Here is a 57,671-nt window from a genome sequence, read left to right on the forward strand (position 1 = left end):
GGGGTTGTGGATTCTATGGCGTTTTCCCCAGGGTAGCTCGTTCCTCCCAACCCTGGGCTTTGAGGCGCAATCCCGTTGGGATAGGGAGGAAGCCCTCCGAACTTGTGGGTAATGCTCAGGGCACGACACCGCTGTTCCTTCGCCCCCGGTTAGCCCCCTCCGAAGCAGTTAGTTACAATGGGCGCATGAGCAGCCGCTCCGACGCGTGCAGGAAAAGCGGAGACGTGTCTCCGCGCTCCATAGAGCCTGGTTCCTCTCCGCGCTCTCCGCGCCTCCGCGAGAAAAGCTCCCTCCCCTGACTCGGAAGAACTACCCGAATCTCTCGCGGAGGGGCGGAGAGCGCGGAGAAGAAAGAGACCATCCAGGGGTGCAGTATCTACCGAGCAGCGGAAGGACGATTCCTCACCCCCCACCCAATTGATACGTGTAGGTATTATTTCATTGCCAACCCACTCAGATGCTTACATATTGGCAAGGCATGGTTTGGAAACCTGAAAACGCATGAGAGTGTCTGGTTCTGAGTCTCCGATCGCTTCGACCGCCGCAGTGCTCTTAGGGGCAATCTTGCTGGCTGGTTGGACTTCCTCCGTTCAGGCTGACGATTGGCCGATGTTCCGCGGCAACCCTTCCCTGACGGGCATCTCCACCAACCGCTTACCCAACAAGCTAACGAAGCTCTGGGAGTTCAAAACGGGGGGTGCGGTGAAGTCCTCCCCCGCGATAGCCCAAGGGAAGGTTTACGTAGGCTCCCTGGATCAAAAGGTTTACGCGCTGGACCTCCGAACGGGGGCCAAGGCGTGGGAGTTCAAGACCGAAGGAGGAGTCGAATCTTCCCCGCTGGTGCTGGAAGGCAGAGTCTATGTCGGATCGGAAGACACCCACCTGTACGCCCTGAATGCCAAGACCGGGGCGCTGGACTGGAAATTCGCCACCGGCGACAAGATTCTCGGTGGGCCCAACTGGGTTGCCTCACCCAAGCCAGGTGAGAAATGGATCCTGGCGGGGAGCTACGACTTCAAACTGTACTGCCTCGAGGCTGCCACCGGAAAGAGCAACTGGGTGTACGAAAGCAGCAATTACATCAATGGCACTCCGGCAGTGTCCGAAGGAAAAACGGTGTTCGGCGGGTGCGATGCGCTCATTCACGTCATCTCCCTCACCAACGGATCCAAAATCAAGGAATTCGAGGCCGGGGCCTACATAGCGGGATCTTCCGCCCTGGTCGGGAAATACGCCTACGTGGGACATTACGAAAACGAATTCCTCTGCTTCGACCTGGAGAAGGGCACCAACATTTGGAGCTTTAAGGACCGTAACTTCCCTTATTTCTCCTCGCCGGCGGTCACCGCGGACCGCGTCATCTTTGGCGGCAGGGACAAGCGCCTCCACTGCCTGAAGCGTTCCGATGGCACCTCCGTCTGGACCTTCGCCACGCGTGGAAAGGTCGACAGTTCCCCGGTGGTGTCCCACGACAAGGTGGTGGTGGGATCCGATGACGGCTTCCTTTACCTGGTGTCCCTGGCGGATGGCAAAGAGATCTGGTCCTACGAGATCGGCCAGGCGGTCGGCAGCTCCCCCGCCATCGCGGAGGGGCGGATCATCGTGGGGTCGGAGGATGGTCGCATCTATTGCTTCGGAACCCCATGAACATCGCCGCCCTCATCTCAGCACCGCACCTGACGAAGCCCCAGTTGAACGTCCACCCCAAGGAATTCCTCCGATGAGCACAACCACCCTCCCCCTCACAGCCCCCGGGACTTCCGCTCCTCCGATCCAGAAGGAGACGACGGTCGGCAACTACTTTGTTTCCAACTATCCACCCTTCGCTGCTTGGAAAACCGACGCGGTTTGCGAGTTCGAAGCCTCGTTGGAACGTCCCCCCAAGCCTGGCACACCGCTGGGCGTGTATCTCCACATACCCTTTTGCCGAAAGCGCTGCCACTTCTGCTACTTCCGGGTCTACACGGACAAGGATTCAACGGGCATTCGCAGCTACATCGACTCCGCGATCAAGGAACTCACCTACTACTCGCAGAAACCGTTCATCGGCGGGCGCAAACCCAGCTTCATCTACTTCGGCGGTGGCACACCTTCCTACCTCTCGGTGGATCAGTTGAAGGGGCTGACTGACGGAATGAAGCACCTGCTGCCCTGGGACGAAGTCGAGGAGGTTACCTTCGAGGCCGAACCCGGCACTCTCACCGACCATAAGCTGCGCGCCATTCGTGACATGGGCGTCACTCGCCTCAGCTTGGGTGTGGAGAACTTCGATGACCACATCCTCGAAATCAACGGACGGGCGCATCACAGCAAGGAGATCCAGCGCGCCTATTCCTATGCCCGGGAGATCGGTTTCCCCCAGATCAACATCGACCTCATTGCCGGCATGGTGGAGGAGACCGAGGAGAACTGGCGGGAATGCGTTCGCAAGGCGATCGCGATGGATCCGGATAGCGTCACCATCTATCAGATGGAGATCCCCTACAACACCACCATCTATCAGCAGATGAAGGCGGAAGGGAAACTGACCGCGCCCGTGGCCGACTGGCAGGTCAAGCGGGGCTGGGTGGACTATGCGTTTTCGGAATTTGAGAAGGCGGGGTATTCCGTGTCCACCGCCTACACCGTCGTGAAGAGCAAGGAGAAGACCCGCTTCCTCTACCGTGACCGACTCTGGGCCGGAGCAGACCTGCTGGGACTGGGAGTGGCAAGCTTCGGTCACATCGGAGGAACTCACTACCAGAACCTGCACGATTTCGAACCCTACTTGAAGGCGGTCCAGGAAGGGCGCTCGCCGGTTTACCGCGCGCTGACGCCCACGACTGACGAACGGCTGATACGAGAGTTTATTCTCCAGCTGAAAACGGGCCGCACCAGCGCAGCCTATTATCAGGCCAAATTCGGCATCGATCCCCGGATTCGCTTCGCCCAGCCGCTGCGAACGCTGGAGGAATGGGGCTTTGGTAGGATCGAAGGCGACTCGATTACTCTGAACCGGCAAGGATTGCTCCAGGTCGACCGCCTGCTGCATGAGTTTTTCCTCCCCGAACACCGCAACACCCGCTACGCCTGATCTCATCCATGCCGCACAGCTCTTCCAGCACTCCGCCCATCACTCCCAGCGTGTTGCCGATGGTATACCCCATGGACGACTTCTACGCGCAAATGGGAATGCCCCTGCCCCGGGTTGAGTCGATTCCCGGCGAGGCGGTGCCGGAACCGGAACGTTCGCTGCTGGTTCATGGTAACGACATGACCTCAACGCTCACCGCCTTCCACCAGGCAAAACTCCATCTTGAAGTCCTCCGCAGCGAGATTCGCGGAGACTACTATCTGCGCGAGGTCGTCCTGCGGCTAGACGGCAGCAACCGACCGGTGGAGTTCGGCGCGATCAAAATCTACCTCAACCTGCTTCCGGGCCCGGTCCGACGCCTGATTCTGGATGAGAAATTGCCCCTGGGGCAAATCCTGAAGGAATGCTCCGTCGCTTTCCTGAGCCGTCCCAAGGCGTTCTTAAAGGTGGTCTCGGACGAATGGATCAGCCGAGCGCTCCAACTGGAGCCGGCGCGAATTCTTTATGGTCGGCGCAACACGCTCACCGACCCGCAGCAGCGTCCGCTGGCCGAAATCGTGGAAATCCTGCCCCCGACCACCCCTTGACGACCGGGGGAACTTTGACACATTAACTCTGCAACGATGGGAATCGACTATGACTGCCGAGACAAAAACTCAATGGGATGTGCTGATCATCGGGGGCGGGCCTTCGGGAACCAGTTCGGCCACCGTGCTCGCGGAGCATGGTCATCGGGTGCTCATCATTGAGCGCGAAAAGTTCCCGCGGTATCACGTTGGCGAGTCGCTTATTCCCTTCACCTACGGTCCCCTGGAACGTCTCGGCTTGATTCCGAAACTGCGCGCCTCGGCCTTCATCAAGAAATACAGCGTCCAGTTCGTGTCACCCAATGGCAAGGCCTCCCAGCCTTTCTACTTCTTCAACCGTTACGATCGCGACACGGTCGCTCAAACCTGGCAAGTCCTGCGCTCGGAGTTTGATCAAATGGCCCTCGATCACGCGCGCGAGCGCGGGGTTTCGGTCCTCGAGCAGACCGCCGTCAAGGAACTGCTTAAGGATGGAGATCGGGTGATCGGTGTCCGGGCGCAACTCCCCGATGGTCAAGTGGTGGACTTTCACGCGCCCATGACCTTGGATTGCACGGGCAAGGAAGCATTCTCCACCGTCCGGCAGCACTGGCGCGTCAAAGATCCCTACCTCAACAAAGTGGCGGTCTGGACTTACTACGAAGGTGCCAAGCGCGATGCCGGCATCGACGAGGGGACTACGACGGTCGCCGTGATTCCCGAAAAGGGATGGTTCTGGTACATCCCCCAGCACAACAACCGCGTCAGTGTCGGGGTCGTGGCTGAGGGCAAGTATCTCAGCCGTGGCGGAATCACCTCGCCCGAGGCTATGTTTCAACGGGAGGTGGAGAACAACCTTTGGATCAAGGAATTCTTGAGCCATGGCCAGCAAACCGGCCCGTACTACATCACCAACGAATACTCATTTCACTCCCGCCACTGCGGCTGTGAGGGTCTGTTATTGGTCGGCGATTCGTTCGCTTTCCTGGATCCAGTCTTCTCCTCCGGCCTCATGCTGGCCCTGAAGTGCGGCGTGATGGCGGGAGACGCGGTGCACGAAGCGCTGGTGAGCCAGGATTTTTCGCCGGAGCGATTCGCGCCTTATGCGACCGCTATCCGCGCAGGGCTCGAGAACATGCGCAAGCTGGTCTATGCCTTCTACGATCCCAACTTCAGCTTCCGCACCATCACCGATCGACATCCCGAACTGGCCGGCGACATCACGGATTGTCTGTCGGGCGACGTGAACAAGGACTTCAGCCGGCTCTGGGCGGCGATTCGTGAGGTGGCTCCGCTGCCGGACGAGCTGCCGTACGGTCAACCGCTGACCTCGGGTGCGCCAGCTCGAACCGTGGCCTGAGTCGGGCGTTGTTTCCGGTGGAACCTTTACAGAAACGACGCTGCCTGGTAGCGAAGCTGCGGTGAAACTGATCCAGATTACCCCAGGAGCAGGAGGCATGTATTGCGGAAACTGCTTCCGCGACAATGCGCTCGTGGCTGAACTGCGACGGCGAGGCCATGACACCCTCATGCTGCCGCTCTACCTCCCCATGACCCTGGACGAGGCCGACCAGAGCGCGGGGACGCCACTCTTTTTCGGAGGCATCAATGTCTACCTCGAGCAGCAATCGGCGCTCTTTAAGCATGCGCCCAACTGGTTTCGCAGCCTGCTCAACCATCCCAAACTATTGAAGCTAGCCGCGGGTCGCGCGGCCAAGACACGAGCGGCCGACCTCGGGGAGCTGACTCTGTCCATGCTTCAAGGCGAGAACGGGCATCAGGCACGAGAGCTCGAAGAGCTGCTGTCGTGGCTCAAGGGACAGCCAGCTCCCGATGCGATTTTCCTCTCCAATGCCTTGCTGCTGGGCCTCGCCCGTCGGCTTAAGCAGGAACTCGGTACCCGTGTGGTCTGCATGCTGCAAGGCGAGGATGAGTTCCTCGACAGTTTGCCTGAACCTCATCGAACCCAATGCTGGAACGAGCTGAGTCGTCGCGCACAGGAGATCGACGGGTTCGTGGCCCCCAGCCGTTATTTCGGGGAACTGATGGCCCGTCGCATCGAAATTCCAGAAAACCGTCTCCACGTGGTTTACAACGGCATCAGTCTGACCGGATATCCCGTCCAGCCGCCCGTGGCATTGCCGACAATCCCTACCCTGGGTTTCTTTGCTCGCATGTGCAAAGAGAAGGGGCTCGATGTGTTGGTGGAGGCCTACATCATCGCCAAGAAGAGCTTGCCCGAGCTACGCCTGAAGGTAGGAGGAGCTTGCGGGCCATCCGATGAAGCCTACGTGCGAACGTGCCAGGATCGATTGAGATCTGCGGGCGCGTGGGCGGATGTGGAGTTTCATACCAACCTTCCCCGCGAGGACAAGATTCGATTCTGGCAGTCCCTCACCCTGCTCTGCGTCCCGGCCCGCTACAGCGAGGCTTTCGGGCTTTACCTCATTGAAGCCATGGCCGCCGGGGTTCCCGCGGTTCAGCCGAGGCACGCGTCATTCCCTGAGCTGATCGATTCCACCGGCGGCGGGCTGATTGCCGAGCCAACTCCAGAGGCATTGGCCGCGCGCATCGTGGAGGTCGCCGGCAATCCTGCGCTAGCCCAGCGCCTGAGTCATCAAGCTCATTCTTCCGTTCATACCCGCTTCACCGTAGGCAACATGGCCGAGACCATTGTTCGGATCGTGGAACAGCTGAAGTGAGGAGTGGTAGGTGGTAGGTGGTAGGTGCTAGGGGGTAGGGGACGTGGACCGCGGTGGCACGACCTGAGCATTACCCACAACTTCTTCAACCAGATGTTAGAATCCCGCAGGGATTCCGCCTCAAAGCCCAGGGTTGGCGCGACGCAGGAGCGCCTACCCTGGGTTAGTCGTTGTTTTCTGACAACCCCATCGCGGGTTGCGACTGGATAGGCCAACACCCCAAACCAAACCGCAACCCACCTTGGGGTTGTGGATTCTAGGGCGTTTTCCCCAGGGTAGCTCGTTCCTCCCAACCCTGGGCTTTGAGGCGCAATCCCGTTGGGATAGGGAGAAAGCCCTCCGAACTTGTGGGTAATGCTTAGGGCACGACACCGCTGTTACTTCACTGCACGAACGCTGGCCGAGCCCGGACCGGGATGCTCTCGCACAGTGTTCACAGAGATCACAGAGGCGCAGGAGTATGAAGACAGGAAGTAGCACAAGGACCATCTAAACCAAATTCTTCCTTCCGCTGCAGACATAGCGTCCTTCGCGTCCCTGGCGGTTCAACAACCTCCGAAACTCAGGGGTTTCCCTCTGCGACCTCTGTGTGAAACGCTCAGGCTGTCAGGTGGGGGACGATTACGATTACGATTACGACGGTCACTCATCACTCATCACTCATCACTCATCACTCATCACTCATCACTCACCTGCCCCCTCACCCAATATCAGAGAAGAGGAACTTGAGATCGTCGATGGTCAGGCTCTGGGAGAATTTCTCCTCGCCAAGCACATCCTCCGCCAGGGCCGATTTACGACGCTGAAGCACACGGATCTTCTCTTCAACGCTTCCCTTGATCAGTAACCGATAGGCCATCACGTTGTTGGTCTGGCCGATCCGATGCGTTCGATCGATCGCCTGATTCTCAACCGCCGGATTCCACCAGGGGTCGAACAGAACCACGTAACTCGCCGCCGTCAAATTGAGCCCAAAACCACCCGCCTTCAGCGAAATGAGAAACACCGCGGCACCCTCGTGACCTTGGAACTGCTCCACCAGTTGCCCGCGATCCTCCGTTTCGCCCGCTAGGTAATAATGAGCCCACTCACGCTCAACCACCGCTTGGCGGATGAGCTTCAACATGTCCACAAACTGCGAGAACACCAAGACCTTGTGCCCTTCCTCCATGAGCGGCTCCAGCTGATCCAGCAACGCCTCCAGCTTGGATCCCATCTCCCGGCAATCGCCAGCCACCAGCCGAGGCGAGCAGCAGATCTGTCGCAGCCGGAGCAAAGAAGTCAGAAAATGCATCTGCTGCTTGGCCAGCTCCTTCTGGGTTTTCACCCGAAGCAAGAGCTGCTGAGCCCGCTTGAGTTCCGCGGAATAGAGAACCTTTTGCTCGCCCTCCATCTCACACAGCAAATCCTCCTCAATGCGATCCGGCAGGTCCTTCGCCACCTGGGCCTTGGTTCGACGCAAAAGGAACGGACGGACCCGGGCGGACAACCGACGCCGGGCCAGCGGATCCGCCTTGGTGTCGTAGAGTCGTCCGAACTGGTTCCGGCTCCCTAGCATCCCAGGCATCGCAAAAGCCATCAGGCTCCAAAGGTCCAGCAGCCGATTCTCAATGGGAGTGCCGGTCAACACCAGCCGCTGATCCGCTTTAAGGGCCCGGGCGATCTGGGCCGTTTGCGAGCTGGGATTCTTGATGTACTGCCCCTCATCCAGAATGATCGCCTGCCAGGATATCTCCCCGAGCGCCTCGCCCAAGTTGCGCAGCTGATTGTAATTCAGCACATGCAAATCCACTTCACCCGTGCGACGGGCGAACTCCCCAACTTCGCTGGCCGGCCACACTTTCACTCGCAGCGCTCCCGCAAACTTCGCCGCTTCCGATCTCCAATTATCCATCACCGATTTCGGGCAGATCACCAAAGATGGCTTGGCCTCCTTGCCCTCCGCCCGCTGACGCAACCACACCAGCCAGGTGAGCGTCTGGAGGGTTTTGCCCAATCCCATGTCGTCCGCCAGAATCCCACCAAACGAATTCTCGGTGAGATAGGCCAGAAAATGAAACCCTTGCAGCTGGTAAGGACGAAGCTCCGCCCGAATTCCATCCGGCAGAGCCGGCGTGACCCGCGCCTTCAACTCGCTGGCGCGACGTTGAATCTGCGCCATCTGATCGTCCTTCAGAAAGCCCTTCGACGCCGGATCGGACAGCTGCAGCACATGCATGCGCTGCGGCTCGGCCGAGAGTTCCTTCGGGCTCAGCCCCAAACGCGCCAACTGCTCATCATCCTCATCGCTCAGCTCAAAAGCCAAGCGCTTCCATCCCTTGCCCGCCAGCCGGACATAGCCGCCTCGAGCGTTGAGCAGCAGCTTGATTTCATTCTCGCTCAGTTGGGTGTCGGAAATGTCCAAGACCACTCGCAGATCAAACCAGTCCAGATCTGTCTCCGTCACATCCAACCGCACCCGACCTGAAACCGTCCCATCCGCAAACCCTTTGAGCTCCCCTTCCAGCTGCACGTCAACATGGGACGGCACCGACTCCAGCCAGGTGGAGAAGAGTTGGGGAAACTTTTTGGTGATTCGCAGGCTTAGAGTTCCAAAATAGCGCTCCCAGTCACCCCCCAAAGGCTCCATCAAGGCGGGGATGCATTCCAGAGCCGATCGGTCGGGAACTGTAATGTCCCCCCCTGGCTCCGAGGAATCCGAAAGATCGCCCACCTCGGCGCCAACTTCCTTCCAACCCTCCCTCCCCCACACCTCCGACAGATTCGACGCAGGGGAGACCGCCGTGACTTCAAAGAGGCACAGCTCGACGTTGCTACCCAGATGAAGCGGCACGATCGAACACCGAATCTTGACCTGCATCGGGACCGGACGAAGCCGTGTCAGGATCGACGCAGGCAGGGCAATGCCGATCGACTGAGCCCAGGTCACTCCCTCGGAACTCTCGACCGCCGCCACCGGAATCAGATGCTCTTTCTGATGATCAAACGGGCCCCGCCCCTTCGAAGGCCCCCGGAACACGGCATCGGCCGTCAGGTACAGCGTGGGATTCCCCTCGAAGACGCGAAGAATTTTAGGCGCCGGCTGATCTCCCGGGCCCACCAGGCGCAGCCGATACGATCCCGCCCGCGCCTCCGGCGGAGTCAACTCCCAGCGCAGCGGCTCCTCCGGACGCTCCAGCGCCTGGCCGGAATGGGTGACAAAGGAATCGGCGAGCGAAGCCAGGCGAATCAGGCGGCCCACGAGACCCATGACGGCCGTATCGTAAAAGTAATACTCGATCTGCCGAACCGCTGCGGAGCGATCTACGAGCGTGCTCCAAATGAGGGAACTTGCCTCGGTGAGCGTGGCAAACCCTCCATTCAGCTGCTCGGCGAGTCGATCCAGCTCGGCGTGGGTGGGCTTGGTAAAAAAGTCCATGCCGGGAGGGCGCCAGTCGAGTTGCAGATGAGAATCGCCAACGCAGAGCCGGAGTTCATGGACGACGGGTGCCGCCCCGCTCGGAGCGTCCAGGGATCTGCCAAGCTTGAAAAAACGCTGCCGCCAGGATCTGATTTCCTGATTCCGCTCCCACAGATCGAACCGCTCCTCCATCGCCTGAGTATCCGTGACGGCCCTGAGGAAAGGAGGGATTTCGATCGATTGCCGCGAGGCGAACAAAGCGAGACACTGCCAGAACTCGAGCTCACTCTTGAGGGGAAACGGGGCGATCCGCACCAAAAGTATCGCCGGCTCCTTGGGAGGAAGCTTGAGTCGCTGGAGTTCGAACGAGGAAATCTGCCCCGTGTCCTTGCACCGGCGGAACGCGGAACGCACCAACTGTAAATACTCCTCCTCCTCCTTCTTCAAGGAACGCCCCAACGCAGTGGACACCTTCTCCCGAAAGTTTTGCAACGCGGAGGCCCCCGGAGTACTGACTCCTCCTCCTCCGCTGAGGCTCTGCACTTGAGCCACGCTGTGCTCGGCTAGCAGCGCCTTGAAGGCAGCGTAGGTGTGACTGCAACTACCGCTCGAAAAACAGTCACACTCGGCGTGCCATCCAGACTCCGGATCGAGGAGTAGATGCACCTCACAGGACTCCTCGTCCTGGACCAGCGCCTCATACTCCGAGCCCGGATCCACGCACTTCATCTGCTTGACGGCTCCCTGCTTGAAGAGAGTTTCCCCCTTTTTGCGACTCGTCGCGGGGAATTTGCGGAGCAACTCCCCGATCTCTTCGGAGTTCTCGATAAGAAAAGGATTAGCCATCAGCGCGACCAATGTATCGTGCTTTGAGGTTGAGCCAAGCAGGGAATGCGCCGGAGTTTGGGCGGGGGGGCTGGGGGAAGGTGTTAGGTGGTAGGTGGTAGGTGTTATGGACTGCGGAGACACGTCTCCGCTTTTCCTGCGAGTGGCGGATAGACTTTGAGGGGGCGGGTTAGCTTGAGGTGAGCGAACAGGCTTGTGGTGGCGTGAAGGAACAGCGGTGTCGTGCCACCGCAGTCCATACGAGTCGGGGGTTGTGTCCGTTCTTTGGGGGTGCGCATGCTTCAAGGTTGGTTGCTCACCGAGGAAGCCTGGTGATCACAATCCCTACCACCTACCACCTGCCCCCTACCCGCTCAGCCCGCGCCTTCGGAGACCTTGGCGCGACGGGTTTCGCCCTTGATCAGGGTGAACGCATAGTCGCGGTTCATGCGGGCGATAAAATCCAAACTGATTTCCTTGGGACAAACCGCCTCGCATGACCCCGTCACGGTGCAGTTGCCAAAACCTTGCTCATCCATGGTGGAAACCATCGCTTGAACGCGACGATCGCGTTCCGGCTGCCCCTGAGGAAGAAGTCCCAGATGAGAGACCTTGGCGGAGACAAACAGCATGGCACTCGCGTTTTTACAGGCGGCAACACAAGCGCCACAGCCAATGCACTGAGCCGCGTCCATCGCCAAATCGGAGTCATCCTTGGGCACGGGCGTGGAATTGGCATCCGGCGCGGATCCGGTGCGCACGCTGATGAAGCCGCCTGCCTGGATGATCTTGTCGAACGACTTGCGATCCACCACCAGGTCCTTCACCAGCGGGAAAGGACGGGCGCGGAACGGCTCCACCACAATGGTGTCGCCATCCTGAAAACTTCGCATGTAGGTCTGGCAGGTCGCGACCCCTTTATTGGGTCCGTGAGGCTTGCCATTGATCACCAGCGAACAAGTTCCGCAGATACCCTCGCGGCAGTCATGATCGAAGGCAATCGGCTCCTCGCCCCGACCCGCCAGCTCCTCGTTCACCACATCGAGCATCTCCAGGAACGACATGTTCGGGTTGAGATCAGGCGTTTGATACGTCTGAAATGCCCCGGGAGACTTGTCGTTCTTCTGCCGCCAAACCTGGATTCGAACTTTCATGAGATGGATCGATTACTTATAGGAGCGGGTGGACATTTTGATTTCTTCGTACACCAGCGGCTCAACATTGCGAACCGGGGCCTTGCCTGCGCCCGTGTATTCCCAGGCCGCGACATGCGCAAACTTCTCATCATCGCGTTTGCATTCGCCTTCCTCTTGATGCTCTTCGCGGAAATGTCCGCCGCACGATTCCTCGCGTGTCAGCGCATCCAGACACATCAACTCGCCCAACTCAATGAAGTCAGCCACCCGACCCGCACGCTCCAGCGACTGGTTCAACTCGCCCGCTTCCCCAGCCACCGACAGGTTGCTGCCATACTCTTCACGCAAGGCGGGAAGCAGCTGCAGCGCCTTCTTGAGACCGGCCTCGTTGCGCGCCATGCCGCAATGATCCCACATGATCTTGCCAAGCTCCTTCAGAAAACCAGCCGGAGTCTTCTTGCCCTTCATTCCGAGCATCTTTTTGATGCTCCCCTGAAGGGCCTGATCCGCATCCTTGAAGGCCGCATGGTCCGTCTTCGGCCGCTGGTCCGGCTTTTGAGTGGCGAGGTAGTTGCCGATGGTCGCCGGGAGGACGAAATAGCCATCCGCCAATCCCTGCATCAATGCCGAGGCTCCGAGACGATTGGCGCCATGATCGGAGAAATTCGCCTCACCCAGAACGAAAAGCCCGGGGAGATTGCTCATCAGGTTGTAGTCCACCCAGAGCCCGCCCATGGTGTAATGCACGGCCGGATAGATCCGCATGGGAGCCTTGTAGGCATCCTCGTTCGTGATCTCGTGATAGATCGAGAAGAGGTTGCCGTAGCGCTCGCGAATCCGGTTTTCCCCCAGCCGCTTAATGGCGTCTGAGAAGTCGAGGTAGACGCCCAGGCCGGTCTCGCCCACGCCGCGCCCCTCGTCACACACCTGCTTGGCGGCTCGCGAGGCGATATCGCGGGGAGCGAGATTGCCGAAGCTGGGGTATTTGCGCTCCAGGTAGTAATCGCGGTCCTCCTCCGGTATCTGCTGGGGCGGCCGGGTATCGCCTTTCTTCTTGGATACCCAAATCCGACCGTCGTTGCGGAGTGACTCGGACATCAGGGTTAGCTTGCTCTGATAGTCGCCGCTAACCGGGATACAGGTGGGATGAATCTGAGTGTAGCAGGGATTCGCAAAGCAGGCGCCCCGCTTGTAGGCCCGCCAGATCGCAGTCGTGTTCGACCCGCGCGCATACGTCGAGAGATTGAACACATTGCCGTAGCCCCCGGTCGCCAGGACGACGGCATCCGCCACGTGACGGGTGATCTCACCCGTCTGGAGATTCCGGACCAGAATACCTTTGGCGTGTCCGTCGATCACGACCAGATCGAGCATCTCCGAATGGGTGTAGGACTTGACCGCCCCCAGTCCAATCTGACGGGAGAGGGCCGAGTAAGCCCCGAGTAGCAGTTGCTGTCCCGTCTGGCCGCGTGCGTAGAATGTTCGCGAGACCTGGGCGCCGCCGAAGGAGCGGTTGTCCAGCAAGCCCCCATATTCGCGCGCGAAGGGCACACCCTGGGCGGCACACTGATCGATGATATTGACGCTGACCTGCGCCAACCGATGCACGTTCGCTTCTCGGGCTCGGAAATCGCCGCCTTTGATGGTGTCGTAAAAGAGACGAAAGACGCTATCCCCGTCGTTCTGGTAATTCTTCGCGGCATTGATACCGCCCTGGGCCGCGATGGAATGCGCCCGGCGCGGGCTGTCGTGAAAAACAAAGTTCTCCACCTGGTAGCCTAGCTCCGCCAACGTGGCCGAGGCGGATCCGCCGGCCAAGCCAGCGCCGACAACGATCACCTTGTATTTCCGCTTGTTCGCGGGGTTGATGAGCTTGGAGCTGAACTTGTGCTTCTCCCATTTCTGGGCGAGAGGTCCGGGCGGGATGTTCGAGTTCAACGTTGCCATGTTATTTCACGACCTCCTTCCCCAATCCGAAGAGCACGGCCAACGGGATGGAAGCGTATCCCAGAAAGATCACCACGCCTACGACGCGCGCGAAGCAATCACGGCCAGCCCGAGAGAATCGCGTCACACCCAAGGATTGGAACATCGCCGAGAGACCGTGGCTGAGATGCAGACAGAGCAGCGCCAGCGAGAGGATATAGAACCCGGTCACCAGCGGCTGGCGAAAACCAAGCACCAACATCCGGTAGACATCATGGCGCTCCACGCCCTCCTTCACCGTCTCGTGCAACTGCGAGAAGTCCTTCCCCGTCAGATTCACCGCGGGAACCAGCAAGGTGTAGTGGAGCAAATGATAGATGATGAAGCTGGCCACGATCAGTCCACTCATGACCATGGTCCGCGAGGCGTAGCTGGCCGCGATCGGCGGCCGCCCGGCAGCGTAACCAACCGGCCGCGCAGCGCGGTTTTGAGCCGCCAAGCTGATCGCCGATGCCACGTGAATACCCACCACCGCGAGCAGGCCGAGGCGGGCGCCCCATAGAAGCAGCGGCTGCGACTTCAGCAGCGCAGCATAGGAGTTGAGCTTGTCCGGTCCGGCAAAGACCTGAAGATTCCCCACCAGGTGCCCCACCACAAAAACAAACAGGGCAATTCCCGAAAGGGCCATCAGGTACTTTTTTCCGAGTGACGATTGCCACAATCGGGTGATGACGTTCATGAGTCGAGCAGCGGCTTCTACCCCCGGTTAGGGGTTTGTAAACGTGTATCTACCCGGCGCGACCCAAAGCAGTCAATGCAGGGGAAAAAGTATAAGCAACCCTTGCCCTTGACTTATCTGGGCTAATCTCTAATGAGGCTGCGAAAGGAAGGGGGCGATTCCGGGATCAATTGCAGGACTGTTTCGAAGGGGGAAACCACCAGATCCCAACGCAGGACCGTGACATCGCGGCGTCTAGCGACCAACTCCAAGCCCCAGCGCACGGAGATTAATTTCCCGGTCAAGGAGATCGGCCCCGCGGGAAGAACGAAGCGGAACGGACGCATCTCACGCGCTTGCAGCCCAGTCAAGGTCTCCTCGGCAACACACTGAACCTCCGCGTTCAGGGCTTCGCCAGCATACCAAAACAGGCGGAGCTCCACCGCTTCCGGAGGAACATCCAGCGTCCAAGCCGCCACCCCCTCCAGGACTTCCCCCGGACGGAAATGGGTCCGACGACCTTTTACCCCCAACCGGAACCCATCTTTCTCCAGCCAATCCGGACCCTCGGCCGCGCCTGAACCTGCGACCTCGGACGGCCCGGAGCCCGCCAACGCCGCTTCCACGGTCACTGGAAAATCGACCTCCACATCCGGCCAGCGGGCGATGGTGCCCTCGACCTGAATGAGCCATTCGAGCTTTTGAGCCCCGGCTTCGAAACTCGGCGGGGCGTCGGCGGGGAGGACCATCTCCCCTTCTCCTTCCCGAAACCGAACCGTCTCGCCGGTGTCCACCAAAGCCAGCCGTTTAAATACCGATGTCTCCGTATGCGTGTTCTTACCTCGCCGCCGCTCCGCGCTCTCGCGCCCAATCAGAGTGATCCGAAGATGATCAAGCCGCTCCGCCGCGCCGGAAAACTTCCAACGCACGCGAACAGGTTGGCCGGCCACCAACCGACCGGGGCTGATCTGCAGCGAAGGACGGGGATTCGCCAGCGCCAGGATTTCCCGGAGCAGCCACGCCACCAGGCCGAGACCTATCAACAGGAAGGGAATCAAAAACAAGGCGAGTCCCCAGTCGGCCCGCCCCTGATTCGAACCTTTGAAAAACTGGCCCACGAAAACGCTGATGATTCCATTCCAGAAGAGGGCGATAGCGAGTGCGAGGAAAACACGCTGCAGCGGAGTGCTCGCCGCCCGCAGCGACAACGTCTGCACAGGCGGCGAATTCTGGATCGGTGGGATAACGGCCGGTCGACGTCCCTTTGCCAAGGTCCCGCCCAACACCGCCACCCCAATGCCGAAGAACACCAATGCGACGAGTCCCAACCAGGCCAAGGCGGGAAAGCTGCGATCCAGCACCGCGTCGGCGGGATCCCGCGGGTTGACCCAGCACACCGCGCTGGACCCAGGCCGGTATTGATCCACCAGTTGCTGCTTCGATGCCGACCCGCTGCTGCTGCCGGAAATGAACGTGACGGCGCTCGATCGAAAGGTCCTTCCCCCCACCTGATAGCGAAACAGAATCTCGGGGCGATAGGTGTATCCACCCTTGTTTCCTCGGATGGACACCAGTCGGCTGAACTCCACGACACACGGCACCTGGTTCCAGCTCCGCGCGTCGGCCACCCTGAGACCGGGCTTGACCAAAGCCCACCAGGTCATGCCCCCGCCGATGAACGTGAACACCAATCCAATGATCACCCCAACGCCCGTCGAGACCTGCCGAAGCCGCCGCGCACCCACCGCGTCCGAGATCGGAGGTTGCGAATGCTTTGGAGATCCCTTTCTCCGGAAGGCTGCGATTGCGATGCCCAAGCCTATGATCACAAACGCCAAGGGAATCAGCAGGAAGGGAAGCATCATCCACGATCCCAAGCCCCGCTGTCCGACGGCCAGCCGAGGAAGGGTAGGCTGCGCCGGATCCACCAGGGCTTTGGCCGAAGATCCAACGGGGAAACGATCCGCCAACGCCTGGAGAGCGGCGTAATCCGTGTCTCGCTCCACGTGCGAACCGGAGAAGGATCGCCCCTCCGATCGGCCCTCGAAGCGGATGGTGGCGACGAATCCCCCGTCGGCTTTAGGAGAGGGAATCAGTTCAACCCCGCTAATTTGACAGTCCACCTGCGGCCATCTGGTGGAGGCCGCCTCCGTGAGCAAGGAGTTCGAGCCGACGACCAGGAACAAAACACCTAATCCGGCGAAGAACAGACCGAAGATCGCGGCCCCAAAGCGTCCTAGGACAGAGGTATTCGCTCGCATGTCGATGAGTCTCATTAACAGTGTATATCGGAAGCGAGAAGTGAAAACTGGCGTCCTTCACCTTTGGAGTTCGGGCTCATTCCGGGTGAGGGTGCATCTGACCGCACCGAGACTCCCGACGCTGTCGGGTCTCAAAGAGCGGTAGAGGTCTCTCATCTTTACCTCCAAAAATGGGGACTAGACAAGCTGTAGGAGATCCTCGCTTCTTCGCATGAGTTCCTGAGGCCGAAGCCGAGAACCCTCAGGGTTCAAAGAGTTTAGCCGGGGTGTGGAGCGCAGCGACACCCCCGGTCTGTCGGCCCCCTATTCAACAGCACCCTGAAAGGCGTGCCACCCGTCGGCGAACGTACGGACGAACTGATTAGGTTCCTTGAGTCGGGTGATGCAAATCTCCGAAGCCGGTGGCATCGCTGCGCGATGCTCCGTACTTTTAACAGTTCCGGGGGTGCGAGCACCCCCGCCTAGATCTCTTTGAACCCGGCGGGTTCGGGCCCTGCCCGCAAAGTGTGAAACGCTGGCATCGCCCAACTTATCTAGTCCCCATTTTTGGAGGTAAAGATGAGAGAGGGCTGCCGCACTCCATAAGGTCGAGCGAGTCGCGAGGCGCCTTTGGAGTTGACCGCGAAGCGGTCCGATGAGTTTTATAGTTCTGGTTTCCTGTAGCCCTCTACAGCTTTTCAGCGCCCCCGGAGGGGGAAGATTCCGGCTGCCCTACCCCAGTTCAAATCAAATCCCGAACAGGCACCTCTGGCGAAAATTGCGTGTTCTTGAGGGGCGCGTCTTGATAGGGTGCTGACGATTCATGGAAGCATCCAACACGCTCAACTTGGCAGCCTGGCGACGATGGGGCTTGCTCTGGATGTTCTGGACCCTGGTCGGACTCTCCTTCGCCGGACAGTTTTATATCTCGAGCTCTCAACTGGGGCGTCCCATCCTCTGGCGCCAAGCCTTGGTGTACTCGCTGGCGGACTGGTATGTATTCGCGGTGCTGGCCTTCATCCCGATGCGTCTCGCGCGGGGCCTCAACCTCGAAGGCAGCCGTTGGACCCGCAACCTGCTCATTCACCTGACTGCGAGCCTCTTTTTCTCGCTGGCGTATGTAGCCCTGCGGACCTTGGTTGGGCTCTGGCACGGATCGCCCGATGGGCGAGTCGTCTCGCTGCGCGAAACCCTGCCCCCGTTGTTCCTGAAGACCTGGCACTTCAACCTGCTGATCTACTGGGTGATCGTGAGCGTTGCTCACGCGGTCGGTTACTACCGCAAGTTCCAGGACCGGCATCTGCGAACCGTTGAGCTCGAGAGAAGTCTGGCTCAGGCCAAGCTCCAGGCGCTGCAAATGCAGCTGAACCCCCATTTCCTGTTTAACTCGCTCCATGCGATCGCCGAGTTGATGCATCGGGATGTGAAAGCTGCCGACCGAATGCTCACGCGTCTCAGCGAACTGCTGCGCCTGGCGCTGGACACCAGCAACACTCAGACCGTCAGCTTACGCCACGAGATCGGATTCCTCCGCCGCTATCTCGAGATCGAGCAAACCCGCTTTGGCGACCGACTCCAGGTCTCGATCGAGATCGAGGAGGAAACACTCGAAGCCAAAGTGCCCAACTTGGTGCTGCAGCCGCTGGTCGAGAACTCCATCCGCCACGGCATAGAACCCCAATCGCTGCCGGGAAGGATCACGCTGCGGGCTCAGCGGCAAGGTAGCCGCCTCCATCTCATCGTGGAGGACAACGGGCGCGGCCTCCCCCCGGCCAGCGCCCGGAGGGAGGGCATAGGACTGACGAACACTCGTGCCCGTCTCAATGAGCTCTATGGCGACCAAGCCCAACTCGAGGTCGTCGCCGGTTCCGAACGCGGAGTCCGGGCAACTGTCGTCTTGCCTTGGATGACCTGAGCGAGCAGGATGCAAACCACCTAATCCAGATCGATCCATGAGCATTCGAGTTCTAATTGTCGATGATGAGCCGCTGGCGAGAGATCGGCTCCGTCGTCTTTTGGGAGAGGATCAAACCCTGAAAATCGTGGGCGAATGCAGCCATGGCCTGCAGGCGGTGGAATCGATCCGATCGCAGCGTCCGGACCTGGTGCTACTGGATGTCCAGATGCCCGAGCTGGACGGGTTCGGAGTGCTGGCGGCTCTGGAAGCAGAGGAGGTTCCCCTGCCCGCCGTCATTTTCACCACCGCCTATGACACCTTCGCCGTGAAGGCTTTCGAGGTGCACGCGATCGACTATCTGCTGAAACCGTTCGATGAGGAACGTCTGGCCAGCGCCCTGTCCAAGGCGCGCAGGCAGCTGGAAACGAAAGAGCCGGAGGCCCTCCGCGCGAAGCTCAGTCAACTGCTCAGCGAAACCAAGCCGAAGGCCACGATTGCGGAGCGCATCTCCATCAAGTCGAGTGGCCGCATCATTCTCATTAAGCCGACGGAGATCGATTGGATCGAAGCCGCAGACAACTATGTCAGCCTGCATGTGGGAAAGGCGGTTCATCTGCTTCGGGAGACCATGAACTCGATGGAGGCCCGGCTGGACCCCGCCAAATTCCTACGCATCAGCCGCTCCCTGATCGTCAATACCGAGCGGGTCAAGGAGATGCATCCCCTATTCCACGGCGACTACGCGATCATCCTGCACGACGGAACCAAGCTCAATTCGAGCCGCAACTACCGCGACCAGCTCAAGAGTCGATTTGGCTGCTAGCAGCCTGTCGGACTTGTCCCCACCTGAGGTGAGTCGGGCTTTGAACCTCATTTGTGCTCAAGAATGACGTAGGAAATGTCGCGACAGGCTGCTAGATATTTTTCCTGCGGAAAAGAGCCGATCCGCTGAAGGCTCTCTTGAACATGAAGCGGGCAGACTCAATTGAGGCAAAACAGACCGATTCGAAGCAGTCAGACCGAACTTCCCATCCCGACTCGGAGTCGGGGTGATTACTAGCAGGCCGACGCCAAGAAAGCCCTGGAACCAAGGAATAGCCCTGGCGGGCACCCTGCAGAACGATACTCTAAGTCCGACGGCCTGCTAGGCCACCGCGTTGATCACGCGCACCTCGCGCTGCGGCGAGGGAATGCGAATTCCTGCTGCCAGGAAGCGGTTGATGAGCGCCTGATACAACTCGGCGCCCGCCGGGCCAAAATCCGGCAGACCGACCCACGGCTTCACCGACAGAATCGCCGCTGAATCGCCCAGGCTCGAAATGCCGATGACCGGAGCCATGTCCTTCAGCACGCGCGGATTTGCCAGGACGACCTCACGCGCCAGCGAAATCGCCTGGCTCATATCGGTATCCAACGCCACGCCCACAGTTAGGTCGAGTTGCCGGATCTTCCCGTAATTGTGCAGAATCTCTCCTACGATCTTGCGATTCGGGATAACCACCCGCGATTGATCGGGGTGCTTCAGGGTGGTCGAAAACAGCTCGATGGTTTGAACCTCGCCATGCACCCCCAAAATCTCAATGTATTCGGAAACTCGGAACGGCTTCGTGATGATAATGAGCAGCCCGGCTACCAAGTTCTGCAAAACACCCTGTAAAGCCAATCCAATACCCACGCCCGCCACACCCAAACCGGCCATCAGCGGCAGCAGTTCGATGCCCAGGTTCTGCATCGCCATCATCACAAAAACGGCCATCACCAACAACCGTAGCAAACGTGTGAGGAGTAGCTGGACCGGGGGTTCCAAACGCCGCTTTTCGAGCCATTTGGCGAACACCTTTCCGGCCCAGCCCGCGACCATCGAGCCGAGAACCAAAAACAAGATGCCCACCATCAGCCGGGGGCCGTAATCGATGGCTTTTTGCAGGACAAACTGCTTCAGATTTTCGAGGTTTTGCGCATCCATAAATTAAGAGTTCACTTGTCCGCGGACAAGAATGAACAAGAAGGGGTACCGGAGCAAACACGAAAGGGCACTGGGTGAGTGATGAGTGATGAGTTAGGTGGTAGGTGTTGGGGACTCGTCACTCGTCACTCGTCACTCGTCACTCGTCACTCGTCACTCATCACTCCTTCCCGCCTCCACCTGAACTTTGAACGTTCCCGACACAATGCGACCCTGGACTTTGACTTGCACCCAGATCCGATACTCGCCGGCGGAAGGGAATACATAAGGGAACGACACCTTGCCCAAACGCCCCATGGCGATCGCCTGAGCCTCCGGCAGCGCATCCAAATCTCCGCAGATAGCATCGGTCGCCCTGGCCGCCTCCTCCCCCCCATCCTTCGCGGCGAACTTGCGCGCCGCTGCCATGCTCAGCGTCCCGGCCGGATGCACATGAGAAAAGACAGTACCATCCGCACGCATGACCACGGCGTGGCCTAGCATGCGAAGATAGGGCTCCAGAGTCACCTTATCCCCGGAGTCGGTTGCGACCGCAGCCTCTAACCCGATCGGCTGCCCCACTCGCAGAGGCGCAGTTGGCTGGAGTGTCATCCGTAACCCCGGCCCCAGACCGCAGGTCCCCTCCCCCGGCGCCTGGGATGGACTCCAGGAATCGTCTGGATCGGTCAGTTTCCCAGTCGCCGCAAGCCCCTCCTCGATCCGAACCCGATTCGTTAAGGTCTGAGTCAAACCCTGCTCATGCGTCAGATCCACGAACACCCGATACTCCCCCGCAGGCAGATTCGGCAGCAGGGACACAAAGGTATGCGTGTTGGTATCGCGAACCGGGTGCAGATGGGCGAACGCCGGCCGATCCCCCGCCCCGACCAAAAACAAGTGCACCCATTTTCCATGGTCCGGCAGCAACCGATAGTTGCGCTGGCTCATCCGACGATCAGTCAGCTCCAGCCGCAGCTGGCTGCCTGAGGCGGAGGTTTCCACAGCCAGGGTGTGCTGCAGCGGACGAAAGAGCACCTTCGACTGATGCAGCTCGTCCTCGTAATTCCACCACAGTCGAGCCCCGAAAACCGCCCCCACCACGACTGTCAATCCGAGCACTCCGCCTATCCAGGACCGGAGCCGTCGCCCCGACAGCAGAACCGGGGTGGCGGCCGGGAGCGTGCTTTCGCGGACCGCAGCCACACAGATCGAAATCACCCCCACCGCCAGAAACAGGAGTAAAGCGGACGCGATGCCTACCAGCCAGGCGGGCATGGGCCGCCGTTCCAAGGCCACAGAATTCACCGGGACCATCAATGCTCCTCCACCCTCCCCGTCCACCATCACCTCCACCCCGTAGGCTCCACGCGTCATAAACCAGAGTTGCGCGTTGTACAGATTGGTCTCTCCCTCGACGGGTCGAGCCAGGTCCGGCCGTGGAGCGCCCTTGCGTCCTGTACTGGAATGCATGGCCAGAGCCGTCACCTGACGGGGGGCTCCCTCGTGCACCCGGATATGAATATCCACCAGACCAGGAACTACGTCCGGCTGCCGAACCACCACCGTTACCGGGAACAAGCCCGCCTTGCCCTGAAACACGATGTGGGGGCTACCCACATGGGCGTTGCCCAGCAAAGGGAAGAGCAGAGATGCCAGCACCAGCATCAACCGGAGGGACCGGGGGAACCGACTCAGAGCCGTGGTGGGAGACTGGGCTAAAGACCGAACGCGCAGTGGCATGGCAGGTCAGGCAGGTTGCAATTAGCGGCGGATGCGTTTCAAAAACTCTCCCACCCCGAGCCCAACCGAAGCTGAGACCAGCGCAATCAGCCAGGCCCAACCGATGGCAGCCCCGGTCAGAGGGCGGTCCTGCAGTCTCCAAAATCGACCCGCGAATTCCATGTCACTCATGTAACCAAAGAACCGGCCGTGACCGGCGAAAAACCAGTTGTCAGCCGCTGGGCTGATCAGGAATGCGGAGAAATGCCACTGAACGCTCAGGAACAGCACAAGGAACAGCGAAGCGCTGAGAACTAACCGGGGCACCTGCCAGCCCCAGTGTTGGCGCCGTCGGAACAGCAGGAAGACACCATCCAGCGCCAGCGCCGGAACGAACAGCAGCAGCGGGAAAGCCGGCGGTGCCATGTGGGTCACGGGATTGTAAATGGGAGCCAGCTTGGGCTCGGCCGCCCACAGCGGGAGAATCCAGACCATCACTCCCTGGACCAGCACATACACCAAAGCCATCCGAGTGGCCGCCCAACTTACCGGCCGATGGCAGGCTGCCGCCACCAGAAACCCCGGATACATCGCCGCGGAAGCCATCGCAAAGGTCGAAGTGTGCTGCAGGTTCGGCCAACTCAGCTCCGTCAGCAAGATGGACGAAAGCGCCAGTTGAACCCCGTTGGAAAACACAACGAGGCCACCGCCGCCGCCAGCGATCCCCCCCACCCCGCCCGCACGGTTTCGACGAGCCGAAGCCAGGAGGTGAGCCCCCGTCACCACGCCATACATTCCCATCGCCAGCAAGGCGTGAGGCGGCGACAAAATCTTGACGTCCAAGCCGTAGGTGTTGTGCCACCAATCGTCCAGCGGTCCGGAGGTCAGCATCGCCAAGGCACCCCAAATGGTAACCCAAGCCCCCAAAGGTGCCCGCGCCCCGAGGAGACCGACTGTCACTCCCTTGAGCGCATCCTTTTGCAAAAACGTGGCGGCGAAGGCCAGGACGCCCGCGAGGAGCCCGCTGACCGCGCCTCCGATGTAGATCAGCATATGCGCCGGGGTCCAAAAGGTGTCGCGACCGATGGTGGCATGCCAGGAGATATCCCAAAGTATCCCGAAAGTGATACAAGCCCCCCCTATGACGATGAGTGGGGTCAACCGCTCGAGAAGAGCGTGAGCACTCACGGTAGACCCGGTCCCTCGTGCATCGCCATCGGCTGGAAGGGTTAGTGTAGAGGTCGCATTCATAGTACGCCCCGGGGGGCTCCCCGGAAAGTAGCCTTAACCCTGGCCCAAAGCCTGTAAAAACGCGAGCGCTTGTTTAGAAAACTGAGGCTCCAGCCCCCGCTGTACCAGGGCAGCCGACGACTTCTTGATTTTCTAGGCTGACAGACGGCTCGTCTTGCCTTTAAGTCTCACCGGTTTTTATGCCGAAGCGCACCGACATCCATTCCGTTCTGATTATTGGCGCAGGACCGATCATTATCGGACAAGCCTGCGAGTTCGATTATTCTGGCACCCAGGCCTGCAAAGCCCTCCGGGAGGAAGGCTACCGGGTCATTCTGATCAACTCGAATCCGGCCACGATCATGACGGATCCGGAGTTCGCCGACCGGACTTACATCGAACCGATCACTCCCGAGTGCGTCGAGAAGATCATCGTCCGCGAGCTGGACGAGATGAAGCGGCTGAACGCGCAAGGCAAGCTGGTCCTGCTCCCCACCCTGGGAGGCCAGACCGCACTGAACACCGCCATGAAACTGCACCACAATGGGGTGCTGGCGAAATATGGCATCGAAATGATCGGAGCCAACTCCGAAGCCATTCAAAAGGGCGAAGATCGTCAGATTTTTAAGGACCTGATGCTCAGCATCGGGCTGGATGTACCCATCAGCGGGACCGCCCACAACCAGGAAGAGGCCCGCGCTGTGGCGGAAAAGATCGGACGCTATCCCCTGATCATCCGCCCCGCCTTCACCCTCGGTGGCACCGGCGGCGGCATCGCCTACAACCGCGACGAGTTCGAAGAGATCGCCAAACGGGGTGTAGATCTGTCCCCCGTGTCCGAAATCCTGATCGAGGAGTCCTTGCTGGGATGGAAGGAATACGAGATGGAGGTCATGCGGGATCGCGCCGACAACTGCGTCATCATCTGCTCCATCGAGAACTTTGACCCCATGGGGGTCCACACCGGCGACTCTATCACGGTCGCCCCCATCCAGACGCTGACCGACAAGGAGTATCAGCTGATGCGTGACGCCAGCTTCGCGGTCATCCGCGCGGTCGGCGTAGAAACCGGCGGATCCAACATCCAGTTCTCCGTCAACCCCGAGAACGGCCGCATGGTGGTCATCGAGATGAATCCGCGCGTGTCCCGCAGCTCGGCGCTGGCCTCCAAAGCGACCGGATTCCCAATCGCCAAAATCGCCGCCAAGCTGGCCGTGGGCTATCTGCTCGACGAGATCCGTAACGACATCACGCGCGAAACCCCGGCCAGCTTCGAACCCACCATCGATTATGTGGTGGTGAAAATCCCGCGTTTCGCCTTCGAAAAATTCCCCCAAGCCGACCCCACGCTCAACACCCAGATGAAGAGCGTCGGCGAAGCAATGAGCATCGGACGCACCTTCAAGGAAAGCCTGCAAAAATGCCTGCGCTCCCTGGAGATCGGCCGCAGCGGACTCGGCGGCGACGGCAAGCCCTGGCGCATGGGGAACGAGCTCTATGGTGACCGCGACATTCTGCCTCGCGATGTCATCTCCCGCAAGCTGAGCGTGCCCAATGCGGAACGCATTTTCTTCATCCGCCACGCCATGCGGGCCGGGTTCACGATCGAAGAGATCTTCAATCTCACCAAGATCGATCGCTGGTTCCTCACCCAGATCAAGGAACTGGTCGATTTCGAAGAAGAACTCGCTTCCGCCAAGAGCTGAGCGGGGCGTCGACCGAGACGGAGTCCTGTCAGGGCTCCGTCATTTCTTTTTTCCGGACCGCTGACGCGTGGCCGGCATTGCCCCCCTATCGTTGGCGCGAAAGGTCGCTACCAACGGGCGATGGTCCGAGGCAAGTCCCCAGTCCGGAACCACCAAAACCTCCGTGCGCTCGCGCACCCACTCATGATACAGCCCTCGGCTGATGAGGAGGTAGTCAATCCGACTGTAGGTATCCTCCTTGCCATAGTAATGGGTCCAGGTCACGACCCGCGCCTCGTCGGCCGAGGCCGACCCCGGCAGAGCCCGGTTCCCACGTTCTGCCGGCCGGGTGTCAATCAGGCCGACGCTCCCCTTGCCTAACAGTGCCCGCAGAGCCTTCGAGTCCTTGGTGTCATTAAAGTCCCCCAAGACCACCACATTGGCCTTCGGATCCGCGGACAAACGGACGTCGATCCGCTCACGAAGGAGACGCGCCTCCTGCTCACGAAGCTCCGCCTCGTCGGCTTCTAAAGTGGTGCGGCGGGACTTGAGATGAGCCGAGAAGACGGTGACCTGATAGCCCGGGGCCGGCTGTACCTCGACCTCCAAAAAGCCGCGACTGACGAAGAAGCGTCGGCCCAAGAGCAAGAAGCTCTCACGGGGATGCGAACGACGGGCCACGATCGGAAACCGGCTCAGCAGGGCGACAGAGATATGCGGATCGTGTCCGGTCACGATCTCTGAATGCTCATAGCCGACCCCATCCCCAGCCAGCGTCTGGCGCAGCTCCTGGAGGGCGGCTGGCCCGCCGACCTCCTGGAGCGCCAGGATGTCGACATCCATCGCCCGAATCACCTCGCGAACCTTCGCCCGGGATTCAAGGGATTTCGCGGGTCGCCCGTCATGCTCCGTCAGCAGATAGTTTTCAAGGTTGTAGGTGCCCATGCGAAACGTCACCTCGGCCATCAGCGGCCAGCATCCCACGATGCCCCCGAGCAACAGAACCATGGCCAGCCGAACCCAGATCAAGACATGGCTGGAGCGTTGAAACCGGCGAGTTGAAAAACCTTCCATGGCCAACCTATAGCCCGAGCCCATTCACAAAGTCAAAAGGAAGACGCGCGCGATCAGATCGACTGGTACAACCGCAGCGCCTTTCGCATGGAGGGAAAGGCCATTTCCTCGGCGCGCACCGCGTGGGGATCCATCCAGCAGAAGCTCTCAACATCGTCGAGCGCCACCGCCTTTTCCGGGTCTTGAACCCGGGCGATAAAAAAGAGGTCCAACACGGGATACGTCACGTCCAAATACCGATAGCTGTTGGGTTGGGTGCAGAGGAAAGAAACACCCTCCAGTTCCAGTCCCACTTCCTCACGAACCTCCCGACGCAGCCCCTCCTCGGCCGTCTCGCCGATATCGATGAATCCTCCCACCAAGCCCAGCATGCCTTTGGACGGCTCCTTCGCCCGGCGGATGAACAAACCGCACCCATCGCTGCGCAGCAGGATGGCGGCAGAAGCCACGGTCGGGTTGAAGTAGTAGACAAAGTGGCAGGCCGGGCAGCGAAACGGCGTCGCATCCTCGATGCGGTCACGTTGCTTTCCACACCTGGGACAATGCACAAAACTGAGCGCCGGCGTCATGGGATGACTGTGTCAGGACCCGCCAGGTCTGCGCAACTCATCCGGGCAGAAAAAAGCCCTTCGGGCGGAGAGCGGAAGGGCGAAGCCCGCCCCAAGAGTGATTAAAAGTGGATCAAAACAAAGGTGGAGGCGCAACGGACTCGGCGCCCTTATGCCGGGCTTTCAGCCCTTGATGGAGGGGATGTGCACCTGGGGTTGTCACCCCAGGCTGGGATAGCACGCACCGTTGGAGCTCCCGTCCGACGAGCCTCCGTGCATAGACCAAATCCAGCCCAAAACCCTAATCCCATGTTCCTACGGGAGTCTTCACTGGGGTTGGAGCCCGCGGGCCACAGGCCCAGCCTCATCTCAGCCTGGGGTGACAACCCCAGGTTTCCTCACCCTGCACACGCTGAGGGCTGAAAGCCCGCGCCATCGCAGGGAATCACCCACAGAGTTCAACCTGAATCTCACGCACTTCAAATCCCCCCCTACTACCCCTTCTCATTCATGCTTGTCTAACGCTCTGATCCCGCGCACGGTTGGTCGCCGAAACAAAAATCATGAGTCCTCAAGGTCTAGCTCGCTTATTCGGGGTCGCCATCCTGGTGTTTGTGGTGATCATTATGGCCTCGTCGGGAACCTATGTTGTGCAGCCCGGATACCGTGGCGTTGAAGTCACCCTCGGCAAGGTTTCCCCGATCTTTAAGCCGGAGGGTTTCGGTCTGAAGGCCCCATTCATTACCGAGATCCGCCCGATCTCCGTTCGCCAGCAGACGGCGGAGGAAAAGGCGGAGTGCTATTCGTCGGATCTGCAGCAGATCCACGTGGATTTGCGCATCCTTTTCCGAGTACCGGAATCCTCGGTCGTCAAGATGTTCCAAGAATTTTACGGGGATCCATTCGAGAGTCTGGTGTCTCCTCGTGTTCACGAGGCGCTCAAGGAAGTAGCCGCGCTGCAAAGCGCTGAGCAAATCGTGAAGAACCGCGAGCAGATCAAGACCCGCGCTTTGGAGATCTCTCGGAAGAAGATTGGCACGCTGCTGGTCGTGGAGGATCTCGTGATCCAAAACATCGGCGTGACCAAGGAACTCGAGCACGCGATCGAGGCCAAGATGGTCCAAGAACAGGAGGCTTCCAAGTCGAAATACCTTCAACAGCGAGCTCAGATCGAGGCGGACACCCTGGTCATCCAGGCCAAAGGTGAAGCGGAATCCATTGTTATCCGCGGCAAAGCGCTGCGTGACAACCCGGCCATCGTCGACCTTAAGATCGTGGAGAAGTGGGATGGCAGCACCCCGCTCGTGATCGGAGGCGGCGAGAATACACTACTTCCACTCCAAGACGTCGAACGAAACCGAACCATAAGACGAGATGCCACCCCAACCCCCACCCCGACGACACCCCGGCGATAACGCGCGCAACATGAACGCCCTGAGCCCAGCCCAAATCAGCCGACTCATCATGGTCGCCTTGGTGATCTTCGCGCTGATTATCGTGGCTTCCACCACCACCTACCTCGTCCAGCCGGGCACCCGAGGAATCAAGGTGACCCTGGGGAAAACGGCCGATCAGTTCCTGCCCGAAGGTTTCGGGTTCAAAGCGCCGTTCATCACCCGCATCGTGCCCGTGAACATCCAGCAACGCACGCGAACTGTAACCGCGGAGTGCTTCTCCTCCGACCTTCAGCAGGTGATGGTCGAGCTGGCCGTCCTGTACCGGGTGCCGGAGGCGTCCGTAGTCCAGATCTACAAGCAGTTTGCGGGCGACCCCTTCGACAGCCTCATCGCCCCCCGGGTTCAGGAAGCGCTGAAGGAAGCCACCGCGATGCAGACCGCCGTGCAGATCGTGAAAAGCCGGGAGGAGACCAAACAAAAGGCGATGGCCTCCGCGAAACAAAAGATCACCTCAATACTGATGGTGGAGGATATCGTCATCAAGAACCTGCAGCTTTCCCCCGAACTGGAAAAGGCGATCGAAGCCAAGATGGTGGCCGAACAGCAGGCCGTACAAGCCCAGTTCACCCAAGTTCAGACTCAGGTCGAAGCGGAGACGGCCGTGATCAAGGCCAAGGGTGAAGCTGAATCGATTCGGGTGCGCGGCGAGGCGCTGCGCCTCAATCCATCTTTCCTCCGACTCCAGATCGTGGAGCGATGGAATGGCAAGTCTCCCCTGGTGGTTCCCCCGGACACACAGCAAGGGGGTGCCAGCCTGCTGCTGCCCCTCGGATCGGCTGAGAAACCCACCCCTCCCCAATGAGCCCCCGGGCCCGCGCAGGCTGCCAAATCCTTATCCTCTTGGCGGTGGTGGCGGGGCTGCTCCTGCTTTTCCCCGGAGCAGTTGCCTTTGTCGAGATGGCCGCACGGGAACTCAGGTATCTCTGGTGGCTTGTGCTGTTGGTCGCCTTGGCCATCTGGCTGATCTGGGGGGTCGGACGAAAATCCAACTGATGGATCTTGTAACATTTCTCCCCTTGGAGTGTCTTAGATTCAACCTTGAGCACTACTCTCACCAAACGTAAGTCTCGTCGTCGCTGGCCCTGGGTCCTCCTGGTCCTGGCTCTCGCCGGCGGCGGTTACGGGTATTACCGCCAGCGCAATCAGGAGAAACCGATCGAGATCCAGGTAACCAAGGCCTCCCGCCGCAACCTCACCGAAGTGATTGTCGCCAACGGTCGGGTGCAGCCGGTGGTGCAGGTGAAAATCAGTCCGGAGGTGAGCGGGGAAATCATCGAGCTCCCCGTCAAGGAAGGTCAGGCGGTCAAGAAGGGCGACCTGCTGATCCGGATCAAACCGGATCTTTACGCCGCCAGCCGCCGATCGGCTGAAGCAAGCTACAAGGCCGCCCTCGCCGGCAAGGCGCAGTCGGCCGCCAGCCTGGAAAAAGCCGACCTGGAGCTCAAGCGAAACGAAGCCCTGTTTCGCGAGAAACTGATCTCCGAGACCCTGCATCAGGACTTCCTGACCTCCCGGGCCATCGCCGCAGCCGCCTACGACTCCGCTTCCCATCAGGTCGACGTCGCGCGAGCATCGCTCGCCCGATCGGAGGAGGATCTCGCGAAAACGATCATCTACTCCCCCATCACCGGAACCGTCAGCAAGCTCAACTCCCAGCTGGGCGAACGAGTGGTGGGTACCGCCATGATGACCGGAACCGAGATCATGGTAGTCGCGGACCTCACCGAGATGGAGGCGCGCGTGGAGGTGGGCGAGATGGATGTGGTGCTGATGCAGCCAGGCCTCAAGGCGCAGTTGGAGGTTGACGCCTTCACCGCCAGGAAGTTCAACGGCCGGATCACCGAGGTCGCCAACTCCTCCAAGAATTCGCTCGTGGGCAGCAGCAGCGGCAGCGGGAGCAGCCAGGATGCTACTCGCTTTGAAGTTCGGATTCGCATCGAGGAAAAGGACGCCTTCCGCCCCGGCATGTCCGTGACCGCCGAAATCGAAACTCGCTACCGGACCAATGCGCTGACGGTGCCCATCCAGAGCGTCACCACCCGGCTGCCCAACAGCGGCGGCAGCACGACCAACGCCGCGATCACAACGGCCGCCACCGGCTCAGCCCCCCCTCCAGCCTCCGCCATGGACCGCCGGAAAGAAGGCAATAAACCTCAGGAAGTGGTGTTCGTTTTCAATGGGACGCAGGTCACGGCCACACCGGTCAAACGCGGCATCAGCGATGACACCTTTGTGGAGATCACCGAGGGCCTGTCTGAGGGGCAGGAGGTGGTGAGCGGGAGTTACAAGGCCATCAGCCGGGAACTTAGGGATGACTCCAAAGTGAAACTCATCAGCGAGGCGGCTCCCGGCGGCTCCAAGCCACCGGGGCCCTAATTAGCCGAGCGGCCGGGGCCGAGTGCGTCCCAGTTTTTCATCCTCATGACTCTCATACGTCTCGACAAGCTGGCGCGCCGATACCAGATGGGTAACGAAACCATCCACGCCCTGCGGGAGGTGTCGCTCTCCATCACTCGCGGTGAGTACATCGCCATCATGGGACCTTCGGGATCAGGCAAGTCGACACTCATGAACCTCATCGGCTGCCTGGACAGCCCAAGCGACGGGGACTACGAGTTGAATGGCCATCGAGTCAGCGACATGGATGACGACGAGCTGGCCGATATCCGCAACCGGGAGATCGGTTTCGTCTTCCAAACGTTCAACCTGCTGCCCCGGCTGGACGCCTTGCGGAATGTCGAGCTTCCACTGGTGTATGCGGGCATCGACGCCGAAACCCGCCAGGAGCGGGCGGTGGAGGCGATGCGCCAGGTCGGCCTGGCCGACCGAATGCACCATAAGCCCAACGAGCTGTCCGGCGGACAACGTCAGCGGGTGGCCATCGCCCGCGCGCTGGTCACCCGGCCGTCCATCATCCTGGCCGACGAGCCGACCGGCAATCTCGACTCCAAGACCGGCGATGAAATCATGCTCGTCTTCCAGTCGCTCTGGAAACAGGGCAACACCATCATCCTCGTCACCCACGAGGAGGACATCGCCCGTCATGCCGGGCGTATCGTGCGCATCCGGGATGGGCTGATCGCCAGCGACGAACTCAACCAGCCATGAGGTGGACCTTCGAATTGATCGAGAGCGCCAAGATCGCCTGGGCGGCCATACGCGCCAACCGCCTGCGATCGATACTCACCACGCTGGGGATCATCGTCGGAATCGTGACCGTCACCCTGATGGGAATGGCCATCGAAGGTCTCAACAACGCCTTCAAGCTCAGCATCGCCAATCTGGGTGCAGACACGCTCTATGTGGGCAGAATCCCGTGGAAGCGTATCACTGCGGCGGACTGGATGCAGCTGATGAAACGGCGCCCGATCGATCTGGCTCAATCGCGGGAGCTGGAACGACGCATGACCAACGCATTGGCGCTCGCTCCCATGACGGAAACCCGGCTGACGGTCCAATATGCCGGCCGGAGCGCCAGCGGCGTTACCATCATCGGCACTTCGGAGCCCTTTCAGCTGACTTCAGGCATCACCATGGCCCAGGGACGCTTTCTGCAGCCGCAGGAAGCGGACGGCGGACGTCCGGTCTGCGTGGTGGGCTCTCTGGTGGCCAGCAACCTATTCGTGAACGAGAACCCGCTCGGCACGCGAATCCGGATCGCGGGAGAGTCGGTCGAGGTGATCGGAGTGATGGACAAGCGGGGCAGCTTCCTAGGCCAGTTCAGCCTCGACAATCAAATCGTGATCCCGACACGCCTCTTCCTGAAAGCGTTCGGATGGGATCCGGAGTTCAGCATCCAGATCAAGGCCAGGAATGTCGGCGATCTCGAAAGCCTGGCCGAGGAAGTCCGTGGACTGTTGCGGATCATCCGGCGCGTGGGACCGTCAGAGGAAGATGATTTTGCGATCAACCAACAGAGCGGCATCCTGGAGTCTTTCGGCCGAGTCACCGCGATCATCGGGAGCGTCGGCCTCTTTATCAGCGGGCTCTCGCTCTTCGTCGGCGGCATCGGGATTATGAACATCATGTTCGTTTCGGTGGCGGAGCGCACGCGGGAGATCGGGATTCGGAAGGCGATCGGCGCCAAGCGCCGCAGCATCCTGATTCAGTTCCTAACCGAGGCCGCCAGCATCTGCCTCATGGCGGGTTTGCTGGGAATCGGGATCGCGTGGTGCATCTCCCTGGTTCTGTCTCATTACCTGCCGGTCACCATGTCCCTGCGAATTGCCGGGCTGGCCGTCGGTGTGTCGCTGGCGGTCGGGGTCATTTCCGGCTTTCTACCCGCCTGGCGAGCGGCCCGTCTCAAACCGGTAGACGCCTTAAGGAACGAATGAAGCTCAGCGATCTGACGGAAAGCCTGCGCATGGCGCTAGAGTCGGTGCGAGCCCACAAGCTGCGTTCGGCCCTGACCCTGATGGGAGTCATGGTCGGGGTGTTCTCGATCATTCTGGTGATGACGGCCATGAGGGCGCTGCAAAATAAGGTGGAGGGCGAACTCTCGGGACTGGGAGCCAATACCTTCCAAATCCAGCGCACACCCGCCCTCCCGTTCGGCCGCTCCGAGTCACGGGAAAAATATGCCCGACGAAAACGGTTAACGCTGCCGGAGGTTAAACGGCTGGAGGAGCGGGCTACTTTGGCATCGAACATCGGCGCGCAGGAGGAGTTCTACGCCGGAGAGGCCATCTCCCGCTTCGACAAGACTCCGCCGAACATCAACCTCATTGGGGTGACTCCCAGCGTGTTCCCAGCCCGGAACTGGATTCTGGCCGATGGACGCGCCCTGTCCGCTTCGGATCAGGACTCCGCTCAAGATGTCTGCGTGCTCGGAGCAACCCTCAAAGACACGCTTTTCCCCATCGGGTCAGCATTGGGGGAAACCGTGAAGTTTGGAGGGATTCCCTACCGGGTGGTGGGTGTGCTGGAGCCCAAGGGAGCCATGCTGGGCGGGGATCAGGACAACTTCGCCGTCATTCCCCTGACCACGGGACTCAACCGTTATGGTCGGGGATGGCGCAGTCTCAAGATTCTGGTCCAGTCGGCGGATGTGCGACAGTTCGAGGACACGGTCGAACAGGTGCGCGGCATCCTGCGGGCCCTTCGCAAGGTTCCTCCTGGCGAGGAGGACGACTTCGAGATCTTTACCAACGACTCCCTGATCGGGCAGTTCCTGGCCTTCACCCTGACTGCACGCATCGGGGTGGCAGCCATCTCCTCGATCGCCCTGATCGCGGCGGGCATTGGCATCATGAACATCATGCTGGTGTCAGTGACCGAACGAACTCGCGAGATCGGGATCCGCCGCGCCATCGGCGCCCGAAAACGCAGCATCATGACCCAGTTTCTCATGGAGGCCGTGGTTCTTTGCGAACTCGGGGGCTTGGCCGGCGTGCTGCTGGGGTTGGTGGCGGGCAACGTTGCCGCCCAAGTCATGAAGCTGCCCATGACGCTCCCCCTCGATTGGGTGGTCATCGGCCTGGTGACTTGCTCGCTGGTCGGCATTGTGTTTGGGGTGTATCCCGCCCGGAAAGCTGCGAACCTGGATCCCATCGAATCGCTTCGCTACGAATGATCACGAGTGAACGAATCGCCAACTACTTTGTCCATTGCCCAGTAGCAGTTCACTGGCTATAACCAACGCCCACGACCGAAACCGCGATCGGCGAAGGGGCCAGAACGGACCGGACCCTTCGTGAGATCTGCGCCGGGGTGCGGTCCAATTAACAACGAGTGACGCCCATCATCACCACTATCGCCCAGGACCAACCCAGCTCACCCCGCAGGCTCCGCCCCGGGATCCCTCGCTCGGCCTGGTGGCTTCGTCCCCTCACCGGCGCTATAGGGCTGCTGCTGCTGCTGATCTTTCGGGTTTCGGCCGCCGAGGTGCGGTTTGACATGTTCTTGGGCTACGACAACGTGGTGCCCGAGTTCTCATGGTTCCCAGTCACGTTCGAAATTCAGAACGATGGTCCCACCTTCATCGGGCGGGTGGAGGTCGCGGAAGGCAGCTTCGGTCAGAAGCTGCGACGCAGCTTCACGACCGAACTGCCAACGGGAACCCTGAAGCGGTTCACCATTCCCATGTTCAAGACGGAGGCCTACCAGCGAGAGTGGACGGCTCGATTGGTGAACGAACAGGGCAAGGAAATAGCCAACACCTCCAGGCAAATGCGCCGCCGGGTTCATTGGCGGGGATTGACTATCGGGGCGCTGGCCCGGAACCAAACCCAGGCTCCATCGGTCCCCGTGATCGCCTCGATGGATCAGGATTCGCAGCCGGCGGTCAGCCGAATGATTCCCGACCTACTCCCGGACAACCCGCTGGTGTGGGAGGGCTTAAGCGTGTTGTATCTGAACTCAGAGCGAGCGTTGGCGCTCAAGGCCCCCCAGGTCAACGCGCTGGTGGCCTGGCTCTGGGGAGGCGGCCATCTCATCGTGAATCTGGAACAGGCAGGCGACCTCAGCGGAGCCCCGTGGCTGCGTCGCTTGCTCCCGGCGGTCCCCGGCCCCACCGAGTCCATCGCCGCAGCGGCCGCCTTGCATCGGTTCTCCCTCAAGGATTGGGCGCCGTTTACCCAACGACGCAATCCGGCGGCGGGTCCCGCCGAAGGCGAGACGGCACATCCCTCCGACCTAACCGAGGACGAGAACTTCGCCAGCGCCGCACTGCCCATCATGACCCTGAATCCGGGAGCCTCAACCGTGGTTCTCGAGCACGGTGGGAAGCCTCTGGTGATTTCCTCGCCGCGCGGCCGAGGAAAGATCACCCTGCTGGCGTTTAACGCGGAACGTGAACCCTTCCAAAGCTGGGCTCACCGTCCCTGGTTCTGGGGCTCGCTCTGCGGCATGCGGGAACAACTGCGTGACTTCAAGCCCTCCTACACCTACCGATCTACCGACGGACTCATGGGGGCGGTGGTGGACAGCACCCAGATTCGGAAACTGCCGGTCGGATGGCTGCTGCTGCTGTTGGTTGCCTACCTGGTGGTCATCGGGCCTTTCGATCGCTGGTGGCTCAAGCGGATCAACCGGGAGATGCTCACCTGGATCACCTTCCCCTGCTATGTGGTGGGGTTCTCCTTCCTGATCTATCTGATTGGATACCGCCTCCGGGCCGGGGAAACGGAATGGAACGAGTTTCAGATCATCGACCTGATACCCTTTGGAGAGCAGGCGCATTGGCGGACGCGAAGTTTTGGCTCCGTGTATTCCCCCTCCAATCGGCGCTTCGACTTCGCCAGCGAGCAACCCTTCGCCTCCTTCCGATCCGAGGCCAATCCGCAAGGGGCTCAGGACTCTTCTCGGGGAGCCATCGACCAGACCGGGTATCAATTCAAGGCCAGCGTGCCGGTGCCGGTGTGGACCAGCCAGCTGTTCGTGCACGACAGCATGTCCACCAATGTTCCGCCCATCGAGGCTACCTTTGATGCGGCGGCGCAGCGGTTGACATTGAACAACCAACTTGGCCGCGCCATCACCTCAGCCTACTTGGTTCACCGAGGCCAAGTCTACGAGGTCAAGAACTTGGCCCCCGGAACCACCACCACCCCGATCAGTGGGATGACCTTCCTCCACGGCGTCGACGACTTTGTTCGCAGCAACCAGGGAATCATGCAGAACGCCGTGGACCAGCGCCGTCAGGCCTTTGGAGCGGACCGGAGTTCGCGCGTGCTCCATCCTCCCGAGATCGGCCTGTTCGCCAGCTTTAGCGGCCTCACGGTCGCCAATGGGGAATACGACAACAGCTCCTTTGCCACTACCCCCGGCCTGGATGTCTCCCGGCGGTCGGAGGGCGGATCCGCCCTTCTGCTCGTCTGGGTGGACAAGCATGCCGGTGTTCCCGGATTCAATCGATTCGACGCGATGCGCCGGAACGAAGCCACCTTATACCGGCTGATCCTTCCATCGAGCGCGGCCCCCCGACTCTGACGCCTTCACTTCATCCCCATAAACCATGTCCACTACTCCTCCATCCGCCCCTCCGGTTCCCGCGGTCCAGACCTCCGGATTGAGCCGGACCTATGGCAGCATGACGGCGCTCAGCGCCCTGGACCTCGTGGTGCAGCGCGGGGACCTCTTCGGGTTCATCGGATCGAACGGGGCCGGAAAGACCACCACCCTGCGTATCCTCGCCACTTTTCTGGTCCCCTCCGCCGGCAACGCCCAGGTGCTGGGTCGCGATGTCGTGGCCGAGGCCGATCAGGTTCGACGCATGATCGGCTACATGCCGGACTTTTTCGGTGTCTACAAGGACATGGAAGTGACGGAGTACCTGGATTTCTTCGGCGCCTGCTACAAGATCAAAACAGCGCAACGTGAAAAAACGGTGGCGGATGTGCTGGAACTGGTGGGACTCAGCGAGAAGAAGGGAGCCCTGATCGGGGCGCTGAGCCGCGGAATGCAGCAGCGCCTGGGCCTGGCTCGCGTGCTGATTCACGATCCTCAGCTCCTGCTCCTGGACGAACCCGCGAGCGGCCTCGATCCCCGCGCCCGGATCGAGGTCATGGCCATCCTTCAGGAGCTTCAACGGATGGGAAAAACCATCATCATCTCCTCCCACATCCTCAGCGAGCTGCAAAGCCTCTGCAACCGGGTGGCGATCATCGAGAAGGGAAAGCTGATCTACAGCGGCCCCGTCCAAGGCGTGCGCAACCAGCTCGAGTCGAATCCGGTGTTCCGGGTCAAGGTGGCGGCGGATCCTGAACGGGCGCTGGAGCTCTGCCAGGGTCTGGGCGCGGTTGTCGAAGCCAAGCTCGACCCCACCGGTGAGCTCCGCCTGACGCTGGCCGCCGCACAAGCCGACCCGAGCGTGGTTGCCGAGGCACTCGTCAAAGGCGGCTTCCGACTGACAGGCTTGCGGGAGGAAGAGATCGGACTGGAAGAGGTCTTCCTGCGGGTCACCCGTGGTGAGACACAATAACCGACCATGAATTTCCTGACCGTCGTCGAGCGAGAGCTGCGCGTCGCAGCGCGACGTCCCGGCGTCCGGCGCTCACGACTGCTGTGCGCCATGGTCGGGGTGGCCGTCGTCAGCTGGTTTCTGCTGGTTCCCCAGTTCAACAATCCCCAGCAGTTCGGGCAATTCTTGTTCTATACACTCAGCGTCGGCGCCTTCGTCATTGCCGGATTCAGCGGCTTTGCCGCAACGGCCGATTGCCTGAGCGAGGAGAAACGCGAAGGCACGTTGGGACTGCTTTTTCTCACCGAGCTTAAGGGGAGCGACGTCATCATCGGGAAGCTGGTGGCCAGCTCGCTTAGCGTGATCTACGGACTGTTGGGCATCCTGCCGGTCATCGCCATCTCCATCCTGGCCGGCGGGGTGTCGGGCAGCGACTTCGCTCGAGTGGTGATCACCGCGCTCAACTTGCTGTTCTTGTCGCTGTGCATCGGCATGATGTCCTCCGTGATCTACCAGCAGGGGGCGCACTCCCTGGCAGCCGCTGCGACCCTGTTTCTCTTCCTGCTCCTCGGACTGCCGTTTTGTCTGTTTATCGCCGTGGAGCTGTTCGGAATCCGCGGCCTGAACGAGGTCCTCACCTTACCCTGTCCGGGCTACACCTGCCTGCTCACCTTTCCGGCTTCGTTGGGAAGAGCGGGCGGTGCCACGGAATTCTACTCGTCGCTGGCGGTCACTCATCTGATCGGGTGGGCGTGCCTGATTTTTGCCATGATGCGGGTGACTCGGTCCTGGCAGGACCGGATCCAGGGATCTCTGAAAGAATCCTCGGGGGAGCCGATACCGGCTCATCGCAAGCCGTCCGCGCGAGTGCGGTTCCGACAGTCGTTGATGGACCTCAACCCCTACTTCTGGCGGGCTGCCCGACCGCATTATCGGGGGCTGATCGTGTGGGGAGTCATGCTTTTTGCCCTTGGAATCTTTGCCGGGGGATGGGTTTTTCGGCCGGACTACTTTCGCGACACCGGATCCTATTTCTTCATGGCTTTCCTGCTCAACACCATCCTCAAGCTGTGGATCGCCACCGAGGCCCCCGGGCCACTGGCATCCGACCGTCAAGGTGGGGCGCTCGAGCTGCTGCTGGTGACTTCCCTCACCGAGCAGGAGATCACCCAGGGCCAGCAACAAGCCCTCTGGAAATGGTTCGCCTGGCCCATCTACACCGTCCTGGGACTGACATCGCTGTTCATCATGTCCATTCTCTCTCCCAACTCCGGCAGCCCGAGCGAGACTTCCATGCTAGCCTGGATGCTCCTCAGCGGGATGCTGGTCCTGGTTATGGATTGCATCACGTTGGGAAAGCTCGGCCAAGCCCGGGCGCTCCGGGCTAAGAGCGAGTCCCGTGCGGTCCTCGCATCCGTGTTTACGGTTCTGATCCTGCCTTGGCTGCTCTACTTCGCCCTCATTAGCTCCATCGGCCTGCTCTATGCCCTCGGTTTTAGAATCCGAGCGCTCGACAGCTGGGAGTTCCTGCTCGCGCTCTGGGTTTTCCTCAGCCTGGCCGTGGATTTGTTCGCCCTGCGCTATGCCAACCGCATACTCCCGGCTCAACTGCGCCCGATTGCCAGCGCGCGGTTCGACTCCCGCTGATCCCTTGTACCGTGGTCGCCATCCTCGATCGTGAACTGAGAATCCGAGCGCGCCAGCGGCGCACTTTCGTTCACCGCTTTCTCATCGCGCTTGCCACCTCGGGTGTCACGGTGCTGTCCCTGGTCTTGGCCTCGCTGACCACCCGGGTGGCCAGCGTCGGCCAGGAGGTTTTCGGACTGCTGAGCTGGGTGCTGTTCGGTCTCTGTTTACTGGAGGGACTGCGCAATGCGGCCGATTCCATCAGCGAGGAAAAGCGCGAAGGCACGCTGGGTTTGCTCTTCCTGACGGATCTGAGCGCGGCAGGCATCATCCTCGGAAAAACCTCCGGCCAGCTGCTCAGCAGCCTCTACGCGCTCATGTCCGCCATCCCCGCACTGAGCATCCCGATCATGCTCGGCGGGGTGACGGGCGGAGAGTTTTGGCGAGCAGTGCTGGCGCTGTTCCTCACTCTGCTCGCCTCCCTGTCCCTGGGGATCCTGGTCTCCGCTTGGGTGCGCGGGGTGATCGAGGCCTGGATTGGCACCGCCCTGCTCCTACTCGCGATGCTGTTTGTGCTTCCGGCGCTGATGGCTTGGCTCAGTTCAGCCACCGGCGCATCAGGAGCGAGCCCGTTCGCCATGCGCCTCTTGCGAGCGGAGTTCTACGATCCGAGCCCCGGTCTGTATTGGCAATCGATGGGATACTACCTGCTGGTCATTGTCACCGCCCTCGGCCTGGCATGCTGGGTGCTGCCAAGAAGGTGGCAACAAACGACGGTGGAAACGAAGCGGATGGAGAAGGAGCCCGTGACCCGGATGTCGGAAACCCTGCATCGGTTGCGGGATCACCGTCCGATGGAATGGTTCGCCCAACACCGCGACGTCGGACACCCCATACTCCTGGTCATCAGTGTGATCCTGGCCAGCGCCCTCGTTCTCTGGGCCCTCCTCTCGAGTCCGGAACGAATTATGGCCGATTACTTCGCGATCGGGGCGTCCGCCTTTGCCTACCATCTGGTGCTCAGCACGTATCAGGTTTTGAAAGCGACCAGTCTTGGGTCGGCGCTGCGAGCCACCGGACTGCTGGAACTCATCTTCATCACACCGCTGCGGCCCCAAGAGACTGTGCTGGGGCTCGGCCGAGGACTCCTGCGTCAGGGTCTAAAGGCAACCGGCATTTTTTCGGTTGGGGAAATTCTGTGCCTGGCGATCCTCATCGGGCGGGCGGCCTGGTTCAAAGAGCTCCCTTTGGGCCCAGTGATCGCGGTTAGCGTGCTGGCGAGTCTCATCATGTGGCCTCCGATTCAAGATCTCTGGGCGGGCACTTGGCTCGGACTCTATCAGGGCCTCCAGCAGCCCAAGCCCACTCGAGCCGTGATGCTTTGCCTGGGCTGGGTGCAAGGAGCCCAGCTCATCTGCTATTACATTTGCCTGCCGCTGGGGCCGATCCTGTCCGCCATCAAAAGCTTGGTGATATTTCTGTGGTCTCGCGATCGACTGCTGTTCGAGCTTCCCCGCATTGTCCGTGCCGACACGCTTTCGATCGGAAAGGAGGGGGGCAAGCGATCCTTCAAGCCGCTGCCTTCGGTCATACCGCCACCATTGCCCCCGGCCAAAGCTTGATCTGCTTTGTACGAGACGAGCCGCTTCCGCCTTGCTACCTTGAGCCCCGTGTCAGGTCGCATTCTCACTTTTTTGGATGATATCTACGAGGATCTCGAACTGTGGTATCCCAAACTGCGGCTCGAGGAGGCGGGGTGGACCACTCTCGCCGCCGCCCCGGAGCTTCGACGCTACTCAGGAAAGCATGGATACCCCGCGAAGGCCGATCTCTTGCTTTCCGAAGCTCGCAGCGCTGACTTCACCGGATTGCTCATCCCCGGAGGGTTTATGCCGGACAAACTTCGTCGCGACCCCAAAGTCATCAGCCTGACACGCGAATTCCACTCCGCTGGTAAACTGGTTGCCTTCATCTGCCACGGCGGCTGGATTCCCATTTCAGCCAAGATTCTCAACGGGCGTCGCGCGACGGGATCGCTCGGGATCAAGGACGATCTGGAAAACGCCGGTGCTATCTGGGTGGATGCCCCGGTCGTTGTGGACGGAAACCTCATCTCCAGTCGGACCCCGAAGGATCTAGCTCCATTCGGTAAGGCGATGGTCGATTTCCTCGGCAGGACAAAGTAGCCAGAGCCCTACAAAGGGCGAAGCCTCACCCGGAAAAAATCACACCCGGACCGCGGTTCGGTTCACTTCCGGCGTCGTTTCCCCTTCGGGTAATTGCCCGCGGCTGTGCTACGGCCAGCCGGATTGGCGGCCAGTCCGGATCGGCGTTTGAGTTCGTTGATCTGATCGCGAAGCAAGGCGGCTTTTTCGAACTCGAGGTTTTCGGCGGCAGCCAGCATTTCCGCCTCCATCTCTCGAATCGTTTCAGTGATGTCGAAATCGCCTCCAGCATCATTGATGAGTGAGGCCGCTCGCTGAATCCCCTCCCCCTTGTCCGACAGCCCTTCCTCAATCGGCCGGCTCACACTCCGCGGTGTGATGCCATGCGCTTGGTTGTAGGCGATCTGCTTGCCCCGACGATACTCGGTGGTTGCCAAAAACTTTTGAATGCTCCTGGTCTGCACATCGGCGTAGAGAATGACCTCTCCGTTCAAGTGCCGCGCAGCGCGCCCGGCCGTCTGGATCAGGCTGGTGGCCGAGCGAAGGTAGCCTTCTTTGTCGGCATCCAAAATGGCCACCAGGGCCACCTCGGGCAAATCTAATCCCTCCCGCAACAAATTGATGCCCACCAGCACATCGAATTCACCTTTTCTCAGAGACCGCAGGATCTCCACCCGCTCGATCGCATCGATCTCGCTATGAAGGTAGCGCACATTGATCCCGACCTCGCGCAGGTAATCTGTGAGTTCCTCAGCCGTGCGCTTCGTCAGGGTGGTGACGAGCACACGCTCCTTCTTCTCGACGCGCAGCCGCGCCTCGTGAATCAGATCATCGATCTGGCCCTTGAGCGGCTTGAGGGTCACCTTCGGATCGATCAGCCCGGTGGGCCGGATCACCAACTCCGCCACTCGGCCCTCGGACCAACCCATCTCCCGTTCGGCGGGGGTCGCACTCACGTAGATGGTCTGGCCCTGGAGCTGCTGAAACTCATCGAACTTCAAGGGCCGGTTGTCCAGTGCGCTGGGCAGGCGAAAGCCGTGCTGGACCAGGACCGTTTTTCGAGAGCGGTCGCCCTCATACATGCCTCCGATTTGAGGAATCGTGGCATGAGATTCATCGACCACGAGGATGAAGTCTTTGGGGAAGAAATCGATGAGCGTGTGCGGGCGGGATCCAGGCGGACGACCACTGATGTGCCGCGAGTAGTTCTCGATGCCCGAGCAGAACCCCATCTCCTCCATCATCTCCAAATCATACTCGGTCCGCATCTTGACCCGCTGCGCCTCCAAGAGGCGGCCTTCCATCTCGAACTCCGAGATGCGCAGCCCCAACTCCTCACGAATCGAGAGGATGGCGCGCTTCGTTTTTTCCGTCGGGGTCGCAAACTGCTTGGCGGGATACACCGAGACCGCCTGAAGATTGTCGATGCGATTGCCGGTCAGCGGCTCGAAGCGGGTGATCCGCTCGACCGTGTCGCCAAAGAACTCGAATCGCAGGGCATCCTCCGTGTACGCCGGACAAAGCTCCACCGTGTCGCCCCGCACCCGAAAGTTGCCCCGGGTGAAATCAACGTCGTTGCGGTTGTACTGCAGCTCGACCAAACGGAAGAGCAACTGCTCGCGGCTCAGCTCCTGGTTCACCTGGACCGGGATGACCATGGCCTCATAATCCTCCCGGCTGCCGATGCCGTAAATGCAGGACACGCTGGCCACCACAATCACATCCCGCCGGGAGAACAAGGAACTCATCGTGGACAGGCGCATCCGCTCGATGGCCTCGTTCACGCTGCTGTCCTTCTCGATAAACGTGTCGGTCCGGGGAATATAGGCCTCCGGCTGATAATAATCGAAGTAGCTGACGAAATACTCGACCGCATTCTTGGGGAAGAACGACTTGAACTCGGCGTACAACTGGGCCGCCAGAGTCTTATTGTGTGAAAGAACCAGGGTGGGCCGATTCACGGCCTGAATGACATTGGCCACCGTGTAGGTCTTGCCCGATCCGGTGACGCCGAGGAGCGTCTGATGACGGTGCCCCCCGTTCAGCCACTCCACCATCTTGGCGATGGCGGCTGGTTGATCCCCTTGCGGGGTGTAAGGAGCCTCGAGCTGAAACATAGCGGGGTGAAGCTAGCAGCAACTCCGGGGCGAGTTAAGAGTTATAAGTTATGAGTTATGTGAGTGTACAAGATAGAGCCGAATGGCCGACTGATGGCAGGGGAACTCTGCATGCGGGGCAATACGTAGGCTTCTCCCCTTGCCTGTACGGTTCCCGAACCCGAAGGGTTCACAGACATTAGCCGGGGGTGCTGGCACCCCCGGAATCGTTAACAATACGGAGCATCGCGCAGCGATGCCACCGGTTTTCGAAGCCTGCCTCACCCCCTGCTCAAGGAACCTGATCCGTTCGTCCGTCCACTGGGGGGCTGGTAAACCGGGGGTGCGAGCACCCCGGCTAAATCTCTTTGAACCCTGCGGGTTCGAGCCCTGCCGATAAAGCGAGAAACGCCGCCCTTGCTCAGCTTGTCTAGCCCCCATTTTGGAGGTAAAGATGAGGAAATGTCTCCGCACTCCATAGATCTCCCCCGCACGCAGTGCCTTCTAGCAGCAACCACCGCCGACGCGATGCGCTGATCTTTCCACACCTCAAAACAGCCATCCCAGCACGCCGGCGGTGGTTGCTGCTAGCCAGACTTCTTGATCTTGCGCTGCGCCTGCCAGAAGACACAGAGCGGACAGCTTTCGCCGGCTGGATAGTCAATGCCCTCCTCATGAGGGCAGCCCATGATCTCCTCGGCGATGGTCGAATGAGTGACACCGTGACTCTTGACCCACTCCACTATCTCGCGGGTGATGCCTGGATCCTCACGAACATCGATGCCGTTGAACAGCCACCGCCGCATTGCGGACGGACGATCCTGGGGCCGCTGGAAAATGGCCGCGACGACTTTGGTAGCGAAACGATCATCCGCACCATAGAAGGCGATCGAAGCATGTGGATACGGAGCAGCATCGGCCGCTGAGGGCTTTGGTTTGGGCATACTTCAGTTGGTAAATCGAACCCCGCTGCCTGGCTACTAAACCCACCAACCCGGTCGATAGCTGTGCTGAACATACTCGCTGGCCTCGGGAAGATTGCTCGCCACCATCTTGCGAGCGTTCCAGACCAGCTTACGGTCGGTGCGGTAGGCAACGTTGCCCAAGAGTAGGGCCTCGGTCATGGGCGCGGCAAACTCGAAGTGACCGGAAGTTTGCGAAAGGGAACGGCAGGCATCCAGCCACTCGCACAGCCGGCTCCGACGATTTCCCGGCGAAACTTCAGCGGACAGATTCCGAGCAGGTTGCCCGGTCAGCAGCAGCCAGGCCGCACCCGGATTCACGAACAAGTCGCCCGCCGAACCGCTGAACACCAGTCCTTCCGAAGCTCCCGCGATGCGTGGATCGGTGAAGTGCTCCGGACGAGCTGTCCCATGATGCCAGGTGACCTGCACCGGCGGCAGTGGCTCCTTCAGCTCATAGGTCCACCGGGAACGCAGCCAGGACGGCGGATGCTTAAGGTGCAGGGCCGCGCCCGTGGCCTCGACCCGGGCCGGAGCCTCCAAGCCCAACCCTCGGTGAATCAGAGCAAAATAGGGGCTTCCCGCTTCCGCCAGAGTGCCACCGCCAAAAGTCCACCAATGCCGCCATCGACCGGGCAGATAATCCGCACAATACGGCACCGGATACTGCGGTCCCAACCAAAGGTCGTAATCCAAATGACGGGGCACCGGCGGCTGCTCTGCGCTCCTCAACAGCTCGCCGTGACTCCGGTGCGTCCACGCATGAACGCTCGTCACCGGCCCCAGTTCCCCGCTGCGAAGGACTTCAAGAACGCGGTCCTCCGTGGCCGGGCTGTTCACCGAGCCGCCCAGCTGGGTCACTCGTTTCCGACGACGGGCCAACTGCGCCAACATCCGTGCCTCGGAGACGGTGTGGGAAAGCGGATCGGCGCAAAAGACGTGCAGTCCGGCCTGCAATGACCAGGCCGCCACGATAGCGTGACTGTGATCCGGGGTGGCGATGATCACGGCATCCAACGGCTCGCGATCAATCATCCGGCGGAAGTCGGCGTAGACCGCCGCTTTGGGAAACTGTCGCGAGGCGGCGTCGAGAGCCAGGGTGTCGACATCGCACAGCGCAACGACGTTTTCCGGGATGCACTCTTCGAGGTGGCTGCGTCCGTATTCCGCAACTCCAACCACCGCGACGTTCAATCGGTCGTTGGCGGATCGGGGTCGGGGGGACGGGCGGCTGCGCCAGCCGGTCAGGCAAAGGGTTCCCGCCGTGAGGCAAGCGGACTGCAAGAATTGCCGACGAGAGCTGTGAAACTTCATCACGAATAGCTAAGGTTGAAGAGCCTCGGGTGGCTCAGTTTCTGCCGTCGCACCCTCCTGAAGTGCTTGTCTCCGAGGTCTCGAGCGGCGCCCGGGAAAGTCCTGTGCTGACCAGTCAGAGCACCGCCAACCAGACCGATTCGGGGAGAACTCCTTTTCTCAGGACCTGTTTAGAAAGTTGTGTGCCACCAAAACCCTCCTCTTTTTTTCTTACCCTCCCGCCTCACACCTGCGCATGCTAGCGCAGTGCAACCAGAAGCCGTCCCCCAAGCCCCTCAGCCACCACGCCTCCGACTCCGTGTCACGTCGGCAGCGGAGAACCGCATTCGTTCAGGCCATCCGTGGCTGTTCAGCGACAGTATCCGCGAGGTCAACCGCGAGGGAGTCACCGGAGATCTGGCTGTCATTTTTGATCGGCAGGATCGCTTCCTGGCCATCGGCCTCTTCGACGCCGACTCCCCCATCCGACTCCGAGTCCTGCAAACCCTGTCCCGCGAGCCCATCGCCGCCCCCTGGTGGAAGGCCCGCCTTCAGGCGTCAGCCGATCGAAGGAAATCCTTGTTCGACGCCTCGACCAATGGCTACCGCTGCCTACACGGGGAGAACGATGGCCTGCCCGGTCTGGTCATCGACCGCTATGATCAGACGCTGGTGATGAAGATCTACACCGCCAGCTGGCTTCCTCATCTTCCGACCCTGATCCCCCTCATTCGGGAGGTTCTGCCGTCCGAACGACTGGTCTTCCGCACGAGCCGCAACATTCAGGCGGTGGCTTCGAAGGCCGGGTTCAAGGAAGGTGACTTGCTCTACGGCCCTGCCCTGCTGGGCCCCGTCCCGTTTCGGGAAACGGGCATCGCCTTCGAGGCGGATGTTATCAAAGGCCAGAAAACCGGGTTCTTTCTGGATCAACGGGAGAATCGTCGCTGGGTGGAGACCGTCGCACGTGGACGAAAAGTGCTCAACGCATTCAGTTTCAGCGGCGGCTTTTCGCTCTACGCCGCCCGCGGCGGCGCCACCGGCGTCACCAACCTGGATATCAGCGCCCACGCGCTCGCGGCCGCTGCGCGAAACTTCGAGTTGAACGCCTCGCAACCTCAGATTCGGAATTGTCCGCACGAAGCAGTCCAGGCCGACGCATTTGAATGGTTGGCGTCGTCCACCAAGTCCCACTTCGATCTGGTGATCTTGGATCCGCCATCGTTAGCCAAGCGAGAACTGGAACGACAAGGCGCCATTCAAGCCTACCGTCGACTAGCTCGGTTGGGATGGAACCAGTTGCGTCCTCATGGCATTTTGGCCGCAGCCTCCTGCTCGGGCCACGTCACGGCTGAAGAATTCTTCCAAGCGACGCGTCTGGGCATTGTGGACGCCGGTGGCCAGGCCGAAGAAATCCATCACGCCCAGCATCCTCCCGATCACCCGGCCGGCTTCCCCGAGGCCCACTACCTCAAGTGCATCGCCTTCCGCGCCGCATCACGGCGGTAGAAACCCCTGTTCAGGGACGGAGCACTCTGGTGTTCTCTCAAGTGATCTGTAGGGAGCCCGAACCCGCAGGGTTCACAGATCATAGCCGGGGGTGCTGGCACCCCCGGAACTGTTAGAAATATCCAGCATCGCGCAGTGATGCCACCGTCTCCAGAAGCCTGCGTGCCCGCGGACTCGTCCCCACCGGACGTGAGTCCGGCTTTGAACCTCATTTATGTTAGAGAATGACGTAGGAAACCCCGCGACAGGCTGCTAGATATTTTTCCCGCGGAGAAAAGCCGATCCGCTCAGAGTTCCCGGGGTGGCTCCGCTCTGCGCCGTTCGACTCATCACTCCTCGCTCCTCACTCGTCACTCCTCACTCGTCCCCTAACACGCGACGCCCAATCTGCTCGACCGTCGCCTCAGGTTCAACCGGTATCGGACGAGCGGCGGCATGTTTGCGAAACCAGGTTCCCTGACGCTTGGCGTACTGGCGCGTACGAATCTCGATGCGCTCCAAACACTGCTCCAGAGAAAGCAGGCCCCGCAGGTGCTGGGCGATTTCGTGATATCCGATCGCCTGCATGGCAAACGGGTTACGCTCCAATCCCGCTGCCAACGCTCGCCGCGTCTCCTCCACCCACCCGGCCTGAATCATGGCCCGCACACGCTGGTGAATGCGCGCGCGCAGATCGGCGGCCCCTCGGGTTAGATAGTAGAATCCAGGGACGGGCGGGCGCGCCATCGAGGCGTCCGTCCAGGCGGCCTGCTGCTCTGAAAACGGCTTGCCGCTGATGCGGATCACCTCCAACGCGCGGACCACCCGACGCGGGTTGCAGCGGTCGATCCGTTGATAGGCGACCGGATCCCGCTGCTGTAGCTCAAGCAGGAGGGTTTCCAGCGGAGTACGGTTGAGTTCCTCCCGGACCGCCGGGTCCGATGCCGGAGCCTCACTCACCCCCTCAAACCACGTTTTGAAATAAAGCCCGGTGCCCCCGCAGAAAATCGGGAGCCGCCCCCGGCTCTGGATCTCTTCCACCGCCTGGCCAGCAAGCTTGCGAAACCGAGCGGCGTCGAACGAGCCCGAGAGGTCCTCGACATCGATCAAGTGATGACGGATGCGCTCGCGCTCCGCAGCAGTCGGCTTGGCAGTGCCGATATCCAGGCCCCGATACACCTGCATGGAGTCCACCGAAACAATCTCTCCACCCAAACGCTCAGCAAGCCAGAGTGCCACGGCGGACTTGCCGGTGCCAGTCGGGGCGGCCAGATAGAGAATTTCCGGCAGCTCCGATCCGGCCCTGGAAGCAGGCTTAGGATGACGTGGATCCATCGTTCAACGCGAGGCGGAGGCCGGGGTCGGCGGCGCGACTCGGGAGAGCCGACGAGGGAGAAACCGATACAGCACCACCCCCACCGCCAAAATTCCGACGCTCAGAAGCTGCGCTGGGGTGAGGATCCCTCCGATGTAGCGCTGCGGATAGTCCCCGCGAAAGAGCTCGGTCAGTGATCGAGCGATGGGATACAGGATCAGCCACAGGGCAAAAATCTGGCCATCGAAGCGCTTGTGTCGATAGGCGTATTCCAGTCCCCCATAGACGGCGAGATTGATCAACGAGTCGTAGATCTGAGTGGGATGGACGGAGGTGCCGAAGGTGGGGTGATCGGATGGAAAATGAATCCCCCAGGGCAGCGAGCACGCCTTGCCGTAGCAACAACCGGTCATGAGGCAGCCGATTCGACCAAATGCGCTACCCAGCGAGATGCTGGGGGCTAACATATCCGCCAGCCTCCACAACGGTTCCCGCTTCAGCCAGCAATAGAGGATCACGGCCAAACACGAACCGATAAAGCCGCCGTAAAACACCAGCCCGCCTTGGCGGATGTTGAGAACCGCCAGCCACGATTTGGACGCGAACTCTTCCTCCCAATAGGAGGTGACGTAAAGGGTCCTGGCTCCGATCAGGGCCCCGAGCAAGATCCACAACCCCACATCATAGGCCTTGTCCGGAGCGAAGCGATCGAGCAGACCGCGACGGCTCGCCGTCCAGAGCCCCATCAGGCATCCGAGTCCGACGAAGACTCCGTACCAGTGAATGGTGAACGAGCCGAGTTCAAGAGCGATTTTGTGCACGTGGGATTCAAACTAGGGAGAGAACGTTGGAAGTTCAATCCGAACCCGTGGCCCGGCCCGGGAACGAGTCAGCGAGTCCAGAAGTCAGCAGGAAGGCTCTCACACTGATTTCCAACCATATGTCGCGACCTTCCCACCCGATCTCCAAACCAGGCCTCACTGACTCTTTCCCCGAAGCCTCATCGCGTCGCGGCATACCCATGGCCGGGCTGTGGCAACGCCCCTGTCTTCGTCCCTGAAGCGGAACGGGGCTGAGGGAGCGGCGGCGGCTTAGGCACGGATGCCGACAGCTTCCGCCACACCTCACGCTCCGATTCCGACATCTTTTTCCAGCGTTCCCACGCCTGCAGCAGCCGCGCCTGCTCAGCCGGTTCCAGCTGGGCATAACGCTGCCATCCCGCGAGGCACTGTTCACGCTCCTGATGCGAGAGCTGGCGCAGCCCCTCGACGAGCCGGGCGGTCGGAACACGATTGGATTCCGCGACCGCGGCTACCACCCGTTGCTGATCCCGAACACTCATCTCGAACATCTGTCGAGCCCCACGCCAGGCCTGTTCGCGCTCGGCTGAGCTCATGGACCTCCAATGGGCCAGCGCCTGCTCGCGGCTGGTACGCTCGGCGGGAGGAACCGAGTTGAGCAGATCCTTGCGCTGATCCTCGCTGGCGCTTTCGTAGCGGGTCAACCACCGGAAGGTGGCCTCGCGCTCACGCACGCTCCTTTGAATTTCAACCGGGAGCAGATTCCAGAGCCGAAGCCGCTCCTCGCACAGCGGGCGATATTCCACTGGAACTTGGGTCAACCAGGCCGCTCTCACCGCCACAGGCGCATTCATCAACAGATTCATGAGGTGATGAAACTCCAGAGCACGCAGCTTGGCCTCACGATCCGCGTCGGACAGCAACCGATATTCCTGGAGCTTGTGCTGGATCACGGCGCGACTCGCCGCCGGCCGTGCTTCCAGAAGCCGGACCTGCTCGTCGGCCGAGGCAGTCAGCAGGACACGAAAGAAGCGCACTGGAGAGTTGGTGGGAAAGGGTAAGGCCCCCGACAGCTGAGCCGTTCGGGTATCCACGACCGCTGGCGGAAGCGCTGGCGCGGCAGCCGACAACGTCGACGTGAGCGCACAGACTCCGGCAGTCCGAACCAACCAACCTGCCCACCGAGAATATGAGGAAAGGAAAGACATAACTTAGACGAGTTCTATTGAAGGGCCGCTAGCAACTCGACATCCACGGAGCTCGGGGTCTCCACCAATAACTTCAAGGTGTCGAGTTCCTGAAGCATCTCCGGGTCCGGGATGGATGCCGCCTTAAAGACCTGCTGCACCTCCGCGGCCACCTGAGTACGCTGACGGGTCTGATACCGTTGCCATCCAGACAAACCCACCGTCAAGACGAGGGCTGCCACCGCAAACCGAGGAATCCAGGCACGCCAGTCCCGAAGAGAGGCCGTGGCGGCCACCGGACGCCGCGAGGCCGCCTCTTGGCGATCGATCTCCCTCCAAACCTGGGACATGAAGTGGGAGGGCACCGGCACATCCGGCAGGCTCACCACGCCCCGCGCCGCCTGCAGTTCCAACTCCACCTCAGCCCGCCGGTCCGGGTGCTGGGAACACCACCCCTCAATTTCCCCCCGCTCAGCACGGGTCAGCGGCCGACGCCATGCCGCTTCCATCAGTTCTTGGAGTTCATGTTCATTCATACGGATACCTCTCGATAAAAAACCAGGCCGGAGCCAAAGTTGCGACGGATGAGTGGGAGCCCCCTCATTTGACCCTCCAATCCCCGGTTCGCAAATAGGGCTTGAGCCTTTGTTTCAGGGTCTCACGACCCCGGAAAATGATAGATTTGGTGGCGGAGAGGGTGATCCCGAGAATCTGTGCCATCTGCTCGTAGGACAGTTCATCCTCCCGACACAATAGCAGGGCGGTCCGCTGGGTTTCCGGAAGGTCGCGGATCGCCTCCTCCACTTTGTCGGCCAATTCCACGGAACTCAAATGATCCGGAGCCGAAGGTGCTTTGGGGTCCGCGTACTGGGGGGCCGGTTGATCGTCCCCAGGACGGTCGGAGGTGTCCAAAGAATCGGCGGGGTGGCGTGACCTTCGGCGGATCTCGTTCAAGCACAGGTTCCGCGCAATGGTGAACAGCCAAGTGGTGAACCGGGCCGATGCCTCGTAGCGAGCAGCCGATTTCCATACCTGCACAAAGGTCTGTTGCGCAATGTCCTCCGCCTCCGCTTCGTCCCGAAGTGTGCGGGCAACGAAGTTGAGGACCGGCTGCCGGTATTTGGTTACCAGCGCCTCAAAAGCCTCCCGATCCCCCTCCCTGACTTGAACCATCAGGGTGGCGTCCGAGTCGTAACAGTCAGCCATGACTTGCACCATCCTACCGAACACCGGACCCGAAACAAGGTTGCGGAAAGACTTTTGCGACGGCCCGGCAGCCGTAAATCCACAGAAGTCGGCTCAAGCGGCGCGAGATCCAGCCGATCAAACCGCATGTCCTTTGATGGGACACCGACCGACGCGAACACGACTAAGAGATGGAGACTACTGCTGTCATACTTGTGGTGGATGATGAGCCCGCCAACCAAAGGCTGCTCCAAGGTATCCTTCGCTCGGAGGGCTATCAGATCGAGATGGCATCCAACGGGATCGAAGGGCTAGAGCGCGCCCGTGCCATCCGTCCCGATGTCATGCTCCTCGACGTCATGATGCCGCAAATGGACGGATTCGAGGTCTGCCATCACGTCCGACGCGACCCTTCCCTCAGTCAAATGCCCATCATCATGATCACCGCCATGGATGATCGGGACGGCCGGACGCGAGCCATCGAGGCAGGTGCCGATGACCTGCTGACCAAACCGGTGGATCGTTTTGAAGTGCGCATGCGGGTCCGAAGCATCGCCCGGTTGAATCGCTTTCGGCGTTTCCAGGAAGAGCGCCACAAGTTTGAGAAGATTGCCGAACTGTCACGCGATGGCTATGTGCTGGTCAACGAGGCCGGACTCGTAGTCTATGGCAATCCCGAGGCACGGAGGATACTACGATTGCCGGCCGAACAGTCGGCGGGCCAGGAGCCGCGCTTTTTGGAATGCTTGCAGGCAGTCTTTGCCTCCGACCCCGAGCACGCCAATGTTCCATGGCAATCGGCGCTGGATCCGAACCGCACGGCACCCTTCCGGGTGGTCCAGCCCGAAACGGACCAGGGCAATGCCTTCTGGCTGCAGGTAGACGTACTTCCTTCCGGCACCACCAAGCTGGACGGCGTTCTTCTCCGCCTTTCCGATGCCAGCACCCAAATGACCCTGCAGCGCGACCTGTGGAAATTCCACACCCAGCTGGCGCACAAATTTCGCACGCCACTGGTCGGGCTGGTGGGGTCACTCGACCTGCTCGCCAGCGACGGGACGCTCATGGAGAAACCCGAATCGCGGGAGCTCCTGGAAATTTCAAAGCTGTGCGTGAGCCAACTGCAGGAGCATGTCGAAGACGTGTTGCAATTTTTGGAAGCCCCGTCCTTGGGACGGCAGGGCGAGAAATTCAAGGTCGGTGACGTTCCAGACCTCGTCCGCCATGTCGCCCAGCAAGCCAGTGTCGCGGAGGTCACCATCGACATCCCCTCCGAGCTGGAAGAGAAGGAGGTTTGCCTGTCGCAGGCAGCGCTGGAACTGTCCCTCGCCGAGCTTTTTCAGAATGCCAAAAAGTTCCATCCCCGGCAGACCCCACGGCTGGAGGTGTCGCTTCGGGCCTTGAACTCGTCGCGACTGGTGCTCCGGGTGACCGACGATGGACAGGCGTTGCCGCCAGACCGCTTAAGCAAGGTCTGGATCCCCTACTACCAGAGCGAGAAGTTGCCCACCGGAGAAGTGGCCGGAATGGGCCTGGGTCTCTCGACGGTTGCCGCCATCATGCGAGAGCAGGGAGGCACCTGCCGGCTGCAGAATCGCCAGGATGGCCCGGGGGTCACGGTGGAAATTCAGATGAATGTTGCGTATGACAAATAACGCGAGCAAAGTTTTAATTGCAGACGACGAGCCGCCCAATCGCGAACTCCTCCGCGCCCTCCTGTCACCCCAGGGTTACGAGCTCTTCTTCGCAGTGAACGGAGCGGACGCGGTGGAGAAAGCCATCCAAGTCCGGCCCGACCTCATCCTTCTGGACGTGATGATGCCGGAGTTGAACGGCTGGGAAGCGTGCCTCAAAATACGCAGCTATCCGGAGCTGGCAGAGATTCCTATCGTCATGATCACCGCCCTCGACGATCGGACCTCACGGCTGCGCGGCCTGGACGCGGGAGCAGACGATTTCTTGACCAAACCGTTCGATCGCGAGGAATTGACGGTCCGGGTTCGCGGGATCACGCGCATGAACCGCTACCGCCTCCTGACGCAGGAACGGGAGAAGTTCGAGCAGATCATCTATCTCGCTCCGGACGCGATTCTCATTGTCGACTGGCAGGCCAAGGTCCGGTTGGCCAACCGTGCTGCGCAGCTGCTGCTCACCGGGGCGGAGACCAAAACCCTGCCCAGCCAGACACTCATACAGCTGCTGGCACCTGGAGAAGCGACCCGTCTCAGCGACCCGCTAGGCGAACTGTTTGCCGGTGGATCAGAGCGGCTGCTGTTGGAGACAGAGTTGCTGAGTGCCGAGGGTAAACCGATCCCGGTGTCGGTGTCGGCCCGCTACTTTCCCTGGGATTCACAACCGGCGGTCCAGCTGAACATCCGCGAAAAGCCGGCCGCGGCCAATTCTCCAGATCGAGCGCGGGAAGCCGCTGGGCAGGCACGTCAACTGGCTTGTTCCTTTGCACGCGAGGTGGAACACCTGCTCCAGCCGTCCGCATCCCAAACCGCCCCGCCCACGCAACCTTCCTGGCGCAACTGCATGCAACAAATCGGACAGTTATGCCAGCAGCTCCAGGCTCTGTCGCAAGAAGCGGAGTCCAAGCCGCAGCGCTCCACACAGGGCCCCGAAACGGTGCTGCTGGCAGTCCCGTCCGAATCCTGGCGAGCCTTGGCGACCGCCGTCTTGTCGGAGGCCGGTTTCACTGTCAGATCCGCCAGCGACCCCGCCAACGCGGTGGCGATCCTGACCTCGGGGGGCCCTCGAGCGGATCTGGTGATTGTGGATCAGGAATGGATCCCGGAATCGGAACCGCTGGTGGCAGGGGCTTCGAACCTGGCTGCTCCCAACTGGATTGTGCTAAGCCGCGAACCCCAGCCATTGCTTCCGAGCTGGCTTTCCGCCCGCGCGCCAGAAACCCTTACATTGCCCGTGTCGGGAGCACTGCTTCAGCAGACGTTGCTCAACCTCCATCCAGGCCGCGATGAGCGGGCGAAGGCAGCCTAGGCCGCTCACCGGCTGGCGTGGATAGCGTCGGCGTGGTATTCGATGCGCACGATCTGGGTGTCCTTGTTGCTGCCCCAGGCGGTGCCGTATTCGATCAGGTACAGGCATCCGTCGGCCCCCAGCTCCATATCCATCGGGCGCTTGAAACTCATCTTGGGACAAAAGCGCTCCATGCGAAGCTTGCCGTCCGGCCCCTTGGCCACGTTCCCCTTCTCGTCGAGATACACCGCCGTGATCCAGTTGCGCGACCACTCATAGATGAAGAGCGTTCGATCAAATTCCTCGGGCAGCTTATGGGGCGATTTTAAATTCTTGTCGAAGTAATAGACCGGCCCGGCCATCGCGGTCCGCCCGCCCCCTGCGTTCAGCACCGGGAACTTCGCCGATTGGCCCGGAGGATAGGAAATCCAAGCCGGTTGGGCGGGAGGAAGCTCCTCGATCCCGGTGTTGTTCGGAGAACGGTTGATGGGTTTGGCGGCCTCGAATCGAAAATCGTTGGTTTTCTTGACGAAGTCCCAATGCCAATAGCTGCGGTTCTCGCCGACAAAATAAGGCCAGCCAAAGAATCCGGCCGCGCGGGCCTGATTCACTTCATCGTGACCGGCCGGTCCCCGCGATTCATTGGCACCACCCGCGTCCGGTCCGACATCTCCCCAGTAAAGATAGCCCGTGCGCTGATCCACCTGGATTCGAAATGGGTTGCGACATCCCATGACGTAGATTTCCGGCCGGGTCTTGGGAGTGCCGGGCGGGAACAGATTCCCGGAAGGGATCGTGTAGCCACCCTCCGCCTTCGGAGTGATGCGAACAATCTTGCCGCGCAGATCGTTCGCGTTCGATGCCGACTTCTGAGCGTCCCAAGGGGACCGCCCGGGACGTTCATCCACCGGCGCAAAGCCGTCGGATTCGAACGGATTGGTATTATCCCCGATCGACATGTACAGATTCCCGCTGGCGTCGAACGCGAGCGAGCCACCCACATGACAGCACTGCTCCCGCTGCGTTGGGACGTCGATGATTGGCGTTTCCGAAGCCGGATCAAGAGCCTCTCCCCGGAGTACGAACCGCGAGACCCGGATCAGGCCGGCTTTGCTTCCGGGCGTGGTGCTGGTGTGCTCGGGCAGCGATCGGTTCAGATAAACCCAGCCATTGGACAAGAAATTCGGATCGAGCGTCATGCCGAGCAAGCCATCCTCCAGGCCGCGGAAGACTCCGAATTTTCCGATGACCACCGTTTCCTGATTGGCCGGCTTCCACATTTTGACCAACCCGTCACGCTCCACCCAAAACACACGTCCGTCCTTGGCCACGGACAGCTCCATCGGGTCGATGATCGTATCCTGGACCTCTCCTCCCGCCGCGGGGGGGCGATCCGAATCCAAAATGACTTTACGGAAGGCCCCGTCGGATTGGGGGCCAGACGGCGCAGGTGCCGGAGCATCGGCAGCCACGCAGACCAGAGGAAAGCGCATCCCGACGGCCAAAGCCAGGGACGCGAACGTGAGGCGAACGAAAGGTTTATTCATCAAGCACAGTTTGGACTGGGGAGCAGGGAAGAAATTCAAAGCGGATGGCTGAGTCATTGACGAGGAAACCACATCAATCCCAACACTTTCTCAGTTTGGCCTTGCAGCGACTTGTTTCGTTGTTAGATTCGCCGCTCTTTCTGCCCCCGGCAGCACCGGGCAACAAACAAATCGGTACTCGATCAATCGTGAAAGTCTTTAGCGGTAACTCGAATCTGCCTTTGGCCCGCGCGATCGCGGCGTCCATTGGGGTCGAACTCGGCCGATCCACGGTCAACACTTTCCCCGATGGGGAGACGTTCGTGAAGATCGAAGAGAACGTGCGTGGCGAAGATGTGTTCGTGGTGCAATCGACCAGCCCGCCCACGAATCACCATCTCATGGAGATGTTCATCATGATTGATGCGCTCCGTCGTGCCAGCGCCTCACGAATCACCGCCGTGGTGCCGTTTTATGGCTATGCCCGGCAGGACCGGAAAGACCAGCCGCGAGTGCCGATTACAGCGAAACTCGTCGCCAACCTGATGGTGGCGGCCGGGACACACCGCGTCCTGGCCATGGATCTTCATGCCCAACAGATCCAAGGCTTTTTCGATATCCCGGTTGACCACCTGTATGCCGCGCCGGTGATTTACGAGTATCTCAAGACCCAGAATCTTAAGGACTTAGTGGTAGTGAGCCCGGATGTCGGGGGACTGAAGATGGCCTATGCTTACTCACAAGCCCTTGAGGCCGAGCTAGCTATCGTTGCCAAGCGCCGAAAAAACCCGCATGAAGTGGAATCCACGGCCATTATCGGCGACGTGGCGGGCAAGAACGTTCTCATGGTTGATGATTTGACCGAAACCGCCGGCACCCTCTCCAGTGCCACCGAACTTTTGCGCAAGAGTGGAGCCAAGGAAATCCGCGCTTGTGTCACCCATGCGCTGCTGGGCGACCTGGGAATTGAACGGTTACGAAAATCAAAGATTGACGAACTGATAACGACTGATACCGTCTCTCGCCCTCCGATAGACGGGGTTAAGATCACCACGTTATCGGTTGCTGGACTGTTAGGCGAGGCAATCAAACGAATTAACAGCAATTCGTCAGTGACCTCGCTGTTTGAGTTTAAGGGTGGGCGAACCAGCTGATGCTGGCGCTCTAAATTGGAAACGCACGATGAAATCTGTTCCGCTTAACGCATATCCGCGCACGGCAGCACGCCGCAGCGGGGTCAAGAAACTTCGCGAAAATGGCCGAGTTCCTGCCGTAATTTACGGTCGGATCGGACAACCGCAGAACCTGGAATTGAACACCAAGGAAATCGAGACGGTGATCCACCACTCGATCTCTGAGAACGTTCTGGTTGACCTCGCTGTCGCTCAAGACACGGCGCGGCCCAAACGGCTCGCTCTGGTCCAGGAGGTGCAGCATCACCCCATCAACGGGGAAGTGCTCCACGTTGATTTTCATGAAGTCGCCGAAAACGAGAAGGTGACGATCACCGTGCCTGTGGAGGCGACGGGTGAGGCCACGGGCGTCAAGAACGGCGGCGGAACGTTGGAGCATGTGCTCCACCGCCTCAAGGTTCGCGCCCTCCCGAAGGATCTTCCCGAAGTGATCCACGTGGATGTCAGCGCCCTCGAGGTCGGCAAGTCCGTCCACATCGGCGAGATCACAGCTCCGGCGGGCGTAGAGCTGCTGGGCGACAAGAAGCTGCCCGTGTTCGCGGTGGCCGCGCCAGTGACCGAAGCTCAGGAAGCCGAAGCCGCAGCTGCGGCCGGCGGAACCGGCGAAGTCGAGATGATCAAGGAAAAGAAGGAAGATGGAGCCGAAGGCGGTGCTGCTGCGAAAGCGGGAGACAAGGCTGCCGACAAGGGCGGGGACAAAAAGCCCGCCGACAAGAAGAAGTAATCGGCCCCGGCTTTCGACTCGGATTAACCGAGAATCGAGGTGGACGAGCTCTACCTTATCGCCGGCCTTGGGAATCCAGGCCGGGACTACGAACG

The 57,671-nt window shown here is 60.5% G+C and carries 45 protein-coding genes (1 of these 45 running past the window's edge); 26 read left to right on the forward strand and 19 right to left on the reverse strand.

The features are described from left to right. Positions 1-501: 501 nt before the first annotated feature. The 5 genes from JNN07_09285 to JNN07_09305 all read left to right on the forward strand — a co-directional run bounded on the left by JNN07_09285 (position 502) and on the right by JNN07_09305 (position 6,341). Complete coding sequence (locus tag JNN07_09285; GenBank protein ID MBL9167920.1) at positions 502-1,647, forward strand: PQQ-binding-like beta-propeller repeat protein; 1,146 nt, start codon at positions 502-504, stop codon at positions 1,645-1,647. Further along, on the forward strand, positions 1,616-3,073 hold the full coding sequence (locus tag JNN07_09290; protein ID MBL9167921.1) for a coproporphyrinogen III oxidase family protein: 1,458 nt from the start codon (positions 1,616-1,618) through the stop codon (positions 3,071-3,073). Before JNN07_09285 ends, JNN07_09290 begins: the two co-directional genes overlap by 32 nt. 8 nt (positions 3,074-3,081) lie before the next feature. After that, the gene (locus JNN07_09295; GenBank protein MBL9167922.1) at positions 3,082-3,660 is read left to right on the forward strand and encodes a hypothetical protein; all 579 of its coding nucleotides are present in this window, start codon (positions 3,082-3,084) and stop codon (positions 3,658-3,660) included. Positions 3,661-3,709: 49 nt separating this feature from the next. Further along, positions 3,710-4,999: a tryptophan 7-halogenase gene (locus JNN07_09300; protein MBL9167923.1), complete on the forward strand. Its 1,290-nt coding sequence runs from the start codon at positions 3,710-3,712 to the stop codon at positions 4,997-4,999. Between the two features lie 97 nt (positions 5,000-5,096). Then, entirely contained in the window at positions 5,097-6,341 is a 1,245-nt protein-coding gene (locus JNN07_09305) for a glycosyltransferase family 4 protein (GenBank protein MBL9167924.1), read from the forward strand. Between the two features lie 700 nt (positions 6,342-7,041). Here JNN07_09305 and JNN07_09310 read toward each other — a convergent pair. From JNN07_09310 to JNN07_09330, 5 genes are all read right to left on the reverse strand, one after another. Further along, on the reverse strand, positions 7,042-10,587 hold the full coding sequence (locus JNN07_09310) for a DEAD/DEAH box helicase (GenBank protein MBL9167925.1): 3,546 nt from the start codon (positions 10,585-10,587) through the stop codon (positions 7,042-7,044). 353 nt (positions 10,588-10,940) lie between these two features. After that, on the reverse strand, positions 10,941-11,720 hold the full coding sequence (locus JNN07_09315; GenBank protein ID MBL9167926.1) for a succinate dehydrogenase/fumarate reductase iron-sulfur subunit: 780 nt from the start codon (positions 11,718-11,720) through the stop codon (positions 10,941-10,943). A gap of 12 nt (positions 11,721-11,732) precedes the next feature. Next, entirely contained in the window at positions 11,733-13,649 is a 1,917-nt protein-coding gene (locus JNN07_09320) for a fumarate reductase/succinate dehydrogenase flavoprotein subunit (GenBank protein MBL9167927.1), read from the reverse strand. Position 13,650: 1 nt separating this feature from the next. Further along, positions 13,651-14,367, reverse strand: a complete 717-nt coding sequence (locus tag JNN07_09325; GenBank protein MBL9167928.1) for a succinate dehydrogenase cytochrome b subunit — start codon at positions 14,365-14,367, stop codon at positions 13,651-13,653. Positions 14,368-14,489: 122 nt separating this feature from the next. After that, positions 14,490-16,622 carry a DUF3592 domain-containing protein gene (locus JNN07_09330; GenBank protein ID MBL9167929.1) on the reverse strand — a complete coding sequence of 711 codons (2,133 nt, stop codon included), beginning with the start codon at positions 16,620-16,622 and terminating at the stop codon, positions 14,490-14,492. Between the two features lie 787 nt (positions 16,623-17,409). On the opposite strand from JNN07_09330, the gene JNN07_09335 reads away from it, so the two are divergent. Further along, a complete protein-coding gene (locus JNN07_09335; protein ID MBL9167930.1) occupies positions 17,410-18,501 on the forward strand; it encodes a histidine kinase in 1,092 nt (363 codons plus the stop codon). A gap of 37 nt (positions 18,502-18,538) precedes the next feature. Beyond that, positions 18,539-19,306 carry a response regulator transcription factor gene (locus JNN07_09340; GenBank protein ID MBL9167931.1) on the forward strand — a complete coding sequence of 256 codons (768 nt, stop codon included), beginning with the start codon at positions 18,539-18,541 and terminating at the stop codon, positions 19,304-19,306. Positions 19,307-19,627: 321 nt separating this feature from the next. Here the strand turns inward: JNN07_09340 and JNN07_09345 are convergent, their stop codons facing one another. The 3 genes from JNN07_09345 to JNN07_09355 form a co-directional block, all read right to left on the reverse strand. Next, a complete protein-coding gene (locus JNN07_09345; protein ID MBL9167932.1) occupies positions 19,628-20,449 on the reverse strand; it encodes a mechanosensitive ion channel family protein in 822 nt (273 codons plus the stop codon). Between the two features lie 153 nt (positions 20,450-20,602). Further along, positions 20,603-22,168, reverse strand: coding sequence for a hypothetical protein (locus tag JNN07_09350; GenBank protein ID MBL9167933.1), 1,566 nt, complete (start codon positions 22,166-22,168; stop codon positions 20,603-20,605). Positions 22,169-22,189: 21 nt separating this feature from the next. Beyond that, positions 22,190-23,398: a hypothetical protein gene (locus JNN07_09355; GenBank protein MBL9167934.1), complete on the reverse strand. Its 1,209-nt coding sequence runs from the start codon at positions 23,396-23,398 to the stop codon at positions 22,190-22,192. A gap of 179 nt (positions 23,399-23,577) precedes the next feature. On the opposite strand from JNN07_09355, the gene carB reads away from it, so the two are divergent. After that, entirely contained in the window at positions 23,578-25,083 is a 1,506-nt protein-coding gene (gene carB, locus JNN07_09360; GenBank protein MBL9167935.1) for a carbamoyl-phosphate synthase large subunit, read from the forward strand. Between the two features lie 39 nt (positions 25,084-25,122). On the opposite strand, the gene JNN07_09365 is transcribed toward carB, so the two are convergent. Together JNN07_09365 and JNN07_09370 are read right to left on the reverse strand one after the other, a co-directional pair. Further along, a complete protein-coding gene (locus JNN07_09365) occupies positions 25,123-26,136 on the reverse strand; it encodes an endonuclease/exonuclease/phosphatase family protein (GenBank protein ID MBL9167936.1) in 1,014 nt (337 codons plus the stop codon). A 53-nt stretch (positions 26,137-26,189) separates the two neighbouring features. Continuing rightward, entirely contained in the window at positions 26,190-26,705 is a 516-nt protein-coding gene (locus JNN07_09370; protein ID MBL9167937.1) for an NUDIX domain-containing protein, read from the reverse strand. A 542-nt stretch (positions 26,706-27,247) separates the two neighbouring features. On the opposite strand from JNN07_09370, the gene JNN07_09375 reads away from it, so the two are divergent. The 12 genes from JNN07_09375 to JNN07_09430 all read left to right on the forward strand — a co-directional run bounded on the left by JNN07_09375 (position 27,248) and on the right by JNN07_09430 (position 40,852). Further along, positions 27,248-28,099, forward strand: a complete 852-nt coding sequence (locus JNN07_09375) for a prohibitin family protein (protein ID MBL9167938.1) — start codon at positions 27,248-27,250, stop codon at positions 28,097-28,099. A 10-nt stretch (positions 28,100-28,109) separates the two neighbouring features. Then, complete coding sequence (locus JNN07_09380) at positions 28,110-28,943, forward strand: prohibitin family protein (GenBank protein MBL9167939.1); 834 nt, start codon at positions 28,110-28,112, stop codon at positions 28,941-28,943. Further along, complete coding sequence (locus JNN07_09385; GenBank protein MBL9167940.1) at positions 28,940-29,134, forward strand: hypothetical protein; 195 nt, start codon at positions 28,940-28,942, stop codon at positions 29,132-29,134. Before JNN07_09380 ends, JNN07_09385 begins: the two co-directional genes overlap by 4 nt. A 45-nt stretch (positions 29,135-29,179) precedes the next feature. Then, positions 29,180-30,517, forward strand: a complete 1,338-nt coding sequence (locus JNN07_09390) for an efflux RND transporter periplasmic adaptor subunit (protein ID MBL9167941.1) — start codon at positions 29,180-29,182, stop codon at positions 30,515-30,517. Positions 30,518-30,604: 87 nt separating this feature from the next. Further along, positions 30,605-31,249, forward strand: a complete 645-nt coding sequence (locus JNN07_09395) for an ABC transporter ATP-binding protein (protein ID MBL9167942.1) — start codon at positions 30,605-30,607, stop codon at positions 31,247-31,249. Then, positions 31,246-32,475 (forward strand): ABC transporter permease, encoded by a 1,230-nt coding sequence (locus JNN07_09400; protein ID MBL9167943.1) that lies wholly within the window; start codon positions 31,246-31,248, stop codon positions 32,473-32,475. The genes JNN07_09395 and JNN07_09400 overlap by 4 nt, the downstream gene beginning before the upstream one ends. Beyond that, complete coding sequence (locus JNN07_09405) at positions 32,472-33,713, forward strand: ABC transporter permease (protein ID MBL9167944.1); 1,242 nt, start codon at positions 32,472-32,474, stop codon at positions 33,711-33,713. Before JNN07_09400 ends, JNN07_09405 begins: the two co-directional genes overlap by 4 nt. 158 nt (positions 33,714-33,871) lie before the next feature. Next, positions 33,872-36,070 (forward strand): hypothetical protein, encoded by a 2,199-nt coding sequence (locus tag JNN07_09410; protein ID MBL9167945.1) that lies wholly within the window; start codon positions 33,872-33,874, stop codon positions 36,068-36,070. A gap of 25 nt (positions 36,071-36,095) precedes the next feature. Next, complete coding sequence (locus JNN07_09415) at positions 36,096-37,061, forward strand: ABC transporter ATP-binding protein (GenBank protein ID MBL9167946.1); 966 nt, start codon at positions 36,096-36,098, stop codon at positions 37,059-37,061. A 6-nt stretch (positions 37,062-37,067) separates the two neighbouring features. Continuing rightward, complete coding sequence (locus JNN07_09420; protein ID MBL9167947.1) at positions 37,068-38,687, forward strand: ABC transporter permease subunit; 1,620 nt, start codon at positions 37,068-37,070, stop codon at positions 38,685-38,687. Positions 38,688-38,698: 11 nt separating this feature from the next. After that, positions 38,699-40,288 carry an ABC transporter permease gene (locus tag JNN07_09425; GenBank protein MBL9167948.1) on the forward strand — a complete coding sequence of 530 codons (1,590 nt, stop codon included), beginning with the start codon at positions 38,699-38,701 and terminating at the stop codon, positions 40,286-40,288. A gap of 48 nt (positions 40,289-40,336) precedes the next feature. Further along, complete coding sequence (locus JNN07_09430; protein ID MBL9167949.1) at positions 40,337-40,852, forward strand: type 1 glutamine amidotransferase; 516 nt, start codon at positions 40,337-40,339, stop codon at positions 40,850-40,852. A gap of 62 nt (positions 40,853-40,914) precedes the next feature. Here JNN07_09430 and uvrB read toward each other — a convergent pair whose 3' ends face one another. From uvrB to JNN07_09445, 3 genes are all read right to left on the reverse strand, one after another. Then, on the reverse strand, positions 40,915-42,948 hold the full coding sequence (gene uvrB, locus JNN07_09435; protein ID MBL9167950.1) for an excinuclease ABC subunit UvrB: 2,034 nt from the start codon (positions 42,946-42,948) through the stop codon (positions 40,915-40,917). A gap of 566 nt (positions 42,949-43,514) precedes the next feature. Next, positions 43,515-43,871 (reverse strand): hypothetical protein, encoded by a 357-nt coding sequence (locus JNN07_09440; GenBank protein MBL9167951.1) that lies wholly within the window; start codon positions 43,869-43,871, stop codon positions 43,515-43,517. 36 nt (positions 43,872-43,907) lie between these two features. After that, positions 43,908-45,203 carry a Gfo/Idh/MocA family oxidoreductase gene (locus tag JNN07_09445; GenBank protein MBL9167952.1) on the reverse strand — a complete coding sequence of 432 codons (1,296 nt, stop codon included), beginning with the start codon at positions 45,201-45,203 and terminating at the stop codon, positions 43,908-43,910. A 246-nt stretch (positions 45,204-45,449) separates the two neighbouring features. On the opposite strand from JNN07_09445, the gene JNN07_09450 reads away from it, so the two are divergent. Further along, the gene (locus tag JNN07_09450) at positions 45,450-46,688 is read left to right on the forward strand and encodes a class I SAM-dependent methyltransferase (protein MBL9167953.1); all 1,239 of its coding nucleotides are present in this window, start codon (positions 45,450-45,452) and stop codon (positions 46,686-46,688) included. Between the two features lie 357 nt (positions 46,689-47,045). Here the strand turns inward: JNN07_09450 and miaA are convergent, their stop codons facing one another. The 5 genes from miaA to JNN07_09475 form a co-directional block, all read right to left on the reverse strand. After that, the gene (gene miaA / locus JNN07_09455; protein ID MBL9167954.1) at positions 47,046-48,002 is read right to left on the reverse strand and encodes a tRNA (adenosine(37)-N6)-dimethylallyltransferase MiaA; all 957 of its coding nucleotides are present in this window, start codon (positions 48,000-48,002) and stop codon (positions 47,046-47,048) included. Between the two features lie 3 nt (positions 48,003-48,005). Continuing rightward, positions 48,006-48,803, reverse strand: a complete 798-nt coding sequence (gene lgt, locus JNN07_09460; GenBank protein ID MBL9167955.1) for a prolipoprotein diacylglyceryl transferase — start codon at positions 48,801-48,803, stop codon at positions 48,006-48,008. 179 nt (positions 48,804-48,982) lie between these two features. Further along, positions 48,983-49,990: a DUF3106 domain-containing protein gene (locus JNN07_09465; GenBank protein MBL9167956.1), complete on the reverse strand. Its 1,008-nt coding sequence runs from the start codon at positions 49,988-49,990 to the stop codon at positions 48,983-48,985. A 14-nt stretch (positions 49,991-50,004) separates the two neighbouring features. Next, positions 50,005-50,505, reverse strand: a complete 501-nt coding sequence (locus JNN07_09470; GenBank protein MBL9167957.1) for a hypothetical protein — start codon at positions 50,503-50,505, stop codon at positions 50,005-50,007. A gap of 64 nt (positions 50,506-50,569) precedes the next feature. Then, positions 50,570-51,175, reverse strand: a complete 606-nt coding sequence (locus tag JNN07_09475) for a sigma-70 family RNA polymerase sigma factor (GenBank protein MBL9167958.1) — start codon at positions 51,173-51,175, stop codon at positions 50,570-50,572. A gap of 170 nt (positions 51,176-51,345) precedes the next feature. Between JNN07_09475 and JNN07_09480 the strand changes: the two genes are divergently transcribed. Further along, positions 51,346-52,809, forward strand: a complete 1,464-nt coding sequence (locus JNN07_09480; protein ID MBL9167959.1) for a response regulator — start codon at positions 51,346-51,348, stop codon at positions 52,807-52,809. Beyond that, positions 52,799-54,154, forward strand: a complete 1,356-nt coding sequence (locus tag JNN07_09485) for a response regulator (protein ID MBL9167960.1) — start codon at positions 52,799-52,801, stop codon at positions 54,152-54,154. Before JNN07_09480 ends, JNN07_09485 begins: the two co-directional genes overlap by 11 nt. Positions 54,155-54,159: 5 nt before the next feature. Here the strand turns inward: JNN07_09485 and JNN07_09490 are convergent, their stop codons facing one another. Then, positions 54,160-55,626 (reverse strand): PQQ-dependent sugar dehydrogenase, encoded by a 1,467-nt coding sequence (locus JNN07_09490; protein MBL9167961.1) that lies wholly within the window; start codon positions 55,624-55,626, stop codon positions 54,160-54,162. A gap of 98 nt (positions 55,627-55,724) precedes the next feature. Here JNN07_09490 and JNN07_09495 point away from each other — a divergent pair, with 98 nt between their 5' ends. The 3 genes in view from JNN07_09495 to JNN07_09505 are tightly spaced (at most 39 nt apart) and all read left to right on the forward strand, a layout consistent with a single transcriptional unit that may run on beyond the window. After that, positions 55,725-56,813, forward strand: a complete 1,089-nt coding sequence (locus JNN07_09495) for a ribose-phosphate pyrophosphokinase (GenBank protein ID MBL9167962.1) — start codon at positions 55,725-55,727, stop codon at positions 56,811-56,813. Positions 56,814-56,841: 28 nt separating this feature from the next. Then, a complete protein-coding gene (locus JNN07_09500; GenBank protein ID MBL9167963.1) occupies positions 56,842-57,576 on the forward strand; it encodes a 50S ribosomal protein L25 in 735 nt (244 codons plus the stop codon). Positions 57,577-57,615: 39 nt separating this feature from the next. Further along, on the forward strand, positions 57,616-57,671 hold the 5' portion of the coding sequence (locus JNN07_09505) for an aminoacyl-tRNA hydrolase (protein ID MBL9167964.1). 535 nt of this gene lie beyond the right edge of the window; 56 of the gene's 591 nt are visible here — the first part of the coding sequence; it begins with the start codon at positions 57,616-57,618; its stop codon lies beyond the right edge, outside the window.

The sequence above is a fragment of the Verrucomicrobiales bacterium genome (assembly GCA_016793885.1).
Lineage (GTDB): Bacteria > Verrucomicrobiota > Verrucomicrobiia > Limisphaerales > UBA11320 > UBA11320.

Coding starts and splice junctions, on each gene's coding strand:
- JNN07_09285 (MBL9167920.1), top strand. CDS start 502: ATGAGAGTGTCTGGTTCTGAGTCTCCGATCGCTTCGACCGCCGCAGTG.
- JNN07_09290 (MBL9167921.1), top strand. CDS start 1,616: ATGGTCGCATCTATTGCTTCGGAACCCCATGAACATCGCCGCCCTCAT.
- JNN07_09295 (MBL9167922.1), top strand. CDS start 3,082: ATGCCGCACAGCTCTTCCAGCACTCCGCCCATCACTCCCAGCGTGTTG.
- JNN07_09300 (MBL9167923.1), top strand. CDS start 3,710: ATGACTGCCGAGACAAAAACTCAATGGGATGTGCTGATCATCGGGGGC.
- JNN07_09305 (MBL9167924.1), top strand. CDS start 5,097: ATGTATTGCGGAAACTGCTTCCGCGACAATGCGCTCGTGGCTGAACTG.
- JNN07_09310 (MBL9167925.1), bottom strand. CDS start 10,587: ATGGCTAATCCTTTTCTTATCGAGAACTCCGAAGAGATCGGGGAGTTG.
- JNN07_09315 (MBL9167926.1), bottom strand. CDS start 11,720: ATGAAAGTTCGAATCCAGGTTTGGCGGCAGAAGAACGACAAGTCTCCC.
- JNN07_09320 (MBL9167927.1), bottom strand. CDS start 13,649: ATGGCAACGTTGAACTCGAACATCCCGCCCGGACCTCTCGCCCAGAAA.
- JNN07_09325 (MBL9167928.1), bottom strand. CDS start 14,367: ATGAACGTCATCACCCGATTGTGGCAATCGTCACTCGGAAAAAAGTAC.
- JNN07_09330 (MBL9167929.1), bottom strand. CDS start 16,622: ATGAGACTCATCGACATGCGAGCGAATACCTCTGTCCTAGGACGCTTT.
- JNN07_09335 (MBL9167930.1), top strand. CDS start 17,410: ATGGAAGCATCCAACACGCTCAACTTGGCAGCCTGGCGACGATGGGGC.
- JNN07_09340 (MBL9167931.1), top strand. CDS start 18,539: ATGAGCATTCGAGTTCTAATTGTCGATGATGAGCCGCTGGCGAGAGAT.
- JNN07_09345 (MBL9167932.1), bottom strand. CDS start 20,449: ATGGATGCGCAAAACCTCGAAAATCTGAAGCAGTTTGTCCTGCAAAAA.
- JNN07_09350 (MBL9167933.1), bottom strand. CDS start 22,168: ATGCCACTGCGCGTTCGGTCTTTAGCCCAGTCTCCCACCACGGCTCTG.
- JNN07_09355 (MBL9167934.1), bottom strand. CDS start 23,398: ATGAATGCGACCTCTACACTAACCCTTCCAGCCGATGGCGATGCACGA.
- carB (MBL9167935.1), top strand. CDS start 23,578: ATGCCGAAGCGCACCGACATCCATTCCGTTCTGATTATTGGCGCAGGA.
- JNN07_09365 (MBL9167936.1), bottom strand. CDS start 26,136: ATGGAAGGTTTTTCAACTCGCCGGTTTCAACGCTCCAGCCATGTCTTG.
- JNN07_09370 (MBL9167937.1), bottom strand. CDS start 26,705: ATGACGCCGGCGCTCAGTTTTGTGCATTGTCCCAGGTGTGGAAAGCAA.
- JNN07_09375 (MBL9167938.1), top strand. CDS start 27,248: ATGAGTCCTCAAGGTCTAGCTCGCTTATTCGGGGTCGCCATCCTGGTG.
- JNN07_09380 (MBL9167939.1), top strand. CDS start 28,110: ATGAACGCCCTGAGCCCAGCCCAAATCAGCCGACTCATCATGGTCGCC.
- JNN07_09385 (MBL9167940.1), top strand. CDS start 28,940: ATGAGCCCCCGGGCCCGCGCAGGCTGCCAAATCCTTATCCTCTTGGCG.
- JNN07_09395 (MBL9167942.1), top strand. CDS start 30,605: ATGGGTAACGAAACCATCCACGCCCTGCGGGAGGTGTCGCTCTCCATC.
- JNN07_09400 (MBL9167943.1), top strand. CDS start 31,246: ATGAGGTGGACCTTCGAATTGATCGAGAGCGCCAAGATCGCCTGGGCG.
- JNN07_09405 (MBL9167944.1), top strand. CDS start 32,472: ATGAAGCTCAGCGATCTGACGGAAAGCCTGCGCATGGCGCTAGAGTCG.
- JNN07_09415 (MBL9167946.1), top strand. CDS start 36,096: ATGTCCACTACTCCTCCATCCGCCCCTCCGGTTCCCGCGGTCCAGACC.
- JNN07_09420 (MBL9167947.1), top strand. CDS start 37,068: ATGAATTTCCTGACCGTCGTCGAGCGAGAGCTGCGCGTCGCAGCGCGA.
- uvrB (MBL9167950.1), bottom strand. CDS start 42,948: ATGTTTCAGCTCGAGGCTCCTTACACCCCGCAAGGGGATCAACCAGCC.
- JNN07_09440 (MBL9167951.1), bottom strand. CDS start 43,871: ATGCCCAAACCAAAGCCCTCAGCGGCCGATGCTGCTCCGTATCCACAT.
- JNN07_09445 (MBL9167952.1), bottom strand. CDS start 45,203: ATGAAGTTTCACAGCTCTCGTCGGCAATTCTTGCAGTCCGCTTGCCTC.
- miaA (MBL9167954.1), bottom strand. CDS start 48,002: ATGGATCCACGTCATCCTAAGCCTGCTTCCAGGGCCGGATCGGAGCTG.
- JNN07_09465 (MBL9167956.1), bottom strand. CDS start 49,990: ATGTCTTTCCTTTCCTCATATTCTCGGTGGGCAGGTTGGTTGGTTCGG.
- JNN07_09470 (MBL9167957.1), bottom strand. CDS start 50,505: ATGAATGAACATGAACTCCAAGAACTGATGGAAGCGGCATGGCGTCGG.
- JNN07_09475 (MBL9167958.1), bottom strand. CDS start 51,175: ATGGCTGACTGTTACGACTCGGACGCCACCCTGATGGTTCAAGTCAGG.
- JNN07_09480 (MBL9167959.1), top strand. CDS start 51,346: ATGGAGACTACTGCTGTCATACTTGTGGTGGATGATGAGCCCGCCAAC.
- JNN07_09485 (MBL9167960.1), top strand. CDS start 52,799: ATGACAAATAACGCGAGCAAAGTTTTAATTGCAGACGACGAGCCGCCC.
- JNN07_09490 (MBL9167961.1), bottom strand. CDS start 55,626: ATGCGCTTTCCTCTGGTCTGCGTGGCTGCCGATGCTCCGGCACCTGCG.
- JNN07_09495 (MBL9167962.1), top strand. CDS start 55,725: ATGGCTGAGTCATTGACGAGGAAACCACATCAATCCCAACACTTTCTC.
- JNN07_09500 (MBL9167963.1), top strand. CDS start 56,842: ATGAAATCTGTTCCGCTTAACGCATATCCGCGCACGGCAGCACGCCGC.